The following is a 57,671-nucleotide window of genomic DNA, read 5'->3' on the forward strand; positions in this document are numbered from 1 at the left end:
AAGTATATAATGGCTGGAGGAAATGAAAATGTAATTCTTTGTGAAAGAGGAATAAGAACATTTGAAACAGCGACAAGAAATACATTAGACCTAAGCGCAGTACCAGTTATAAAACAAAAATCACATCTGCCAATAATAATAGATCCATCTCATGCAACTGGTAAACGTGATTTAGTTGAGCCACTTGCAAAAGCTGCTATAGCAGTTGGTGCAGATGGACTTATGATAGAAGTACATAACAATCCAGCAAAAGCACTATGTGATGGAAAACAATCAATAAAACCAGATACATTTGATAAAATAATGAAGCAATTGCAAGTATACACTGAATTAGAAGGTGTAACAATATAGTATGAAAATCACAATTGTCGGTTTAGGAGTTATTGGTGGCTCCTTTGCCATGGCATTTAAAGAAGCTGGTTTTGACGATGTATATGCTATAGATTTAAATAAAGAATCGATAGAAAAAGCAAAAGATATGGGAATTATAAAAGATGGTTCAGATAATGCAAGAGAGTTTCTAAAAATATCTGACTTAGTGATTATATGCATTTATCCGAAAATAATAAAAAATTTTATCCTAGAGAATAAAAATAATTTTAAAGATGGCGCTATAGTTACAGATGTTGCAGGGATTAAAGGAACCTTAATTAAAGAATTAGATGATATTATACCAGATAATATAGATTTTATTTTTGGTCATCCTATGGCAGGGCGTGAAAATAAGGGAATTGACCATGCAAGCGCCCAATGTTATAAAGGTGCCAATTATCTATTAGTAGATACAGAGAGAAATGATGATGACAATGTCCTCTTTTTACAATCTATAATATATAAGCTTGGTTTTAAAAGAATTATAAGAATTAGCTCAGATTTTCACGACCAGATTATCGCATTTACTTCACATCTGCCGCATGTTATGGCAGTATCATTGATAAATAGTGATGTGGAAGCTAGAAATACAGAAATCTATATGGGAGGAAGCTATAGAGATGCGACAAGAGTTGCAGACATAAATGAAGATTTATGGACTGAGTTATTTTTAGGAAACAAAGAAAATTTACTAGAAGTAATTGATGACTTTATGGCAGAAATGTCCAGATTTAGAAATGATTTGGCAAAAGGCGACAAAATGGCGCTAAATAAACGATTAAAAAGAGCTACAAAAAGAAGAAGACGTTTAAATAAATAGAAAAAGCCCAGAGATATTTAAATTTATCCTGGGCTTTTTTAATTCTAAGGAAATTATATATTATCTGGTTTGTGGATAATGTATAATTTCCAACCTATTAACTAAAGCAACGGAATCTTTGATTCGTTGGCGCTATGAACGTAGTGAATTTTAACTAAAGCAACGGAATCTTTGATTCGTTGGCGCTATGAACGTAGTGAATTTTAACTAAAGCAACGGAATCTCCGATTCGTTGGCGTTATGAGTGAAGCGAATTTTTTGTTGATATTTTAGCTAATTTAAATATTATATTTACAGTAGTTTTTTTATTTATTATAATAAACTACAAGTGCATTTGGGATTATATATAAAAAATGTATAAAAGAGGTTTATAAAATATAAAATAAAAAGGAGGATTTTTAATGTATAAATTAGGGATGATATTAGTAGTAATAGGGTCAATTGGAATAGTGTCTGCATTAACACTAATTGTAGCTGATAAAAATAAACAATCAAAGCCAAAAAATATACAATTACAAAATTCAATAAATAAGCAGACAAATTCAGACTCTTATCAAGATAATAATATGGTAGAGAATTTATTAAATAGCAATCCAGAAACAGAAAACATAATTTATATTGATGATGAAGATGATTATATCGACAATATATGTCCAAACTGTAAGAAGACGTTAAATCCAGATGTTAAATTCTGTTCTAATTGTGGTCAAAAGTTAGTATAAATACGGGGAATAATAATTTTACTTAGATAATTAATAGAAATTATAATATATAAGCGACTTTTAGTCGCTTTTTTAATTCTAAGGAAATTAGACATTGTCTGGTTTATGGATAATGTATAATTTCCAGCCTATTAACTAAAGCAACGGAATCTTTGATTCGTTGGCGCCATGAAGGAAGTGAATTTTTTATATGAGAACAACTTTCTAGTAAAATATTGTAAATTATAGAAAATAATTGTAAAAATCGTTTTTTTGTTATAAAATGTAGGATATAAAATGGGTATATATTTTGGGAGGAATTATGAAAAATAAAGAAATAGCAAAGATTCTAACAATCGCGACAATTGTTGGGAATATAAATATGGCTTTTGCAGAAAATGTAGACAATATAAATGGGAATAATACTTTGACAACTACAATAAGCCAACAATCATCAACAGTAATAAAAACGGGGATAACAACTGCAAGTCTAAATGTAAGAAAAGGACCATCAACAAGTTATGGAGTAATAGGTCGATTATCAAAAGGTGCAAAGGTAGAAATAGTAGAAGTTAGCACTACAGGATGGTATAAGATCAAATTTAAAAACGAATACGGATATGTATCAAATAAATACGTTGAAGTTGATAAAAAAGATGAATCATCAGAACAAAAACCACCAACAGTAATAAAAACAGGAACAACAACAGCTGGACTAAATGTAAGAAAAGGGCCATCAACAAGTTATGGAGTAATAGGTGTGCTATCAAAAGATACAAAAGTAGAAATAGTAGAAGTTAGCATTACAGGATGGTATAAGATTAAATTTAAAAACGAATACGGATATGTATCAAATAAATACGTTGAAGTTGGTAAAAAAGATGAATCATCAGAACAAAAACCACCAACAGTAATAAAAACAGGAATAACAACAGCTGGACTAAATGTAAGAAAAGGGCCATCGACAAGTTATGGAGTAATAGGTGTGCTATCAAAGGATACAAAAGTAGAAATAGTAGAAGTTAGCACTACAGGATGGTATAAGATTAAATTTAAAAATGAATACGGATATGTATCGAATCAATATGTATCAGATAAAAATTCAGGAGAAGGAACAGTAGAGGGAGATAGAGTTTATCAAAATCCTAGCAACTACTTCCAAATACAAGAAAATATAAGCTTTAAAGGACAAGGAAATTATATATTAAAAACAGGTACTATGGGACTTAAAGTTAGAAAAGTTCAAGAAAAATTAGGTATGTCAAGAACAAATAAAGCAATAGTAGGACCTGCTACTACTGCTAAGATAAAAGAGTTCCAAAAATCAATGGGATTATCACAAACTGGACAAGTAGATTATACAACATGGAATGCATTAGGACTTTCTGATGATGATTGGCATAATCTTGGAAGTTATGTATCACCTATACAAATTACAAAGAATAGTACAAAAAATGATTGTATTGAAACTATGATAAGTAGAGCGTATGATTATTTAGGAACAGAGTATATAGTAGGTGCATCAGGGCAACCTGGACAAGGAGTAGATTGCTCTGGCTTAGTTATGCAAGCATTATATTCAGTAGGAATAAATCCATTACCAGTTAGTGTAATTAGACATTCTCAACCAGGATATGAATATGAATCTAGAAATCTATTTACATCAAGTAAATTCAAAACAGTTAGCTATGAAGACAGACAAAGAGGCGATTTAATATTCTATTCAGATCAAAATGGAACAATAATACATATTGCAATATATTTAGGAAATGATCAAGTTATAGAAGCATGGCCTGGTAAAGTAGTAGTATGGCCAATAAAAAATAGCCATAGAGATAGAATCGCAGGAGTTAGAAGAGTTTTTAATTAATATATAATTAATTTAATATAGAGTGAAAAAGACTATTTAATAATATCTATTAAATGGTCTTTTTTTAATTCCCAGGAAATGATAAATTATCTGGTTTGTGGATAATAAATATACAATTAAAAAAAGATAAAATACTACAGAAATATATAGAAAAAAGGAGAATAAAAAATAAAATTGAAATATAAATAAGTAGACTATATAAAAGTATAGAAGTTATATAACCTTTGTAAGATGAAGAAGATAAAAAATTTTATAATGATATTACAAAATATTTTACGTTTTGTAACATTATTATGACATTTAAACAGTACTATATAATTATAGTTGGAATTAAAAAAGGTGTAATAATAGTAAAAATTATTGTATAGGAGGGTTTAGATGGTAGAATCGGATTATGAATGTGATTATAAATTATATATTCAAAAGAAAAGATTACTAAAGGCATTGGCTTTTATTTTTATATATCAAATAATATTTTTGATTATAGTATTTCTCTCTTTAAATTGCCAAGTAATAAATATAGTCTACCTTATATATTTTTTAGATATAGATTTAATCGCTTCAATATTAACATATATATTGATTTGTAAAAATATATACAGAAGTAAGGATAAAGGTGTATTAATATTATCTAGTTTAAATATATATCCTAATGTACTATTTTTAATAGATAAAGATGAGTATATAATTGGAAAGAAAAATGAATTAGTTGACGGATGGATACCAAATCAAAGAATGGTAAGTCGAATACATGCAAAAATAGTTAGAGTGAACAATCGTTTTTTTATAATAGATGAAGAAAGCCTTAATGGAACGTATTTAAATGGAAAAAAACTAACTAAAAAATATATAAAACGCTTAAAAATAGGAGATAGAATTAGATTTGCAAACGTAGAATTTGAAGTAAAATAGGATTTGAAAATCATGACTATTCTGTAAAGGGGGAGTATTATGGAAGAAGTTATAACTGTTGTATTATACTTTCATAGATTAAAAAAGCAAGTTGATTTACAAGTACCAATAAATATATCTGCTACTGAATTTGTAATAGGGGTGAATGAAGCATACAATTTAGGTATAGATATAAATGATTTATCAAAATGTTATCTAAGAAGTGAAAATCCAATAGCCTTATTAAAGGGAGAGAGAACATTAAAAGATTTTAATTTAATAAACGGAAGTATTATAAATATTTTATAGAATATAGAAAGTGATATTGCCTTTATATTTTGTAACTAATATAATTTTCATGAATATGCTTGAAATAAATTTAAACATTTTAAAGTGTTTAGTAAGGAGTTATTTATAAGGAGTTCGATTAGTATGCATAATTTTAAACTTATAATATACGGAAGAAATATATATAGAGAAGAAGTATTAAATAATCAGTTTGAAGTTATAAAGCTTGGAACAACAGTAGATTGTGACATTAGATTTAATGAGAATATATTTTTAAAATCATTTAAAATAAAATTCTTGAGAAACAATGATTTATGGACAATAGTTTGTGATGAAAATACAGAAATTCATTCACATAAAAAAATCCTAAAATCAAAAGAATTATATAATGGAGATAGTATTTCAATTAAATACACTCAAACAGATATAAATATTTTTAATATAGACTATTTAGTAGATTTTGATGTTATTCAAAATTATGACAGAATTATAAATATAAGTAATTTATCACAAATAAAAATAGGTGGAACACTTAATTGTGATATTTATATTGAAGATAACATTGCTAAAAATGAATTTATCACTCTAAAAAAGAGTGAAAATAAATATATATTAATTGATAATCAAACTACATATGGAGTTTATTTAAATGGGAGAAAGATAAATTCAAAGTCATTTTTAAATGATTATGATTTTTTTATGGTTGTTGGATATAGTTTTTATTTAAAAGAAGGAAATTTATATACAACTTCAAATGATGCAATAAATCCTTTAACATTAGAGTCATTTTATATTCAAAACAGTAAAAATGTATTGAAGTATCCTAAATATAATATAACAACAAGAAAAAAATACACAATTCCAGAAGAAGAAATAGAAATCTTACCGCCAAAACAGAAACCTAGACAGCCTAGAAAAAATATATTTTTATTGTTATTTCCATCTATAGGAATGATTATATTAATTATACTATTAAGAGGATTTATATCAGGGGGAGGAACCTTTGTAATTTATGGGGTTTGCTCAATGATACTTACTTTGATAGTATCTATTTTTAGTTATTATTATAGTCAAAAAGATTATGAAAAAGAAGTTGAAGAAAGAGAAAATAGTTATTTAAGATATATTGAAGAAAAGAAAAAGGAAATTATAGAAATAAGAAAAAGAGAACAAATAGTAATGAGGAAAATGTATAGATCTATGGATGCTAATTTAAAATCAGTAGAAGATTTTGATAGTTTATTTGATAGAGATAAAAATGACGAAGATTTTTTATATGTTAGAGTAGGAACAGGGCAATTACCTGCGATTTGTAAAATTAATTATAAATATCCAGATTTTAAAGATTTACAAGACCCTTTATTAGATATACCAGAGAGTATTGAAAAAGGGTATAAAAATCTTATAAATATACCTATAGTTTCAAGATTTTCAGAAGATAATGCAGTAGGAATATTAGGTGAGGATGAACAATTATTTGATATTTTAATAAATATAACTATCGATTTAGCAACAAGACAGTATTATAAAGATGTTAAGTTTATATATATTTTTCATAAAAATGATAGAAAAAGAATGACATGGTTTAGATGGTTTAAACATGTTGAAAATGACGATTTAGGTATAAGAAATATGGTTTATGATGAGGAAAGTACTTCTATAATATTTGACTATATGTATTCAATATTATCAAAAAGGGAGCAACAAAAGGAAGGTAATTTGTTTTCTCCATATTTTGTAGTATTTGTATTTGATAATATGGAATTAAAAACTCATCCAGTATCAAAATATATACAAAATGCTAAAGATTATGGATTTATTTTTGTATTTTTTGAACATTATTATGAATTGCTGCCAAAAGGATGTGCAGAAATAGTCAAATTATCACCAAAGAAAAATGAGGGTTATATATTTAAAACTACAAGTAGTGAAAATAAGATACAGTTTGCTTATGAACCAATAAGCTCTATAAAGGCTTTTGAAATTGCTATAAAAATGGCTGCAATATCTGTAGAAGAAGTAAGTCTTGATAATGAACTTACAAAAAATATTACACTATATGAATTGTTAAATATAATGGATGCTAAGGATTTGGATTTAAAAGAGAGATGGCAAAGTTCTAGAATTGATGAAAGTATAGCTGTACCTTTAGGAATAAAAATGAAAAATAAAAAAATATATCTAGATTTGCATGAAAAATATGATGGACCACATGGATTAGTAGCTGGAACTACAGGTTCTGGTAAAAGTGAAGTATTGCAAAGTTATATTTTATCAGCGAGCACATTATATCATCCTTATGAGTTAGGATTTTTAATAATAGACTTTAAAGGTGGAGGAATGGTAAATCAATTAAAAAACTTACCTCATCTAATTGGATCAATTACTAATATAGAAGGAAGAGAAATACAAAGGTCATTAAAATCTATAAAAGCAGAGTTAAAAAAGAGACAGGAATTATTCGCACTTCAAAATGTAAACCACATCGATGAATATATAGAAATATACAGACAAAATAAAGACATAACTCCGCTACCACATTTAATTATCATAGTAGATGAATTTGCAGAATTAAAAATGGAATATCCAGAGTTTATGAAAGAATTAATATCAGCAGCCAGAATAGGTCGTAGTTTAGGGGTACACCTAATACTGGCTACACAAAAACCTTCAGGTGTAGTTGATGCACAAATATGGAGTAACTCTAAGTTTAAACTTTGTCTAAAAGTACAGACAAAAGAAGACAGCAATGAAGTATTAAAAACCCCTCTTGCAGCTGAGATAACTGAGCCGGGGAGAGCATATTTGCAAGTCGGAAATAACGAAAAGTTCGATTTATTTCAATCAGCATATAGTGGAGCGAAAACACCAAATGGAGATTTAAATGACAAAAATATATTTGAGCTTTATCAAATAAATTTATGGGGAAAAAAGAAATTAGTTTATACAAATAGACAAAAGGATGAAGAAAATAGAAAAACACAGCTAGAAGCTATAGTAGATAGAATAAAAGATTATTGTGATTTAAATAATATACCTAAATTACAAGGAATATGCCTACCGCCTCTTAATGACATAATTTATTTAAAAGACCTAAGAAATACATTTAGAGATATACAAAAGGGGATATCTGTTTTAATAGGAATATTTGATGATCCAGATAATCAAATACAAGAGGAACTGAGTATAAACTTATCTAATAATACATATATAATAGGTTCTTCGTTATCAGGAAAGACAATATTACTAGAAACTATATTATGTGACTTGATTAAAACATATACGCCAAAAGATGTAAATATATATATTATTGATTGTGGAAATATGGCTCTTAGAATATTTGAAGATTCAAAAATAATCGGTGGTGTAACTATTACTTCTGAGGAAGAGAGAATAAACAACTTACTTAGAATGTTAAAGATAGAAATTGAAAAGAGAAAACAAGTATTTTTAAAACATATGGTTGGAACTTATTTAAATTATATTGAGTCAGGATTTAGGGATATGCCACAAATCATTTTAATAATAGATAATATAACTGCATTTAGAGAATATTATCCAGGATATGATAATGAAATATTGATGTTATCAAGAGAGGGTCAGAGTGTAGGTATAAACCTTATAGTTACAGGAATGCAGACAAATTCATTAAATAGCAGAATGTTATCTAACTATCCAACAAAAATATCTCTTCATTGCAATGACAAATCAGAATATTCTAATTTACTTGGTAGAAGTCAAGTTTATTTAAAAGATACTCCAGGCAGAGGTCTTATAGTTTTAGATAAAAGAATATTGGAGTTTCAGACTGCACTTCCAGTAAGAGGAGATAAAGAATTAGACAGAAGTAAAAATATACAAGAATTAATAAAACACTCGAATTTAACTTATAAAAATATAAAAGCTAAAAAAATACCTCAAGTGCCACCAGTTATTTACTTTAATAAATTATTTGAAGAAGAAATGGATCTATTTAAACATAAATATAAAATTCCAATAGGCATAGATTACAACAGTATAGAATATGTGTACTTTGATTTATTAGAAAATAGCTTATTTGCAGTAGTTGGAAGGGACAAAAGTGGAAAAACAAATTTTATTATGAATATACTTTCAACAATAAATAAAACAATATTTTTAAACAAAACAAAAGCATACATAATAGATAGCTCTAAACGCCAGTTATCACAAACAAAACAATATGGATTTGTAGAAAAATATACATTAGATTTATCTGATATAGAAATAATTGTAGACGATATTTATGATGAATTTGAAGAAAGACAGGATTTTTATAAAGATAATATTGAAGATATGGATGAAAATGAAATATTAGAGAAATTACCACTGTATTTAATAGTAATAGACAACAATAAATTTATAAATGAAATAAGTAAAAATAAAGAACTTAATACTAAATTTATGAATATGATAAAGAGTTTTAAAAATTATAAAATGTCTATAATTTTTACAAACATAGAAAATAGCAATCTATCTTATAATGCTCCAGAAATATTAAAAAAAATAAAAGAAAACAAAAGGGCAATTATATTTGAAGATTTAACTAATTTAAAATTATTTGATGTTAGCATGAAACAATCTAGAGAATTTTCAAAACCAATATCATTAGGGGATGGATATTTGCTTGAAAATGGAGAATATACAAAAATAAAGACAATAAAATACGATTAGTAAATATATTTATTAGTTTGGGGGAGTTAGATGAAAGAGGTTAAGAAAATAGATACAAAGTATTTTTATAATACTATTTCAGATTTAAAAGAGAGCATAAAAACATATAGAATTGCAAGAGAAACAGTATTTAGAGCAACTGATGAATTAGAGAGTTCGTGGGAAGGAGAAGGCAAAAATGGCTTTCATGACGAGTTTGTTTTATTAAAAACTAAATTGAATGACCAAGAAGATAATTTAAGAGAAATGGCATTGATGCTAGAGAAAATTGCTTTAAGATATGAAGAATTTGATACAGATGTTTCAAGCCAAATTGAAAGTTCTACGAATTCAAAAAAATAGTGGATTTAATTATAACGTATAGACGGTTAAATATGATTTTATTTATTTTAGGGGGAGATTATGAGTAATTTAAAGCATAAATATAAAGAATTAAAAAGATTACAAAATAAGATTATGGAAAAAGATAATTTTGTCAATGATATAAATTATAAAATAGATGATTTGAAAGAGGATTGTATAGATTCGTTAAAATCTACAGTTAATATCTCAATTGAAGATATAGTATATGAATATTATGAAAAATATCCATATATAGATGATTTTTTGATAGAAGCAAATAACAGCATAGAAAATGAACTTAATAGACTTTATGAAAAAGTTCAACAAGAGGAAATTGAAAACAAAGAAAGGTTTAATAACTTATTTGGAGGGCTTATCTAATGGGAGAGATGATAATAAATTATTCAAAGCTAAATGGTTTATCTAATACAGCTAAAAAAGCAGCAGATAGATATAATAAAAGAATAAATCAATTAGAAGGATTTCGAAAAAAGTTAGATGAATTAGATACTCTCAATACTGGAAATTTGAATCAAGCTAATCTGCAGATAAAAAATAGAATTAATGAATGTATAAATAAAAAAGAAAAAATGACTATATTTAAACAAAAGATAGATGAACTAGAAAATGAAGTACTAAACACTGATAGAAAAGTAGCGAAAAGAATTAAACAAGATAGTAAATATTTTAAGGTTAAAAATAACATAAAAACAGGTATAGGAACACATATACTAGTATATTTAAATCAAAGTAAATATAACCCTATAAATAAATTGGAGTTTATAACTAAATTAATAACAGGATGCACTACAGAACAATTCAGAGAGGCGATAAATATTAATTTTAGAAACTTAAAATACAATATAAAAGATTTTTATTATGAAAAGGGCGGAAAGTACTGGATTAACATCTTAAAAGATGGAGTTACAACTGTAGCAGCAGCAACTCTATTAATAGCAGCTGCAGTTGGTTCTGGAGCATGGATAATAGCTGCACTAGGTGGAATCGCCGCTACTATATGGTTAGGATATAAAGGAATAACAAAATATATTTATGATGTAAAAGCATTAAAAGAATTTAATACTACTAAAAACAATGCTAAAGCCGATAAAATAGACGACAAAGATCATATAAATGCAAGTGAGTATATAGGTGGAAAAGTCACATCAGCAACAATCGGTAATAGAGAAATAGGTGAAAAAATAGGAAGAGGAACTACACAAGTTATAAGTTCATATTTTTTATTTAAAAATTTAAAAGACTTTACTAAAAATAAAATAAGTGAAATTAAGGCATATGACAAAAATATTTCATTTTATAAAAATCTAATCAGTACAAAACCATTTAATAAAGATGATTTAACAAAATTAGATAAATCCACTAATTTAATAAAAAGATTTAGTCAGGGAATAGGTATAGACGATATAAATACTTTAAATAAAATTTCAAATATGAGTAGAGATATAGGCACTATAACTATGAAAGTTAATCCAATAGGTGAAGTAATAAGCTCTATAAAGTCATATAAAGATGATTATTTTTCCGCTAAAAAATCAAAAAATCACATTATAAATAATTTAAATATCCCATTGCACAATATTCCAAACATTAGGTATATAAACTTAAATCCTCAAGCTAACACAAGTTTAAATAGATATAAGTTATATAATTTTGGAACATAGAAAAACTTAAAATATTCTAAGGGGGGAATATAGTGATAACACAAGAATATATAAATCAAGCTAAAGTACTTTATAGTGTAGGAAATTATAGAGAATCTATAAATAAGTATAAAGAGGCACAAAAACAAAATCCAATGGATATAGATATATATTTTGGGTTAAGTGAATCATATATAATGCTAGAAGACTTTATAAGTGCAGAGGAATGTTTAAATAATATATTATTGATAGATAAAGATAATGCAAAGGCATATTTCTATCTAGGTAATATTAAATTTTTACAAGATAATCAACAAGATGGCAAGGAAGCATACTTAAAAGCGATTAGTTTAGGATTTTCAGATATAGATATTTTTATAAATTATGCAATTATATGTGAAGAAAATGAAGATTACTATAAAGCATTAAAATACTATAATAAGGCTTTGTCAAAAGATAAATTTAGAGCTGATATTATGTTGAGAAAGATAGAAATATTAATAGGAATGGACAAAATTGAAGAGGCATTAGAAAACTTAGACTTATTTATACAAATAAATCCCGATTTATTTGAAGGATATCATTTAAAATTTTTAATATTAATAGAAAACAACAGACTCCAAGAAGCACAGCAAATTCTACAAAGTGCAATGGCAATGTTTCCTGAAGATGAAGGATTTTTATTCGATAAGGTGATTTTGTTTGAGGAACAACAAAAAATACAAGAAGCATTGGAGATTTTAGAAACTGTATTTAAAAATAATAACAGTAAAATTGTATTAAATGAAAAAGCTAAGATTTACTTATCACAAAATGAAGTACAAAAAGCTAAAAATACACTAAAACAAATAATTGACTTAAATAAAGATGAATTTAATGAAGATAGCTCATTTTATTTAATTATGATCTATATAAGTGAAAATGATTATTTAAATGCACAAAAATATATAGATGAAATAATTGAATATAAAAATGAAGGAATATATTATTATTCAGCTCTTTTCCTAAAAGGTCAAGTAATAAAAGCGCTTTATGGTCAAAACTCTTGTAAAGATTATTATGAAAATACAGTTGGTATTTTAAGACAAGGAAGTTTAGACTATCCAGATAACTTGGACTTAATTATCTATAGAGGAATTATATATAAAGAATTAGAGAATTATGAAAGAGCATTGGAAATGGCTAATTATATTCTGGCTATATCTGATAATATTGGAGAAGCTTATTTATTGAGAGCGCAGATATACGAAGCTATGGGAGATATTGAAAAATCACAAAGTGATAAAAAGTTAGCTGTGGATAAAAGTGAAATACTTAATAAATTTGGAATTTAGGGAGGGGGCATGATGTCTAAAATATTAAAAGTGAATTTTGATGCATTTGAATATACTATATCTAAATATCAAGAAAGTATAGATTTATTTGAAGAAACTTTAAATAAACTAAATAAAAGTATCGATATATTAAAAACATCTGGCTGGGATAGTGCTGCAAGTGAGGAATTTTTTAATACTTTCGATAATAAGTGGAAATATAATATGGAACTTCACATAAAAATATTAAATCATTTTAAAGAATGCATAAAGTCATCACAGGAAGACTATAAAAAACTAGATGAGTTAATTCAAACAACATTAAAATCATTACAACTGTAATATAGTAAAAGATTATTAGATATAAATCTAATAATTTAAAATAAATATTTTTAGGGGGTAGAAAGATGGCAGATAGAATATTGTATAGCATACCAGAGATGAAACAAGCAGGGGCTAATTTCCATGCTAAAGCAGAGGAAATAAACGATATTTTAAATTATTTGAATTCTGAAATAGAAAATTTAGAAAGTGTATTTGATGGTGCAGCACAAGATAGCTTATTTGCTAAATATCAAGAATTACAAGAAAGTTTAAAACAATTTCCAGAGGTAGTAGATAATCTAGGTTCATTAATAGAAAATATAGCCCAACAAGTAGAACAAAATGATCAAGATATGGCTAGCTCCATATCTTCTAACTAATATTTAAATAATAGGGTTGTTATTATTTTTTATAATAATGACTCTATTTTAAGGAATGATAGTATGAGAATGTTTAATATTTCGGCATCTGTAGGGTGCCATAAAGGAAATAAAAGAAAAAATAATGAAGATAACTTCTATTTAAATGGAGAATTTAAAGAAGACCCAAATGAAAAAAAGAATTTATTTTTCAATATAAATACTAATGATAAAATACAGGTTTATGCAGTATGCGACGGCATGGGTGGAGGAGACTTAGGAGAAATTGCATCTTATATTGCTGTTAAAATACTTTCAAAATATCAAAAAGAAGTATTCAATTATTCAGGAAGAATAACTATAGAGAAACATATAGATGAATATATAGAGGATGTTAATGAAAGAATTTGTGAAGTTACATCAAAATTAAACAAAGACTGCATAGGAACTACAATGGCATTAATAATTATATATGAAGATTATATGTATATATATAATTTAGGTGATAGTAGAATTTATTTTATTTCAAAATATGAAATTATACAACTATCTAAAGACCATACAAAAGCACAGATGCTTTATAAATCAGGAATTATAAGCAAAGATGAAATGAAAAGTAGTCCCTCAAAAAATATATTAACTCAATATTTAGGTATATCAACACAAAATGGAAATATATCACCATATAAGATACTGTTTAGAATAAATAAAGGAGATAGATTTTTAATTTGTAGTGATGGTGTATCAGATTTATTAAATGATAATGAAATTGAAAATATAATAAGAAATAGTAGTACTACAGATAATGCTGTTAGTTTTATTGTAGATAATTCACTATTAAAGGGTGGAATAGATAATATAACTGCACTTTTAATAGAAATAGAAGGCAGTAAAAATGAAAAAGCAAATAAAGTTATTAGATGTATATTGCTTTTAACTTTTTTAGTAATAACTATCATAGGCATAAATTTATTGTATTAAATTATAAAACTATAAAGGGGGAGAAGTATTGAAAACAAAATTATTAGTTTTATTCACTATTATAACGATAGTTGGTGTTGGTATGATAGTATTAAAAGACAACTTTGGGAAATATAACAAACAAGTAAATTACGGATATAAACTTTTAGAAACTGGTAAATATGAAGAAGCAGTACTGGCATTTAATAAGGCTATAACTATTGATAAGAAGAAAGACAGGGCCTATGTAGGTCTTATGGATACGTATAAAAAGCAAAATAAAGAAGATGCTGCACAAAACATATACAATGTTGCGAGTAATGCAATGCTTAATGTATCTGATATAGAGGCAATTAAACAAAGATATGAGGCAATACGAAATGAATATATAAAGGAAACTGGTAAAGATGTATTGCCACCAACACCAGAGCAAAACAATACAAACTTGGCTAATAATGATAATTCTGAAACAAATATAGATACATTACAAAACGGTACAGATTTATCTAAGGACTTATATAAATCATTGGAAGATGAATTAAAAGCAGAGTATGGTATGATTTCAAATACAAAGTTTAACTATTCTCTTACTGAAAGTTCAAATAATATAATTAGTTCAGGTGATGGCGGAATAATAAGAATAATATATGATGATTTAGATAACAATGGAACTGATGAAATGATAGTTTCTAGAGTTGAAAATCAAAATTTAGCTATAGAAGTTTACACAGTAAATGATAATGATGTAAATTATGTACCAATATACTGTTTTAATAATTCACAAGAACCAGGAGATTATGTGACATATGAAATGTTTTTAACTAATAAATATGAAGCTAACGCAAATTTATTTATAAAAAATTTAAATGGAGATAAATATTTATGTTTAGAATATGGAAGTGGATTAGGAGTAAATAATGGGGATGAAGATCAAGAATATAAAATTTTAGATATATATAAATTTGACGGAGAAAAATTATATATTATAAGTACCTATAGGGAGGAAATAGACTTTTTATGGGATGGTGAAGAAGAAATAGATAAATATATAGTATCTGGTGAAATGGAAAATATATATGAAGAATTTGATGATGAATCTGAGTTTATAGATTATCTAAAAAATATATTAAGTGAATATGATTTAAGTGGATTATGGTCAGATAGAGCCTATTTAACAAATTATACAGATGACAGAGAAAAACATTATACTAAAGCTTCAGATAGATGTTCAGATATTATTGACATAATTAATATAACATCATATAGTGAAGGTAATGATGATAATATAACTTTAGAAATAGATACATGCAATTAACTTTAAACAGAAGAGAGTTTTCATAAGGGGGATAAGCGATGAATATTCTTTTTAATAAATACAAAATAATTAAAAAGATAGGTCAAGGAGGTATGGGGAGTGTATATTTAGCTCAAAATATATCATTAGGAACATTATGGGCAATAAAAGTAATAAATAAAAAAAGAGGGCAAGGATATGATTTACTAGCAGAGCCAAACATTCTTAAAAAATTAAACCATCCTTCACTTCCTAGAATTATCGATATAGAACAAGACCAAAATTATTTATATATTATAGAAGATTATATAGATGGTATAGCTCTAGATAAAGAATTAAAACAAGTTGGCCAATTTGCAGAAGGATTAGTAGTAGAGTGGGCAAAACAATTATGTGAAGTGTTAATTTATTTACATTCTCAAAGGCCAAATCCAATAATTTATAGAGATATGAAACCAGAAAATATAATAATAGCCCCAGATAATACAGTAAAATTAATAGATTTTGGTATAGCTAGAGAATTTAAAACAGATAGTTTAAGTGATACTAGTTATATGGGGACAAGAGGATATGCAGCACCCGAACAATATGGAAAAAGTCAAACTGATGAAAGAACAGATATATATTCTTTAGGTGTTACTTTATACTACTTATTAACAGGTATGAATCCAAATGATTTACTATATGATTTTAGACCGATGAGAATTTATAATCCTCATTTATCTCAGGGAATTGAATATATAGTAAATAAATGTGTACAAAATAGACCTGATAAAAGATATCAAAATGTAAATGAACTTTTGTATGACTTAAAAAATATATATGTTTTTAACGAGTCATATAAAAAACAAAAAAGAGATAAATTTATTAAAAATGCCTCAAAGGTGTTATTAATTTGTATAGCTGTTGGAGCGATAATTTTTGGTACAAAAACATTTTTTAATCAAAAAATATCTAAATATGACAAGTTAATAAATGAGGGTACAGAATGTTTAAAAAGTGGAAACTTAGAAGAAGCACAAAGTAATTTCGAAAAAGCTGGGGAAATAAATTCAGATGACCCAGCATATGTAATAGGAAATGCAAATGTTTACTATAAACAAGGTAATTATGATTTCTGTTTAGAATATTTAATAGATTATTCTAACAAGAATAATAAAATAATAGATAATCCTGAATATAATTTTGTAATGGGAAATGCTTATTATAAGCAGGAAAACTGGACAGGAGCAATAGAATATTTTTCAAAAACAGTCGATTTAGCATCTCAAGACGAAAACTACAATGATAGAATTAATGAATTTAAGGCAGATTTAGCAAAAGCCTATGTCAAAGATAATCAGATAGAAAAAGCTCAAGAAATAATCAATAGTATACCTGATGGAAATGATGATTATATCAACTATATAAATTGTGAAATTGATGAAGCATCAAATAATATATCATCAGCAATAAGTGGATATAAAAACATAATAAATACAACTAAAAATGAAAATATAAAATCTGAGTGTTATATTTCAATTGCAAATATATATAAAAATCGAAATAACTTTAATGAAGAAATAAATATATTAATAGAAGCGACAAATAATTTGCAAGGTGGTTCAAATTTAGTTGTAAAGGAAATGTTAGGTGAAGCTTATTATAAAAATGGAGAGTATACATCATCTGCAAATATATTTAATGAACTTTTAGAAGTTGGTTATACTAGACCGTATATTTATTTAGATATAGCATATGCATATCAACAAAGTGGGGACTTAGTATCAGCAGAAAATGTATTAATACAGATGGAAGAAAAATATCCATCAGAATATAGGTGTTATGTGCAATTAGCATATGTATATATAGAATCTGAAGGAAATAAAAGTGAAGAAAGCAGAGATTATCAAAAAGTAATAGACAACTATAATTTAGCAGTTCAATATGCGCCAAATGGAGAAAATACAGCGGAAGTAGTACAGTTGAGAGGTAAGATTGATGAATTAGAATCAAATGGATGGATCTAAAAGGGGAGGAATAATATGTATACAATAGGGATAGTTTTAACAATTGTAGGGGTTGTTGGAATAATAGGAACCCTTATATGGATTTTTGTAGATAATCATAAGAAAAATAAACAAAGACAGAGTACAATTAATAGTATAAGAAATCAACAATATGAACCACATTTTCAAGATAGTAGAGTTAAAAATTACAGAGCACCAAATTCTAGACCATATGTCAGCCCAAATCAGGAATTTGATCTTACAGAAGGGCTAAGCAATAATTATCCAAATCAACATATAAATAAAACACAATATACTAACCAAAATTCAGAACAAGATTTTAATAGACAATTAAATCCCAATATATATCAAGATTTACAGACAGAAAATTTAATGACAGATAGCTTGTTTAATAGTGACGTAAATACAGAAAGCTTAGTATATACTGATGGAACTTCAGAGAGTTTAGTTGATGATGGCGAAAACTATACTGAAACTATACAAGATGATATAAAAGATTATGAAACTTCAGATGTGTGTCCTAATTGTAAAACACCGCTAAAGCAAGGTGCAAAATTCTGTAGTCATTGTGGAACAAGATTAGTATAAATTTGGGGGAAGTGAGAGTTAAATGATTTGTAAAAATTGTGGAACAAATAACAAAGAGGGTGTAACTTATTGTGCTTACTGTGGTAAAGCGCTTAATGATAATGACTATATATATAGTGAACAAACTCCACAACATAGTGGAGATTCTAAAAATCTAATGAAAATAATTGCTATCGTAGTGTCTATTTGTTTAGTACTTGGAGGAAGTTTTATTTTATTAAAAGAAAGTGTATTTAGTGAAGATGTTTCTATAGAAGATGTTGTTGTAGATGGAGAGTATGAGATGGAAGGCGACACATATGTATTTGGTGTAAATAAAACTGTAATTATAGAGCCTAAAATTAATTCATCAAGTGATAAATTAGACTTAAGCTATAAATTAGATGACAGCAGTATTGCAAATGTAGTTAAACTCAATAATAAATGTAGTATTGTAGGGCTTAAGGAACAGGGAACAAATTTAAATATCTATGACGGTGATAAGATTTTAAAAGTATTGAAGATATCATTTAAAGATGATTCTAAATCAAAAAGCGCTACTAATGGAAATAGCAGCTCTAGTACAGTAAAAAATAAGACTACTACTAGAAACAATAGCTCAACTAAGAATAATTCATCTAGTAAAAACAACGATACAACTCAAAGTTCATCATCAAGTATTCCATTAGACGATATTACTTACTTTATGTCAGGATATTTTAATGATTATGTAGATGCAATGAATTATGGGGATTTTAGCATAATAAGTGGAGAATTGACAACTGGTGGAAATGCATATAATCAATATAAAAAATCAATACCACATGCATATGAAAAGGGCATAACAATAAGTTTAAGAGGATTTGATAAAGTATCTGCAAAAAAAGTATCAAATGGAGTATATAGCATAACTTATACTGTCGATTGGGAAATATATAATCCAGAAGAAGAAACTTACAGATTACAAAGAGAATATGCTGATTATATTGTGAAACAATCAGGAAGTAGTTATAAATTAGATAGATTAGAAAATTGGGAAATACTAAGTAAGCAATATATATAAAATAATAAAGAGCAGTTAGAAAGGGGAGATATTATATGAGATTTTGTACAAAATGTGGAAAACAAAACGAAGATTATTGTAATTACTGTAGCAAAGATGGGGAAAACTTAAATAACTTACAAAGTAGATTAATGCTTACAGAAAATAAAAATTCTTTTTGTGATATATGTAATAATCCTATAAAAACATCACAGACTTATTGTCCTAAATGTGGTCATCTGTTGAGTGAAGTTAGGATGAGAACTAGATACAATACACAAAATCAAAATTTTAATACTTTAGGAAATCCTGATTATATAGATAATATTAAAAAAGTAGATTTTGGAGCAGAAGAATTAGCAGAAGATGCTAGAAAAATGTTTGTGAGTTTGCCAGAATTTTTTGAAGATATTAAGTTTGGACTAAAAAACTTTGATTATATTGGATTTTTTCAAAATAATATAAAGACAGCATTTTTAACAGGATTAGCATCTGTTATATTTGTTGCATTATTTCCATTACTCATTACTTTAATATTATCACTAGTAGGAGTAAATATAGGAGCAGTAATTGGAATATCTAGTTTAGCAGGATTATCTACACCAAAGTTATTTCTTATGACTTTGACTGCTATGTCAGTTCCAAAAATGGTATTTACATTTTCTGGGGTGACTGTAAAGCTAGCTCTTAGAACATTTTTAGCACCATTTATATCTGGATGCTTAATAGTATTAGCGACAAGAATAATGTTTAAAGAAAGAAGATATCAATCATTACCGATGGCTACATTAGGAGCTTTATCATATTCAGTAATTATGGTGGTTATATCATTATTTGCAAGATATCAAATAACACAAGGAGTTGTATATTATTCTATTTTAAGTGTATTTCTAAATTCATTTATTATTTCATTTATAGCAATGATGATGGCATTAGAAAAAGAAAATTCTAAAATAATAGGCACACTTTCTAATATATTTAGACATAATTTTAATACGGTTTTAAAAATGATATTAGGAATTACTATTGCACCAGTTGTAATTATATTTGTATATATGGTTGTAAATGGATTGGATAATACTCAATATTTTTCAATGTATGCTTCAGAATTTTGGAATTTAGTTCCTTATAATATTGGATTAGGACTATTTCTTGGGTTAATAATTGGTTTTTTATTGTTAAATCCATGGATATTATTATTTATACAATTTGTAAGTTTTCATGCAGTTATAACATCTACAAATATATTGTCACAAGGTGGAATAGCAGTACTGATAATAGTACCGATTATAGTTTTGGTTGTCATGGGCAGAAGTATCAAAACTAGATATGGTGAAGGAAGAAATAGTGTAGTCGCTATGTATAGCATTTGTTATACAAGTATAATGGTTTTATTATCATATTTCTCTAAAATAATTTTTAGTGGAGATTTGAGCAAATTAAGTAGCGGACTTTATTCATTATTTGATGAATATGCATCAGGAGGTGATTACTCTATAGGTACAACTATGAGTGGATATATAGGAACTAGTTGTATAATGACACTTATAGTCACACTTATATTGAGTTTTGTTTGTATGTATATCGGTTATAGAACAAAAAAGTTGATTAGATAGGGGGAAATAATTGTGGCTAATAGACAAGAAATTGTTAGAGAGATAGATAAATTAAATAAAAGTGTAGAAGATGCGAGTTTGAGAAAAGAAGAGGCACTTTTGGAATTAGGAATATTTATATATAAAAAAGTACGAGAAGGGTTACTTGATAATGAAGAAATAAATGAAAAATGTGAATCGATAATAGGATTTGATCATGTTATTTACGATTCTAAAGTTAAAATAGATAAATTTAATAAGCAATTACAAGGTATCAAGTGTAGTTGTGGAGCTATTTTAACTCCGGAAGATAGATTTTGTGGAAAATGTGGCCAAAAAGTTGAAATGCCTGTTGATAATACAGAATATATAGAATGTAAGAGATGCTTATCAAATATAGATAAAACTTCAACATATTGTCCATGTTGCGGTATAAAATTATAAATAAATTTTAACTAATAGAGGCCTTGTATAGTCAATTTAATAAGATTATATAAGGCTTTTTGATTATTTTTTAAGAGTTTTAAATATAGAGTCTATATTATTGGGGGGATAAATATGAAAAAAATTATCTGCATTATGTTTATTTCACTATGCTTTTTTGTATCGGGGTGTAATAGTACAGGAAATAATAATATTATAAATAATTTAAGCACTAAGGAATATGACGATTTCATAATAAATACACTTATACCTGAGTATGGAATAGCTGATTTAACACAAGTCAATTTAGTTAATTCAGGACAAGGTTCGTATGGAGAGGTGTTTTTACAAGATGGGATTTCAGATATAAGTTTCAGAGATTTAAATAAAGATTATGTAAATGAAATGATAGTTACAATAAAACAAACAGAATCATTTGGTGATAATTTTACAGATAAATACAAAATAGAAGTTTATACTATAGAGAATAATCAAGTAATAGAATTAGAAAGTGATATAGAAGACATGTCTGTTTTGACTTGGTTGGAATTCAATTATAATAATAATTTTAATGTATTTACAAAAAGCTATGATGAAGGAGAATATTTAGTTATTGAAAACTATGTAAATCAAACTGGTGATGGGGGAATGGGAGTTTATCTAAGAATGTATAAGATGGAAGGAAATGAATTAATACTTCAAAGGGATTGTAGCAATACAATATATTATGCAATGGGATATGAATACGACTATGATGGTATGACTTATACTTATAACCAAACAACACTTTACAGTGATATATCACAAGAGGAAGGTTATGATATTTATAACTTCCAAAAAGAAGAATGTAGACGCCAATTTGATAATGATGTATCTCAAAATATGTCAGAGTTTGATATGGGGCAAATATGGTCAGGATATATGGAAAATTATTATAATGCAATGTTATCAAATGATAATATATATATAAATGATTATATGAAAGAGGCATCACTAAGACAAAGTGGTATTACAGATTTATTTAGAATGGAATATATGCCAGATAGTACATGTGGAGGCAATATTACATTTTATAATTATAACGGTGACTATTTAAGTAAATTTAAATAAAAATTAAAAATACTCCATTTTAAGTGAAATTAAAATAGCTTAAGATGGAGTATTTTTTAGTGAGGGAAGGTTAAATTGTATTAACTTTTATGTGAAACAATTTTATAAGTTATGATTCCATATTTTATTAAACTAGCTGTATTCATATTTGTTTTTATGTATGGTTTCATACAACTTACTAGTTTTGGATATTTAAAGATAGGTATTGATTTAATATCTTCTGCCATATCTTTAGATACTTTTGTTTCGTTTAGATATTTTAATAGCTTTTCTTCAGTCATATCTATTCCCATTTCATTTAGCTTATCTGACATTTCAGAAAGAGACTCAGCATTGATTTCAATTACTTTAGTTATATGAGCATTGAATTTTGTTTCGATAGCATTTAGTAGCAAGTCTGTATTTTGGCCCCAAGAATATGTATCACCTAATTTTTTATATCCTACATTAGGTATATTTACATATGTATCAAGAGGAATAGGTATAAATGAAATTTTATTATTAGCACTATCTAATGATAAAACTGAAAACTTATCAGGTGGATTTTCAAAAGAATTATCACTAGGAACAGTGCAGATAACTAATATATTTGTCAATGTATCTGATTCCTTTGGTATTGTAATATTTGAGCTAGAATCTTTTTTACTGTTGTCTTTTGTTTTATTGTTTGTATCAGATTGATTTTTATTATGTAGTTTATTTTTATCTTCAAGGCTACTGTCGTTTTTAGTAGTTTTATTGATGGATGTTTCTTTTGTATCAGAAGAATCTCGTTTTGAGTAAGATTCTTGTTTAGTTTGTTGTTCTAAAAATGGATTATCAATTGATAAATTATTGCCTAATGCAACTACTAAAAGAACAACAGGAATTGTATATATAAGACTAAAAATAAATTTTTTCATATAGATTACCTCCTTATAATATTAATTTTTAACCATTTTATAAATTTTAATTCAGAAACTGTGTATATAAAATCTACAAAGATAAAATTAAACAAATAGAAGTAAATAAAAATTTTTTTCATTAGCTTGACAAAGTATATATGAAAGTATATATTGTATATATAGAGTATATACAATATATACATAAAGAGGTGATAATGTGGAGATCATAATAAGCAATAGCAGTGATAAACCTATATATGAGCAAATAACAACTCAGATAAAGAATATGATTATAAGTGGAAAATTAAAGCCTGGTGATTCGCTACCATCAATGCGATATTTAGCGAAAGAATTACATATAAGCGTAATAACTACAAAACGTGCATATGAAGAGTTAGAGCGAGGTGGATTTATATATTCCGTAGTTGGAAAGGGTAGTTTTGTAAAAAGTACGAATATGGAGCTACTAAAAGAAGAAAAATTAAGGCTTATAGAAGAATATTTATCAAAAGCAGTTGATGAAGCTAAAAAATGTTCAATAGATTATGAAGAGATAGAATCAATCTTAAAGCTTTTATACGAGGAAGAATAATAAGTATATTAAAAATATGGAGGAGATTAATATGAAATATGCAATTGAAGTGAAAAATCTTAATAAATCATATGACAACTTTAAATTAAAAGATATATCTTTTAAACTAGAGACAGGTACAATAATGGGTATTGTAGGAGAAAATGGTGCAGGAAAATCAACTATAATAAAAGCTATTTTAGGTTTAATAAATATAGATTCAGGTGATATAAAAATATTTGGAAAAGATTTTAAAGAAAACTCCGTAGAAATAAAAAATAATATATCTGTAGTATTTGATGAAAGTTATTTCCACGACAATTTAAAAATACGTGATATAGATAAAATAATGAAAAATATATACTCTAATTGGGACAAAAATAAATTTTTTAAATATGTAAATGAATTTAAACTACCTGATAATAAAAAGATAAAAGAATTTTCAAGAGGAATGAAAATGAAATTATCTATAGCAGTAGCATTAAGTCATAGTGCAAAAATTTTAATTCTAGATGAAGCGACTAGTGGTCTAGATCCAGTAGTTAGAGACGAAATTTTAGATATATTCTTAGATTATATACAAGATGAAGAGTGTAGCGTGCTTATAGCATCACATATAACAAGTGACTTAGAAAAAGTCGCAGATTATATAACATTTTTAGATAATGGAGAGATAGTATTTAGTAAAAATAAAGATGAGCTGATTTATGACTACGGTATAGTAAAGTGTAGTGAAAAAGATATAGATAAGATATCAAAAGAAGATATAGTGGGAATAAGAAAAAATACATTTGGATGTGAAGTTATGGTAAATAATAAAAATAAATATGAAAATAAAGAATTTATAGTAGATAAAACAAATCTAGAAGAAATTATTTTATTCACAGTTAGGGGGGATAAATAATGAAGGGATTATTAATTAAAGATATATTAAATATGAAAAATTATATGAAGCAATTAGTATTAGTACTTATATTTTTCATAGCATATGGTATTTTCTTGAAAAACGGAACCTTTGTTGGGACTATGATAACTTTGATGTTGAGTATGCAAGTTATAACTACAATGTCTTATGATGAATATGCAAAATGGGATAAATACGCTTTGACAATGAATATAAATAGAAAAGATATTATAATATCTAAGTATATATTTTTTACAATATCAATTATTATAGGTATAGTAGTTGGAATTACAACATCTATAGCTATAAATCAAATTGCAAAATTAGATACAGGTATGAATGAGATAATAGTAACTTCAATAGTAGTACCATGTGTATTCGCTATACTATTTTCTATAATAATTCCAGTTGTATTTAAAACTGGGGTTGAAAAAGGTAGAATAGTTATGATGCTGATATTATTTATACCGGCTATATTAGTAGGTGCTATTGTCAAAATATCAGAAAAAGCAAATATAACTATGCCAAGTCCATCTAATTTAGAAATTCTGATGAAGTTTGGAGTGCTAGGATTAGTGCTATTAACTATATTAGCAGTATTTATATCATATAAAGTTTCGCTATCAATTTATAACAAAAAAGAATTTTAAAAATTTGGAAGAAATTGTTGACAAATAGCATGGGAAAATGTTATTCTTAATTTAGAAAAACAGATAAATTTTAATATTTATGGATTGTGACTGGTAATGCAGGCAAGACCAACTACATAAGGGATATTACAGATATCCTATGTTTGTTGGTCTTTTTTAATATAATGTATGTTTTTCAGATAGGGGGTGAGGTTATTGTATAGAGTAAAAAAAGTAATTAATAATAACTTTATTAGTTCTATTGATCAGAGTGGAAATCAAGTAATAATAAGAGGACTGGGGATTGGTTTTCAAAAAAAGCCTGGGGAATGGATAAACTCTGACAAAGTTGAGGTAGTTTATAAAATAGATGATAAAGTTACTTCAAATAAGTTACAAGAGTTAATAAGTCAGGTGCCTAAAGAATATATAGATACATCTACGGAAATTATAGACAATATAAAATCGAAACTTGATAAAAAACTAAATGATAATATTTATATTACTTTAACTGATCACCTTAGTTTTGCAATAGAGAGAAAAAAGCTAAATCAAGAATACAGTAATGTTCTACTTTGGGATATAAAAAGATTTTATCAACAAGAATATGAGCTAGGAAAAGAGTCTTTATCAATAATCAAAAAAAATCATGGAATAGAACTTTCTGTTGATGAAGCAGGATTTATTGCTCTACATATTGTAAATGCTGAACTAGATACAAATATGACTAGTATGATAAAAATAACTACTTTTATGCAAGAAGTTATTGAAATAGTTAGAGATTATTATGAAGTGGAATTGGATGAAGATTCATTGGACTTTGGTAGGTTTATAACTCATTTAAAATATTTCTCACAGAGATTATTTAACAATAAGCCGACTAAAGATACAGACTTCCAATTACAAAGAATGATAAGAGATAATTACAGCAAAGACTATGGTTGTGCTGAAAAAATAAAAGAGTATATACAACAAAAATACAATTTAAATCTTACTGGGGAAGAGATGATGTTTTTAACTATCCACCTGAGGAGGATATCGACAAATAAATAACTTGGATTGTGACTGGTAATGCAGGCAAGACCTAATTTAAAGGGGTAAAATATTACACATATTTATATAGATATATTTTGTTTAATGCTATATTTAGATTTTTATATTATGTAAATATCTATAAAAATAAGTGTAATCTAAAAAGATTTACGTTTTTAATTAGGTCTTTTTATTTGCTCAAATTTACTAGTTAGAAATAAATTTATTGCGTAAATATACGCTATTATTATTAAAATATATACATAAAAAGGAGGAATTAGAAAATGAAAGACAAAATCTTTGGTGTCTTACAACGTGTCGGAAGATCATTTATGCTTCCAATCGCAATTTTACCAGTAGCTGGTCTTTTCCTAGGAATAGGGGGATCATTTACAAATGAAACAATGCTTAACACATATGGGTTAATGGGCATTATAGGACCTGGAACATTTATATACAACATATTAACTGTATTAAATGCAGCAGGGAATGTAGTATTTACAAACTTACCAATTATATTCGCAATGGGTGTAGCAATTGGTATGGCTAAACAAGAAAAAGAAGTTGCAGCATTATCAGGTGCATTAGCATTCTTCATTATGCATGCTGCAGTTAGTGCAATGATAGCTGTTCATGGTGGAGCAGACAGCATGTTAAATGGATCTACAACAGATGTATTAGGGATGACATCTCTTCAAATGGGTGTATTTGGGGGGATTATAGTAGGTCTTGGTGTTTCAGCACTTCACAATAGATTCTATAAAATAGAATTACCACAAGTATTATCATTCTTTGGTGGAACAAGATTTGTTCCAATCATAAGTGCATTAGTTTACTTAGTAGTAGGTATAGCAATGTTCTACTTATGGCCACCAATACAAAATGTAATTTATTCTGTTGGTGATTTAGTTAGAGGTTCTGGATATGCAGGAACTTGGTTATATGGAGTAATGGAAAGAGCATTAATACCATTTGGTCTTCACCATGTATTCTACTTACCATTCTGGCAAACAGGTGTTGGTGGAAGTATGGAAGTTGCAGGTAAAGTGATAGAAGGTGCACAAAATATATTCTTCGCACAATTATCAGACCCAAGTGTAACACACTTTAGTGTAGAAGCTACTAGATTCATGTCTGGTAAATTCCCACTAATGATATTTGGTTTACCAGGTGCTGCACTAGCAATGTATAAATGCGCAAAACCAGAAAAAAGAAAAGCTGTTGGAGGTTTATTATTATCAGCAGCATTAACTTCAATGTTAACAGGTATAACTGAACCACTTGAATTCACATTCTTATTCGTTGCACCAATATTATATGTAATCCACTGTGTATTTGCAGGTGCTGCATATATGTTAATGCATATGTTAAATGTTGGTGTTGGTATGACATTCTCTGGAGGTCTTATAGATTTATTCTTATTCGGTATACTTCAAGGGAATGCTAAAACAAGCTGGATAAACATAGTATTTGTAGGTATAGCTTACTTTGCAGTTTACTACTTCTTATTCAGTTTCTTAATCAAAAAATTCGATTTCAAAACTCCAGGTCGTGAAGATAATGACGATGCTGAAGTTAAATTATATACAAGAGCAGATGTTAATGCTAAGAAAGATGGACAAAATGCATCTCAAGGAGATGCAGATGATCAGTTAAGTGCTTTAATACTTCAAGGTTTAGGTGGAAGTGAAAACTTAACAGACTTAGACTGCTGTATAACAAGACTTCGTTTAACAGTTAAAGATCCTTCAAAAGTAAATGAAGGTATGTTAAAAGCAAGTGGAGCAGCAGGTGTAATCAAAAAAGGTAATGGTGTACAAGTTGTATACGGACCAAAAGTTACAGTTATAAAATCAAACTTAGAAAACTTTATAGCTAGTGGAAAAGCTGCTACTGTAAAAGTATCAGAAAATGTAGAACAACCAAAACAAGAAGCTAAATCAGATGTAAAAGTAGAAAGCGGAGTATTATATGCTCCTATAAAAGGTAAAGCAATAGATTTAAGTGAAGTAAAAGACGGAGTATTCTCTGAAGGTATGTTAGGTAAAGGTATAGGTATAGAACCTGAAGAAGGTAGAGCAGTATCTCCAGTAAACGGTACTGTTTCAGTAGTATTCGATACTAAACATGCTATAGGAATAACTTCAGACGAAGGTGTAGAAGTACTTATCCACGTAGGATTAGATACAGTTCAATTAAACGGTAAATACTATGATACTCATGTAAAAGTTGGGGATAAAGTAAAAGTTGGTGACTTATTAGTTGAATTTGATAAAGATAAAATCCAAAAAGCTGGATATAGAACAGTAACTCCAATAATAATAAGTAATACTGACTCTTTCAAAGATGTAAAAGTTTTAGCTAAAGGTGAAGTAGAAGAAAAAGCTGAAATGTTAAGAGTAGAAAAATAAAATTGCCATATAATTCTTTTAATTTAAACTTTATAACAATATAACTAATAAGAGCATTATTCAATTATGAGTAGTGCTCTTATTTTGTTTACTGGATAGATAAAAATTATTGTAATAAATAACTATGGAAGAAATTTATATATTGAGGTTATAATATTACATTATAAGTATTTGACTAAATACTATTTATGAAGTAAGGAGATAGATAAAATGAGTGCAACTGAGATATATAATATGAAAGTGAATATGGGACTTCTAGATTTACAAAAATATAACAGTTTAGTTAAAGAGATAGAAAATATTCCACAAAGATATATAGACGGGCTTGAATTAGAAAAGATAGCTTTTAATATAAAAGAAGAATTAAAATTAAATAACGATGAAAATTTAGATGAATTAGTTGAGTTATATTCAGCTGTAGTATTTAACCTTCATTCAAATTTAGGAAATACTTTAAGCGAATTAGAATTTAAGTTTAATCAAGTGAAGATACAGGCGAGATTAAAAGCTATACAAAATCCAAGTGAAGGTAAGTTTAACTTAAATGGAAAGCTTGATTTTAAAGATTTAAATCAAGATATAATAGCTCTATTAGATAGAGCTTATAATCTTGTAAAAGCTATGGAAGAAGCTATAGGCATAAATATATTATCAGCTTCTGATAAAGACTCAATAGACAAAATTAAAGAAAGTATAAATTCGCTACATTCTAAAAATACTACATTATAAATAATATAATGAATAAAATAATAAAAAGCAGTTAATTACTATTGATTAACTGCTTTTTATTATTTTATTTAATTGCATGTTTTTATGCAGTTTTCGCTTTCTATTATTTCTAATAACTGTTTTGGAGAATCGATTAAAAAGTCAGCTCCACTTTCTAGAAGTGATTTAGCATCTCTAAATCCCCAAGTAACGCCAATACTTTTTATATGAGCATTTTGTGCAGTTAACATATCTGAGCCAGAATCACCGACATATATTGAATTATTTTCTTCAGAGTTTAGTTCTTTCATAGCTTCTAATACTGTGTCAGGAGCTGGTTTTTTTCTGATACCTTCGCGTTCTCCAATTGCAACAGGTATTAAGTCTTTAAAATAGTATTTATTTAAATTTTTAACACCAAAATCGTATTTATTTGATACTATTGCCAATTTAACACCTTTAGAATTTAATTCTTCTAATAAGTCTATAATACCATCATAAGGAGCTGTTTTGTTTTGCATATTAGTTTTATAATGATCTTTAAATGTTTGAAGACATTTTAATGTTGTTTCTTCATCAGTCCCATCAGGAACAGCTTTTGTAACTAAATCTTTTACGCCATTTCCTACAAAAATTCTGATTTCCTCATAAGTTCTAGTTGGATATCCAAACGATTTAAGAGCAAAATTAACACTATCTCCTAAATCTTCTAAAGTGTTTAATAATGTTCCATCTAAGTCAAAAATTACAGTATTATATTTCATATTTATTCCCCTCTTTTAAACTTAAAATTTATACTACAACTTCTAAATATAGCACAGTTAATACTAACAATCAAACAATAGGGAATTAAAAATATAAAATTTATAAGGAAAAATACAAGATTTATATGAAAAGTTAAAAATGACATAAAAAAAGAGCATAAAAATATGCAACTTGACAATTTTATATATTGAGATTAATATATAAATGTATGAAAATATAATATATCAATTATACTATAACATAAAACAAAAGAAAAGTCAATACATTTAATAAAAAAAGGAGTGAAAAATTTATGGAAAATAAGATACTGAGATTTACGATGAGAGATCTTACAGAAAAATCTAGTAAAAAACTAATAAAATTAAATGATGAATCTATAAATTATGGTCTTGTTTTAAGTGAAAATGATGTAAATAATATTATGAAACACACAAATGAAACCCTAACTAAAATAGGACGTATTGAAACGAGTACATCTTCACTAGAAAAAATTATAGAAATAGTATATTCATCTCCTTATACAGATAAAGAAAATTATGTTGAAAATATAAACGATATGCAAGAGATTTTTTATTATTTTAAAAGCGAAGTATTAGACTTAATATCTGATGATGAAGTTATAGAAATACTAGAGAAGACTTATGAAGATAAAAAGGGCGAAATGTTTCAGATACAGGGAGCTATAGACGATTTTGCAAAAGAATTTAAGCTTACAGGGGGTCTTTAGAATATGAAATTATTAGGGATAATAACAAAGGATTATACAATAAATATACTGAAGTGGGGTTATTTAAATAAAAAATTTAGCGAAAACTTTATATTGAGTATTCAACAAGATATAGGAAGTTTATTAAATAAAACTATACAGAAATATTGTAGAAATTCCAGCACATCAGTAACTGTAGAAGTCGGCGAACAATTATTAGAATCAATTTATTATACAATGGATGCAAATTTCAGAGATGATTTTAATATGGATAAATATATAGAGCTATTTAAACAAAATTCTATAGAAGTTATTTTTAAAATGGGAGAGCAAAAGTTAAAAGATCTATTTGAAGAGACAAAACAAATTTACAATAGAGTATGTCAAAATAAATATAATACAGAAGTAATCGCATACAATAATACTTTGCTCAAAGAGTTTGGAAATTTTTTCGATATATATGATATGAAGTTTAATGCTCAGGATATAAAAATAAGTGTAGATTATCCATTAATATTTGGAGATAATGATTTAAATGGATTATATTATATTAAAAATTATTTAGAAATTATAGAACTAGAAAATAAATTCTGTAATCATTTTAAATCAAAAGAAGTAGAGATGTTGCTTGATATAAATGCAAGAAGATATAAATTAGACTATAGAGATTTACTTACAAATATATTTGAAATTGTAATAAATAATACAATATTATCAACAATAATAGATGGCGAATTTAAAGATTTTTATATATTTGAAAAAGAAATGGACTATTTAAAAAGCAACTTAAATTTAGACAATATAGAACAAGAAGTAGAAAATTCAATTAATAAAATAATAGAAAACTTTAATATAGATGATGAAAAAGAAATCCAATATATAAGTTTATATAAAAATAAATTTATACAAGAATTAAAATCGTGTATTATGCAAGATAGTATAGAAAATATTGTTGTAATATGTGATATAGATAAAGAAGAAAAATCTAAAATTATTTTAACAGAAGATAAATTAAGTGATGATGGATTTAGAGATGTACTAGATAAAATAGAAAATGAAAATAATATAAATAAGAAGGTCGATATTATAAAAAGTAATATAAATTCTTTTGATGATTTTTGTGACATATTAAAGTCAGATTGTTTTTATAATGAAGAATATAAAATACTATTTGATAGTTTAGAATATATTGAGCTTGCTTTATTAGGGAAATTTATCTTCTTTGAAGAAATTGAAATGAGCAGATTTAATTTTTTAAATGAGATATTTAAAGAAAGACAATACGATTATATATGGCAAGAAAGCTATATTGAATATATGAAAAATCAAGTTATAAATAAAATAAACAATATCCAAAATTATATCATGTCATTATAAGTTGCACTTACCTAGATATAGGTTTAAAATTTAAATAATATTTACTAAAATTTCGACGAATATAATATTTATTTTACAAAAATCTCACAGAAAAAAATATTTTTTTTGTATAAATAGGATATATATTTTATAATAGTAGAAGTAATAATATGTGCAGAGAAATAATTAAAACCATATCGGAGGTACTTTAATGGATAATAGTAAAAAAGCTATAGGAGTTTTTGATTCAGGTTTAGGTGGAATAAGTGTTCTTAGAGATTTAAAAGAGCTTATGCCAAATGAAGATTTTATCTATTTTGGAGATTCGGCATATGCTCCTTATGGCGTTAAAACAAAAGAGCAAATTACCGAAAGATGTGTTGAAATAATAGATTTTTTTATATCAAAGGGAGTAAAAGCAGTAGTTATAGCATGTAATACAGCTACAAGTGCTTCTGCAAACTATCTTAGAAAAAAATATAAAAATCTTCCTATAATAGGAATGGAACCAGCTTTAAAAGTTGCAACACAAGGAGTTAAAAATAATAATATAGTAGTTATGGCTACTCCTTTAACTTTAAAAGAAAAGAAATTTGAAACATTAATGCACAAGTTTAGAGGAAACAATAAAGTGGTTAAAATGCCTTGCCCAAAACTTGTTGAAATAGTTGAAAATGATTTACTAGATGATAAAAACATAGTTATAGACCAATTAAAAGACTACTATAAAGACGTAAATATGGATAACCTTGATAGTGTCGTTTTAGGATGTACACACTTTATATTCTATAGAGATTATTTAAATCAATTTTTACCTGAAAATACTAACTTAGTAGATGGAAATATTGGAACTTGTAGACATCTAAAAGAAGTATTAGAAGACAAGAACGAATTAAATACAAGAGATAATATTGGAAAGATAGAAATTTACAACTCAAGTAAAGATCAAAAATATATGAGACTTTCTAATAAGTTATTAGCTAGATAGATTTGAATTTATTTTCAAATCTATTTTTTTCTAAAAAATGTTAAAAATCATGGTATTATAAAATTATCTAAAAAAAGTAAATTTAAACTATTGAGGTGAAAGTTTTTCGAAAAAGTGTAGATAATACAAATATTAAACTAAAAGATATAGAAGTAAATTACAATAATAGGAGGAATTATAATGCAAGATTTAATAAATAGATTTATAAAATATGCAAAAGTACATACAACAAGTAGCGAGTATTCAGAAAGTGTCCCAACTACAGAAATTCAAAAGGATTTAGGAAAGATATTAGTAGAGGATTTAAAGGAAATAGGACTAGAAGATGCTCATATGGATGAAAAAGGATATGTTTATGCAACCTTAAAATCCAATACAGATAAAAATCTTAATAAAATAGGATTTATAGCTCATATGGATACATCACCAGCAGCTAGTGGCGAAAATGTAAATCCACAAATACATAAAAATTATGATGGAAATGATATAGTAATAAATAGCGAAAAAAATATAATACTATCACCAAAAGAGTTTAATATCTTAAAAGACAAAGTCGGAAAAACTATAATAACTTCTGATGGAACGACATTACTTGGTGCTGACGACAAGGCTGGAATAGCTGAAATAATGGAGTCATTAAAATACATAGCTAAACACCAAGAAATAGAGCATAGTGATATATATGTATGCTTTACACCAGATGAAGAAGTAGGAAAAGGTGCAGATTTCTTTGATGTTGATAAATTTAAAGCTGATTTTGCATATACAGTAGATGGTGGAGAAATTGGAGAATTAGAATATGAAAACTTCAACGCTGCTAGTGCAAATATAAAAATAATAGGAAAGAGCGTACACCCAGGTTATGCATATAACGTTATGATAAATGCTGCTAGTGTAGCATCAGAATTTAACTCTATGGTTCCAAACGAAGTGCCTGAAAATACACAAGGATACGAAGGGTTCTACATGCTTAATTCAATTAGTGGAGAAGTAGATAAGGCTGAAATATCTTATATACTTAGAGATTTTGATTTAAATGGATTAGAAAAAAGAAAATCTAAAATAAGAGAAATAGCGAAAACTTTACAGCAAAAATATGGTGAAGATAGAATAATTGTCGATATAAAAGATAGCTACTACAATATGAAAGAAAAGATAGAACCTGTAATGTATATAATTGATCTAGCAAAAAAAGCAATGGATGATGCTGATGTAGAAGCGAGAATAGTTCCTATTAGAGGTGGGACTGATGGTGCGAGAATTTCATATATGGGAATACCAACTCCAAACTTATTTACAGGAGGGTATAATTTCCACGGATATTATGAGTATGCAGTAGTTGAAGAAATGGAAAAAGCTAAATCAGTAATAATCAATATAGTTAAAAATAATAAAAATTATTAAATAATAATATAAAAATAAACTCCTTTTCACAAGGCATAAAAGCTTAGTTAAAGGGAGTTTATTTTTTTTAGAAAATTAAAAAAATAAAAAGTTACAAAAAAGTTACAGAAAATACTTGAAAAATAGTTACAAAAATGTAACAATATAACTATAAAATAAAAAAAAGTAAAAACGTGTCTAATTATCGGGAGGAATAGATATTATGAGTATAAATAAATCTTATGTATTAGCGGGAGCAGCGATTGCAGCGACCTCAATTGTGTCAATGACAAATATATCGACAGTAGAGGCTGCAAGTCAAATAGCAACAGTAACAGAAAATGTAAACTTTAGAACAGGACCATCGACAAGTTATTCTTCAATAACTGTAATCTCAAAGGGAAGTTCTATTGAAGTTTTAAGTACAAGTGGGAACTGGGTAAATGCAAAATATAACGGAAAAACAGGATATATATATAAAGATTATGTATCAAATTCAACTTCAACTTCGGAAACTACTCAAACTACAAAATATGTAAATACAACAGCAGGACTAAATGTAAGAACAGGACCATCGACAAGTTATGCGAAGATAGTAACATTGTCATATGGACAAAGTGTAAACGTGCTATCTACATCAAATGGATGGTCAAAAATAAACTACAACGGAAGTACAGGATATGTAAGCAGTCAGTATTTACAATCTACAAAACCATCTTCAAGTTCAAGTTCGGAAACTAGCCAAACAGTAAAATATGTAAATACAACATCTGGATTAAATATGAGAACAGGGCCAGCTACAAGCTATGCAAAAATAACGACAATAGCATATGGGCAAAGCGTAAATGTGCTATCTACATCAAATGGATGGTCAAAAATAAACTACAGCGGAAGTACAGGATATGTAAGTAGTCAATATTTACAATCTAAAAAACCGTCTTCAAGCTCATCATCAAATAGTGGAAGTACTTCAGTATCGTCAAGTGCAAGCTCAGTAATAGCATATGCAAAGACATTATTAGGAAAACCATATGTGTGGGGAGCTCAAGGGCCAAACAGTTTTGACTGTTCAGGTTTTACATATTATGTATTTAAAAATAAAGCGGGAATAGTTTTACCTAGAACTTCAAGTGCTCAAAGTAAATATGGAACATCTGTAAGTTGGAGCAACTTAAAAGCTGGGGATTTAATGTTTTTCGATACTAATGGTGCTAATAATGGACAAGTATCTCATGTTGGACTTTATATAGGTAATGGACAGATGATACATGCATCTTCTAGTCAACGTAAAATAGTAATAACAAGTGTAAATACAAGTTATTATAAAAATGCATTTGTAAATGCAAGAAGAGTTTTATAAATAATAAAATAAAAGCCAGAAGATAAGTTAGAACTTGTTTTCTGGCTTTTGAATAAATTCACTATTCTAAGCATAAAAATATAATAAGTGCTATTTATGTTTAGATCATTTCTAATATCAATTTATACGTATGAAAATATTAATAAACTTATCAAACTAAATCTTAATAAATTTTATTTCATATTAAAAAACAAGCTAATTTATAATTTTGAATCAATAATAGTCGAAAATGTTAAAATTTTGCAAAAAAAACTAAATATAAGAAGGGTTTTTAAGAAAATAAATGGAATTATAAATTAAGTAGACAAAATATAGTGTATTTAAAAATACAAAATAAATTTAAGCAAAATCAACTAAAACAACTTATTATTTTATTAAATAAGAAAAGGGGGATAATAATGACAAGTAGCAGTAAAAATAAAACGTTATTAAATAATTTCCTTTCTTTCTTACTTATCACAGTTGGAGCTACACTTGCTGCAATAGCTCTAGAAATATTTTTGGTACCAAACAATATAATTGATGGTGGAATAATAGGTATATCCATTATGGTCAGTTATATAACTAAAATTAAATTAAGTGTTCTTACCTTTGTCTTAAATATACCGTTTTTAATTTTAGGATATAAACAATTAGGAAAGAGTTTTTTGATAAAAGCAGCTTATGCAATGATTGTATTATCTCTTTTATTAGAAGAACTTAAACCTGTACCTGAGCTAACGAATGATGTTCTTTTGGCAACAGTATTCGGTGGATTACTTCTAGGAATAGGTGTTGGATTTGTTATAAAATTTGGCGCGTGCTTAGATGGAACAGAAGTAGTTGCCATATTAATAAATAAAAAGACATCATTTTCTGTGGGGCAAGTAGTAATGTTTTTAAATTTCTTCATATATTCAACTGCAGGATTTTTATTTGGATGGGATAGAGCTCTTTACTCAATATTGACATATTTTATTACTTTTAAGATTATCGATATGGTATCTGAGGGATTTGAACAAGCAAAGGCGGCTATGATTATAACTAATCATGGAGAAGAAATAGCAAATAGTATATATAAACATTTGGGAAGAACAGTTACAATGCTAGAAGGCGAAGGATTGATAAGTGGGAAAAAGGTTGTATTATATGCAGTAGTAACAAGAATAGAAATACCTGAGCTTAAAAGAATAGTAGCAGCTGATGATTATTCTGCTTTTGTTACAATAACTGATGTAAATGAGATTGTTGGAAAACATATTAAAAAGAAAAAAGAAGAAACACAAACAAGTTAAATATATAAGGCTGTTGAATTAAAATAAATCGACAGCCTTTTTATGTTTATTCATTATATACAAAACTTATGATAAAATAGTAATTACATTTTTAGTAATTAGGAGGTAGTAATACATGGATGCAAATAATTTATTAATGACCGGATTTGTACTTACTGTAGGTGCAATGGCAATTTTAATAAGCATAATAAGTTTTGGATTTATGATAATGTATCAAGTTAGAAATAAAGTTAAAGTTAACAATTATGTAAAAATGATAATTTTAATAGCTTTTATAATAGGAGTTGTATTAGTTCTTGTATCAGCTAGTAAATTAGACTTAAAATCTTTGGGATTTTAAGTAAATACAGAATATATTATATTTATACATATAAATAAGATATTTAAAGTAAAATATTAAAATTTGGAGGAGAAATGGATAAAAAAATTGATTTGACAGAAGGTGGGATAGTCGAAAAACTAGTGAAAATAGCTATCCCTATAATGGCTACATCATTTATTCAAATTGCATACAATTTAATCGATATGATGTGGGTTGGAAAAAATGGTAGTAACTCGGTAGCAGCAGTTGGAACAGCAGGGTTTTATCCTTGGCTTGCAATGGCATTTGTTATGTTTTCAAAAATTGGTGGAGAAGTAAAAGTAGCTCAAAGTATGGGAGAGAAAAATACAAAGGAAGTTAAATCTTACATAAAATCATCTATAGAGTTAAATGTATTTTTATCAATAACTTATACTTTAGTATTAATTCTATTTAATAAGCAATTAATAGATATATTTAATTTAGGCGATTTAGAAGTAATCACAATGTCTAGACAGTATTTAGTTATACTTGCTATAGGAATGATTTTTTATTTTATAAATCCTGTATTCACATCGATCTTTATAGGTCTTGGAAATAGTTCTATACCATTTAGGATTAATACAATAGGACTTATAGCTAATATTATTTTAGACCCACTGCTAATTTTCGGATTTGGACCTATTGATGCTTTAGGAACAAATGGAGCAGGTATTGCTACAATAACAGCACAAATAATCGTTACTTGTGTATTTGTAGGGTATATAATAAAAAATAAAATAGAGTATTTTAAAGTTAAATACTTTAGAAATATAGAGTTAGAATACTTTAAAACTTTATATAAGCTAGGTTTGCCAGTAGCTATTCAAAATGCATTATTCACTCTTATATCTATGGCTATGGGAGTAATTGTTGCATCTTTTGGACCAGTAGCAGTAGCTGTTCAAAAGGTAGGTTCACAAATAGAATCTATATCTTGGATGAGTGCTGATGGATTTGCCTCAGCATTGTCTACTTTTACAGGACAAAATTATGGAGCATATAAATTTGACAGAATAAATAAAGGAAGTAAAATCGGATTAATAGGCGCTTTAATATGGGGAAGTATAACTACATTAGTTTTAGTATTTTTAGGCGATATAATATTTAGAGCATTTATAAATGAGCCAGATGCAATAATAAAAGGTGTAGATTATTTAAAAATCCTTGGATATTCTCAACTATTAATGTGTATAGAAATAACTATTACAGGAATACTTAAGGGGTTAGGAAGGACATATATACCTTCAGTAACAAGTATAGTATTAAATTTAGCTAGGATACCTATGGCAATTGTACTTAGTAAACCAGATATACTTGGAATAAACGGTATATGGTGGAGTATAAGCATAAGTAGTATTTTTAAAGGTATAATACTGCTTTCAATTTTTGTTATTTTAAATAAAAGTAAAAAACTTTATAAATCAAATAATAAAAATAATTTAGGTGTAAAAGACGAGTTATATTCTTAATATAAATATTAAAAAAAGTAAGGATGATCATAAAATTGTGATTATCCTTACTTTTTTTGTTTATATATAGATAATATGGAAATTACGGCTTAGGTAAATGATGGAATTAGTTATTTCCTATTGAATTAGTAGGAAATTTTGATATAATCTAACCATAGGGATTGAGAATTATTATCAATCTCCATTCATCACTAATTTAATCATCATGGAGGGAAAAATGAGAAAACTTAAATCATTAGTGTTAATGTTAGTAGCAATACTATCATTATCAGTATTAACAGGTTGTTCAAGTAACAACGAATCAGCAGACAAAGCTGAAACAAGAGTTGTAAAAACTGAAAAAGGAGATGTAGAAATACCTGCAAATCCAAAACGTATAGTTGATATTTCAGGAAGTAGTGAAGAATTAGCTATATTAGGATACGTTCCAGTGGCAACTGCTAACGTAGATTCTTACGATACAGAAAATGTACCATCATACATGAAAGAAACTTTCAAAGATACAAAAGTAGTTGGACATTCAATGATGGATACTATGGATATAGAAGCTATAATAGAAGCTAATCCAGACTTAATAATAATGGCGCCAAGACAAGAAAAAATGTACGATGAATTAAAAGAAATAGCGCCAGTTGTAATGCTTAAAGATTGTTCAAATGATTGGGAAGCAAACTTAAAACAAGTAGCTGCATTATTTGATAAAGAAGATGAAGCACAAACTTGGTTAGATAACTATTATGCAGAAGCTAAAAAAATAGGAGATGAAATAAAGAAAGCAAAAGGTGACGAATCTTATGTAGTAGCTTTAGCATCTTCTGGACAATTTATGATATTCTCTGAAGGTGGAATGGGAACTATCTTAAAAGACGATATGGGTCTTAAACAACCAGCAAATATGCCAGAACAAGATAGTATAACACTTCCAACTGTAAGTATAGAAGGACTTTCAGAAATAGATGCAGATAACATAATAGTGATAGGTATGGCATCTGACAAACAAGATTTAGCTAAAAACAGCGTATTTAATGAAATAAGAGCTGTAAAAGATGGAAACTATGTATTCTTAGATGCAAGTCCATTCTTCTCACAAGCTTATAATCCAATGGGAAGAAAATTATTATTAGACGAAGTAAAAAATGCTTTAATGTAGCATAAAATAAAGATTATTTTTAGATTAGGTGGATAAATTATATTTATTCACCTAATTTGATTTTAAGATATAAATTAGAAAATTCAAAAAAAGGAGGGTTGAATTTGGCTAATTCAAATAGAAGAAATTCATATATTTTAATTATTTGTGGATTATTGTTATTGTCTCTAGGAATATTTTTATCAGTATCAATAGGGGCAAAAGATATAGATTTTTCAACTATGATAAATAGTTTATTTGAACAAGGAAACGATATAAATTCAAAAATTATACGAGATGTAAGAATACCAAGAGCACTTGCTGGTGTATTAGTTGGAGGATTTTTAGCAGTATCAGGTGCGATTATGCAGGGGATTACTCGAAATCCTATAGCTGAACCATCAGTTATAGGTATAACTCAAGGGGCTACATTTATGGTAGCAATAGCTCTAGTATTACAACAAGTAAATTCAAATATAGTTATAGGTGGATTTTCACTTATGATATTTGCATTTTTAGGAGCTAGTATAAGTGGGTTATTTGTTTATTTTGTAAGTTCGAGATCTATGGGGAAAACTGACCCAGTAAAACTTACATTAGCAGGGACAGCACTTGGAACATTATTAATATCACTAGCTACAGGTGCAGCGATGTACTTTAACTTATCTCAACAATTAAGTTTCTGGATAAATGGTGGATTTATCGGTGTTAATTGGGAAGGTGTTAAATTATTATTTATCGTCGGCATAATCGGTATGGTATGTGCGATGGTTATGGCAAAGAGAATAACAATCCTTAGCTTAGGAGAGGATGTTGCCATTGGTCTTGGAGAAAATACAAATCGCACAAGATTTATATCACTTGTAATAGTAATATTACTTACAGGAGCGTCAGTTTCTGTAGCTGGAAATATAATATTTGTAGGTCTTATAATACCTCAAATAGCTAAAAAATTAGTAGGTGTTGATTTTAAATATATAATACCATGTTCATTTGTACTTGGTTCTGTATTAATAGTCTACAGTGACGTAATATCAAGACTTATAAATCCACCTTATGAAACACCAATAGGATCACTAACTGCGCTATTAGGTGTACCGGTATTTATATATCTTATTAGAAAGGAAGTGAAATAATATGAAAAAAAATAAAAGATTTATGATTATATCACTAGTTCTAATAGGGCTTATATTTGCAACATTTGTAATAAGTTTAAATATGGGTTCTTCAACATTAACACCGACAGATGTTATTAAAACTCTTGTTGGTCTTGGTACAAAAAATCAAGAAATAGTAATATTTAGACTGAGATTACCTAGAATACTTATGGCGATTTTAATAGGGATTGCTTTAGCAATTGCAGGGACTATCCTACAAGGTGTCACTAAAAATGATTTAGCTGATGCAGGTATATTAGGGATAAATTCAGGTGCTGCATTATTTGTAGTTATGTATATATATTTCTTAAACGGAAATGTATATGACGGAATAAGCAATTTTACGATATATACAATGCCATTTGTTGCACTTTGTGGTGCATTATTTGGCGCATTTTTAATATATGCATTGGCGTGGAATAAAGGTATAAATTCATCTCGTTTATTATTAATCGGGATTGGAATAAATACTGCATTTCTAGCATTACTTACAGTTTTCCAATTAAAATTTACTACACAAGAATTTAATAGAGTTGTAGCGTGGACAAACGGTAGTATATGGGGAGCAACATGGAAATACGTTTATATAATTGCTCCATTTGTAATTTTATTTGGTTCTTTTGCATTTTATAAGTCAAGAGATTTAGATGTATTAAATCTAGGAGATGAAATGTCGACAGGTCTTGGACTTGAAGTTGAAAAAGAAAGAAGAATAATGATAGTAGTTGCAGTTGTTTTAGCAGGTGTTGCTACATCAGTTGCAGGAAGTATAGCATTTTTAGGGCTAGTATCTCCACATATTGCACGTAAATTAGTTGGACCAGCTCATAAAAAGTTAATACCTGTTGCATCATTAGTAGGTGCGTTTATTTTATTAGCATCAGATACAATTGCTAGAAATATATTTGCCCCACTTGAAATACCAGTTGGACTAGTTGTTTCAGTAATTGGTGTACCTTATTTCATCTACTTAATGTTAAAAGCTGATTAAGTAAATGAATATTTAGAAGGAGGAATATAACTATGAATTCAATAGAAACTAAAAATGTAAATATAGCTTATGGCAATGTAAATATAGTTGAAGATTTAAATTTAGAAATACCAAAAGGAAAGATTACTACAATCATTGGAGCAAATGGATGTGGTAAATCTACAATTCTTAAAACAATAGCTAGAATTTTAAAAGCAAAGAGCGGAGACATATATATAAATTCTAAAAATATAAATGAACAAAGTTCAAAAGAAATAGCAAAAAATATGGCTGTTTTACCTCAAAGCCCACAAGCACCAGGAGGACTTACTGTTGAGGAGTTAATAGCTTACGGAAGATTTCCACATCAAAGTGGATTTAAAAACAACAAACAAGAAGATAAAGAGATAGTAGACTGGGCTTTAAAAGCGACAGGAATATCAGAATTTAGAGATAGAAAAATAGAAGATTTATCTGGTGGCCAAAGACAAAGAGCGTGGATTGCTATGGCTTTAGCACAACAAACAGATATACTTCTTTTAGATGAGCCTACAACTTACTTAGACTTAGCTCATCAATTAGAAGTATTAGAAGTGTTAGATGAATTAAACAAAAAATACAACACGACAATAGTTATGGTTATACATGAGCTTAATAATGCTGCTAGATTTGCAGACCATATGATAGGTGTTAAAAAAGGTAAAATATGCTGTAAGGGTACGGCTGAAGAAGTTATGACAAAAGAAAATCTTAGAGAATTATTCAATATAGATAGTGAGATTGTTACAGATCCTAGAACTAAAAAACCAGTTTGTATAACTTATGATATGGTTAGATAGGAGATAAGATGGAAAATTTAGCAAAAGACAATATAAGTAAATTATTAGTTAAATACTCAATTCCTGCTATCCTGGCTATGCTTGTAACTTGTTTATACAATACAGTCGATAGAGCATTTATAGGCTCTATGGATGGAGTTGGAGCATATGCAATATCAGGTTTAGGGGTGACTATGCCGCTATTTACATTAATCGGTGCATTTGGTGTGGCTGTATCTGTCGGAGGAAGCACTAATATATCGATAAAATTGGGAGCAAAGGACAAAGAAGAAGCTGAAAGACTTCTTGGAAATACATTTGCGCTAGAGCTTTTAGGTGGATTTGTAATTATGGTCTTAGGTTTAGTCTTTATAGACCAAATTTTATATGCATTTGGCGCTAGTGCAAAAACTCTACCATATGCAAAAGACTACATGGGCGTAATTTTATTAGGTGCTGTAGTAAATTTATCTGGATTTAGTTTAAATGGAGCGATAAGAGCAGATGGCAGACCAAAACTAGCTGCTACAATTATGATAGTCTGTTCTTTATTAAATTTAGTATTTGATCCATTATTTATATTCTATTTTGGATTTGGAATAAAAGGAGCGGCAATTGGAACAGTTATATGCCAGCTTATAAACTTTATATGGACAACTTATTACTTTACAAAAGGTAATTCAAATCTAAAACTTAGACTTAAAAATATAAGATTAAAAAAAGAAGCGGTAATTGCAATATTAACTATATCAATAACTCCATTTTGTATGGAAGTTGTAACAGGTTCTATACACCTTGTTACAAATAAATTCTTACAAAGTTATGGTGGAGATTTGGCAATAGGAGCAATGACTACAATAACTTCTATAAACTTAATGTTTTTAATGCCTATATACGGACTTAGTCAAGGTATGCAAACTTTAATCGCGTATAATTTTGGAGCAAAAGAATACGAAAGGACGAAGAAAATACTACTTCAAGGAATGTTTGCAGCATTTGTATTTTTATTTGGAGGATTTTTACTTACTAGATTTTTCCCAAATATGTTTGTAAATATATTTACTAAAGATGCAGTATTAGAAAAAATATGTTTAGATGGAATGAAAATATATCTTATGACATTACCACTTCTAGGAGTATGTGTGCTAGGACCAATATATTTCCAATCTATCGGAAAAATAAAACAATCAATATTCCTTACATTACTTAGACAAGTTATACTGTTTATACCTATAATAAGCGTAGTTCCTAGATTTATGGAGATGAAAGGTGTATGGATGAGTCAACCTATAGCTGATATTTTGGCGGCTATAATTATAACTGTATTTTTAGTTAGAGAGATAAAGTCTAGTACTAAAAATAATGAAATTCAAAAAGAAATAGCGTAAAAGTAAAAAAATACGAATAAAAATTTTATTACAATATAAAAATAAAATATAATAAAAATAAGAAATTATCCTAATAAGTAGTAATAATACATATTAGGATAATTTTTTTAGGGATTATAAATTATAAAGTTTGTAGGAGGGTATATGAAATTAAGAATTATTGACAAAGAATTTGCAATATGCAAGGTAAAAGATTTTTCACAAATTAACTTAGAAGATGAATTTTTATTTATAGGAAAAACGGATGACGAACATTCAATAGTTTGTGAAATGCAATCTATACCAAATAATTGTACCGATATTGATGAGGGGTGGATTGCATTTAAAATAGAGGGACAAATTGATTTTTCACTTATAGGGATAATATCTAAATTATCTACAATACTTGCAGAAACTAAAGTCGGCATTTGTGCATTGTCTACATACGATACTGATTATATACTAGTAAAAAAAGAAAATTTAGAAGATGCAAAAAATGCATTAAGAGAACATGAGTATATTGTAGAGTAAAATATTAGAAATTAAGGTTAATTTAAGTTTTTTATTATACTATTATCTCATAGTAAATAATAAGAGCTAGTTAATTTCTAAAAAGTTATTTGAATTTAAATAACTAATACTTAAAATAATTTTTTTGATGATTTTTTTAGTAATAACTCCCCGAAAAAAGGATGTGGCGGCGCATCCTTTTTTCATGTTTAAATTTACTTTTAAGAAAATTTTAATGAATATATATATACAATAGTTTATAATTAAGAAGAAGTTAGACAATGGAGGAAGAGTTATGAGACTTTTACAAGTAATTAACTTAGCTAGAGATTATTTGGGGTTAGGCGTAATAGGCTTAATTTTTATAGGGATAATATATATTTTATTTTTTAGAAAATTTTTAAAAAATCATGTTAAAGCTAACATAAAAAAAGTAATAGTATTTTGCATTTTATTTTGCTACATAGTAATCGTAATCGGTGCAACTATTTTTATAAGAGCAGGAGTATATGAACATGCAAATTTACATTTATTTAGCTCATATATAGAAGCGTGGAACAATTATTCAAAATCATATTGGAGAAATATAATTTTAAATATTTTAATGTTTGTTCCATTTGGGTTTTTGCTCCCACTTTTTAGTGAAAAATTTAAAAAATGCTACATAACTCTTAGTTTAGGGTTTTTGTTTACTTTAGGAATAGAGACAACTCAATATATAACAAAAAGAGGAATTTTTGAAGTTGATGATATAATGAATAATTTTATAGGAGCACTTATTGGATATAGTTTAGTAATGTTTATTTTATTAATTATATCTAAAGAAAAGACAAAACTTAAATCATTAAAATTAATCATATGTATCTTACCAACACTGATAGCTATATTTGCTGGATATAAAATAAATAATGCTTATAACATGCAGGAGTTTGGAAATTTAAGTAGCAATTATAATTATAAATATGATATGTCAAAGGTTTCACTAAAAAGTAATGTAAAAATATATGACAATGAAGATAAACAGAAGATGGTTTATAAATTAAAGAGGTTGAGTGCAGATGAAGCTTTAGAATTTGCAGAAAACTTTTTTGAAAAATTAGAAGCAGAAGTAGATAAATCTAATATAGTTATTCATAATAATGAAATAATGTATAGCTCAATTGATGATAGATACAAGATGACTGTATATTTAAATGGTGGAGTATATAATTTTACTGATTATAAATGTAATGATAAATTGATAAACCAAGATATGGATGAAGAAAGTGTTAAAAAAGTATTAAATGATTATAATGTAGGGCAATATAATCATTCTCAATTTGAGCAAGAAATAGAAGATAGAGAGAAATTGTCATCTTATAATTTTAGAGTTGATTTAGACGAAAAAGATAATAAATTAATTGATGGATATTTAAATATAAATCAATTTAATAAAATACTGAGTATATACAATTATATATATACTTATAATCCATATGGCAAGTATAAAATCATAAGCGAGAAAGAGGCTTATAACAAGTTAAAAGAAGGAAAATTTAATTCTTATGAACTTTACAATATAAAATCAATATTGATTAGAAGTATTAAGTTGTGTTATCAGCTAGACAGCAAAGGATATTATCAACCAGTATATAGGTTTGAATGTACGATAGATGGAGATGGAAGGTCTATATTTATACCTGCTTTAGAAGATATAAAATAATATTTAATATTGTAGATAAAAGAGTGTATTTTAAATTATAAAATTTTTAAATACACTCTTTTTAATTTTAATCTATAATAGCGACTGCTCTAACTGACGCTCCATCGGAATTTAAAAATTTGAGTGGAAGGGCACAAAATGTAAATAATTGACTATCGATTTGATCTAAATTACAGAGATTTTCGATTATAACTAAATTGTTTTTTAATATTTTATGGTGTATAGGCAAATCTTCGCTATCAATAGATTCTATAGAAATTACATCTAGACCAATTCCTTTTTTATTAGTTTTTATTAGATAATCGGCAACTTCTTCACTTATAACTGGAAATTTATCGAAATATTTTGGAGTATCCCAGTATTTGTCCCAATTAGTTTTAAACAATACAAAGTCAGCATATTCTATCATCACTTTATATTTATCTATATAAGATATATCGATAATGTCTCCTTCTGATAAATCGCTACAATCAATAACTATAGCCTTTCCGACGAATTTATCTGCAGGAAATTTATCTAAAGTAATGCCGTCTTCTCTTACATGAGCAGGAGCATCCATATGTGTTCCAGTATGAGAAAACATTGTAAGTAGAGTTTCTCTAAACCCATCTGTTTCAAATGTACTAGCTGGGGCTAATTTTGGTGGCTCTGTCCCATGAAAGACGGGCATATTTTCTTTTATAGTATGAGTTAGATCTATAACTTTCATAATGACCTCCTTATAATAATAGAATTTAATAAAATTATACTAAATTTTATTATAATCTATATAATGATTTATATAAATTTATTTGAAAAGGGGAGAAGCTTAATTGTTAAAACAAAGTGTTATAAAAAGGGGAAAAGAAATATCTGATTATTTGATAGATATTAGAAGAGATTTGCACAAAACACCAGAGTTGGCTATGGAGGAATTTGTAACAAGAGATAAGATAAAAAAATATTTAAATGAAATAGGAATTGATTATATTGAGTTTAAACATCATAGAGGGATAATGGCGTATATATACAAAGAAAATGCAAAGACGACTATTGGTATAAGAGGAGATATAGACGCACTTCCTATACAAGAAGTAAAAGAAAGTGAGTATAAATCCCAAAATGATGGTGTTATGCATGCTTGTGGACATGATGCACATACTACTATGTTAATTGGAGCTTGTAGATTACTATATGAAATAAGAGATAAATTAAATGTAAATATAAAATTTTTCTTTGAACCAGCAGAAGAAAAAGATGGAGGGGCTAAGTTCTTTGTAGAAGATGGGCTTATGGAAAATCCAAAAGTTGAGTATATGTTTGGGGCACATGTCCAAGGTTATTTGGATACTAAAGTTATAGAATCAAAATATGGGACATTAAACGCAAGTACTAATTCCATTTCAATCGAGGTAAAAGGAAAGAAAGGTCATGGAGCATATCCGCAAAATGGAGTAGATGCATTAGTTGCAGCAGCGCAGATAATAACATCACTACAAAGCATAATTAGCAGAAATTTAGCTCCACAAGATATGGCAGTTTTAACCCTTGGAAAAATCCAAGGTGGAGATGCTGGTAATGTTATTTGTGATGAAGTCAAAATAAGCGGAACACTCAGAACTTTAGACAGCTCACAGAGGGAGTTTATTATAAAGAGAGCAACAGAAATAGTAGAAAATACTGCTGCTGCATATAGATGTCGTGCTAAATTCAATATAAATGAAAATGGATATGATGCGCTTATAAATGATAAAGATTTAGTAGATGTAGTCAAAAAAAATGCAGAAGAATTTTTAGGGGAAGGAAGCTTTATATTTAAAGATTATCCATCTATGGGAGGAGAAGACTTTTCTTTTTTTACAGAAAATTGTAAAGGGGCATTTTTCCATGTTGGATGCGCAAATAAAGAAAAAGGAATAACATCTCTTATACATACTGCTGATTTTGATATAGATGAGAGATGTTTAAGTATAGGAGCGATTATGCACACATTAAATGTGCTGTATTTTAATTAATTAAAATTATAATAAACAGAAATTTTTAGGTCGAAGTTATATATTTGACCTATTTTTATATACAAAACCATATAAACTATATGTATTTTTGATAAGCATAATTTAAGTAAATATAAATTAAATTCAAATTACATGATTATATGATATATAAAATTATAATTTATACAAATGTGCAAATAATATAAAAGAAAACTGCTATTTAAAATAACAAATATTGAGTTTGATAATATATACATTTATAAATTTATCAAGGAGAGTAAAATGAAAAAGAATACATTGAGAGTAATCCCTTTAGGCGGATTAGGTGAAATCGGAAAAAATATAACTGCAATAGAATATGAAGATGAAATAATAGTGATAGATTGTGGAGTTTCGTTCCCAGATGACGATATGTTGGGGATTGACTTAGTTATACCGGATATAACTTATTTATTAGACAACAAAGAAAAAGTAAAAGGGCTATTTATAACTCATGGACATGAGGATCATATAGGCTCAATTCCGTACATTTTAAAACAACTAAATATGGATATATATGCGACAAGATTGACAATAGGACTTATCGAAAGTAAATTAGAAGAACACAAAATAGATAAAAGAAATTTAATTCCTGTAAAAGCAGGAGATGTTATAAGATTTAATAAACTAAGTGTAGAATTTATTAGAGCAACTCACAGTATAGCAGATGCTTGCTCTTTAGCTATTTTTACACCACTTGGCACAATTGTTCATACTGGTGACTTCAAGATAGATTATACTCCTATTGATGGAAGAGTTATGGACTTAAATAGATTTTCGGCATTGGGAGAAGAGGGTATATTATTATTAATGGCAGATAGTACAAATGTCGAAAGAAGCGGCCATTCACTTTCTGAAAAGACAATAGGTGAAACTCTAAATAGAATTATAAGAGGGGCTACAGGTAGGGTTATAGTAGCTACATTTGCATCTAATATACATAGGATGCAACAAGTAGTAGATGCATCACTAACACAAAATAGAAAGATTTGCTTTAGTGGAAGGAGTATGGAAAATGTAAGTAAGGTGGCTATGGAGCTTGGCTATTTACATATACCAGATGACGCAGTAATAAACGTAGATGAACTAAATAATTATGATGACAATATAACTATAATTACAACAGGAAGTCAAGGAGAACCAATGGCTGGGCTTTCGAGAATTGCATATGGAAATCATAGAAAAATAAAGTTACAAGAAAATGATTTATTTATAATTTCTGCCTCACCAATACCGGGAAATGATAAAATGATATCAAAGGTAATAAATCAACTTTATAAAAAAGGTGCAGAAGTTATATATGAAGATTTAGAAGATGTTCATGTTTCTGGACATGCATATCAAGAAGAATTAAAACTTATTCACTCTATAACTAAACCTAAATATTTCTTGCCAGTTCATGGTGAATATCGTCACTTAAAACACCATGCCGACTTAGCTAAAAAAATGGGTATGTCGGGAAATAATATATTCACAATGGAAACAGGAGATGTACTTGAGATAACAGAAGATGGTGCAAGAGTAGCTACTAAGGTGCGCACAGGTGTACTTTATGTAGATGGGATAGGAGTAGGTGATGTAGGAAATATAGTTTTAAGAGACAGAAGAAATTTAGCTCGTGATGGTATGGTGATAATAGTTTTTGCAATAGACAGCGAAAATTTATATCTAGCATCAGGACCAGATGTAATAACAAGGGGATTTATATATGCACGAGAAAGTGAAGAGATTATAAACGAAATAAAAGAAGTCTCTAGACAAAAAATAGAAGAGTGCTTAGAAGATGAAACAATAGGATGGCAAGTTTTAAAAGGAAGTGTAAGAAAAGCTGTAGAAACATTATTATTTGAAAAAACAAAGAGAAGACCGAGCGTATTTCCTATTATAATGGAAATATAAGAAGAAATTTTAGGGGGAATTAAATTGAGTGAATATATTGAATTTAAAAATGTGAAAAAGGTCTATAAAATGGGGGAGGTAAATATAGAAGCATTAAGTGGAGTGAATTTTTCTGTAGATAAAGGTGAATTTGTGGTTGTGGCAGGTGCAAGTGGAGCTGGAAAAAGTACAATACTAAATATATTAGGTGGAATGGATAGTCCAACTAGCGGAGAAATCATAGTCGATGGAAAGTATATAAATGATTATTCTAATAAAGAGCTAATAACATATAGAAGATATGATATCGGATTTGTATTTCAATTTTACAATTTAGTGCAAAATTTAACTGCAAAAGAAAATGTAGAGTTGGCAACTCAAATCTGCAAAGATCCACTAAATATAGATGAGATTATGGAAGCTGTTGGACTACAAGACAGAAAAAACAACTTCCCAGCACAATTATCTGGAGGTGAGCAACAAAGGGTTGCAATAGCAAGAGCGCTTGCCAAAAACCCAAAGATACTTTTATGTGATGAACCTACAGGTGCATTAGATTATAATACAGGAAAATCGATTTTAAAATTATTACAAGATATGTGTAGAACTATGGAGATGACAGTAATAATAATCACACATAATTTGGCTTTAACACCTATGGGAGATAAAGTAATCAGAGTTAAAAATGGTAAAATAGAAAGTGTAGTAATAAATGAAAATCCAACTCCTGTGGAAAGGATTGAGTGGTAATATGAAAAGTGCACTTAATAAAGATTTTATCAGAGATATAAAAAATTCAAAGGGAAGATTTATTTCTATTTTACTAATAGTTGCATTGGGGGTAGCTTTCTTTTCTGGGATTAAGGATGCACCTCTAGTTATGAAAAAAACATCAGATTCATATTATGATGATTATAATTTAATGGATATAAGGATAACATCTACTTTAGGGCTTACTGATAACGATGTAGATGAAATTAAAAAGATAGAAAAAGTAGATGGCATAAAAGGAACATACGCTATAGAAGCAATATCAACTTATAAAGATAAAGACAGTGTAGTTCAAATACAAAGTATAAATTTAGATGATTACAAACAAAACAATAAAAATTATATAAATAGACTCAAAGTAGTCAAAGGTAGATTGCCACGAAATAGTGGCGAATGTGTAATTGAAAAATCTAAATATCAATTTTTAGGATATCCTATAGGAAGTAAGATAAAAATAGAATCTGGAGTAGATGACGATATTGGAAATAGCCTCAAAAAGAAAGAATATACAGTCGTGGGATATGTAAATACTCCATATTATTTGTCTCATGAAAAAGGAAATGCCTCTATAGGTGGAGGTAGAATACAAGGGGCAATGATGATTTTAGATAGTGATTTTAACTTGGATGTATACACAGATATTTACTTAACTGTAAAGGGAGCTAAAAACTTAGATACTTATTCAGAAAAGTATCAAAACTTAATAGATTCAGTTACAGAAGATATTGATAAAATAAAAGAAAATCAAATAGAAACTAGATATAATCAAGTAATATCAGAAGCCAAAAAAGAGTTAGATAAGGGAGAAAAAGAATATAACGAAAATAAAGAAAAAGCTGAAAATGAAATTAAAGATGCACAAACTAAAATAGATAATTCAAAATTAAAATTACAAAATAGTAAATTACAACTCGACTCACAAAAATCAAAGACTCAAAGTGAAATAATAAACAGCAAGAAGCAAATACAAAGTGCAAAATCACAGCTTGAATATGGAAAACAACAGTATCAAAATTCACTTAAAGAATTTCAAACTCAAAAGAAAAACGCAGAAGCTGGATTTATACAAGCAGAATCAAAGATAAAACAACTACAATCGCAACAATATAAACTACAACAACAATCAAGTGAGTTAAATTTACTACTTAATAATCAAAATCTAACTCAAGAACAAAAATATTACTACCAAAATCAATTAGAATCTATAAATCAAAATTTATCACAATTAACATCAAGTATATCATATGCTAAAAATGAATTAGAAAATCAAAAGCAAGCTCTTAAACAAGCTGAAAATAAATTAAATCAGACAAAGCAAACTCTAGACACAAACGAAGCTAAGATAAAGCAATCAGAAATTACATTACAAAACTCAGAAAAAAGTGCACATATCCAAATTTCACAAGCAGAACAAGAAATAAAAAATGGACAAGCTGAAATAGAGCAAGCGCAAAAAACTTTAGACGAAAAGAAAAAAGATACAGAAAGCCAGCTATCAGAGGCTAAAAAGAAATTGGAAGATTCTAAAGCACAGATAAAAAATATTGAACGTCCAACATGGTACGTTTTAGATAGAGATAGCCATAGATCTTTCGTCGAATATGAAGGATGCGCCAACAGTATAGATGCACTTGCAAAAATATTCCCTGTATTTTTCTTTGCAGTGGCGGCTCTTGTATGTTTGACAACTATGACGAGAATGGTAGATGAACAGAGAATAAATATAGGTACTTTAAAAGCGTTAGGATATACTGTATTTGATATAGCTAAAAAATACATATTATATGCATTTACAGCTAGTATAGCTGGTAGTGTGCTTGGTTTATTGATAGGATTTTCTGTATTTCCAATAGTAATTTTTTATTCGTATGGAATGATGTATACTCTTCCAAATATGCAAGTAGCTATCGATATAGTACTAGCTATAGGAATTACGATAGTTGCAGTACTAATAACAACATTATCAGCTTATATAGCTTGTAAAAAGGAATTGATGGAAGAACCATCAGCACTTATGAGACCGAAAGCGCCAAAAAACGGAAAGAGAATATTATTAGAAAGAGTAGATTTCATATGGAAGAGACTTAGTTTTATAAGTAAGGTAACTCTCAGAAATATATTTAGATACAAAAAGAGATTTTTTATGACAGTATTAGGAATAGCTGGATGTACGGCACTTTTAGTTACTGGATTCGGTATAAAAGACTCTATCCAAATGATAGTAAGCGGACAATATGGCGAAATATTAAAATACGATATGCAAGTATCACTTACAAATAAATTAACAGATAAAGAAATAGAAAATATAGATAAAGAACTAGGTAAAACTCAAAATATTAAATCATATGAGTTTTTTGTATATGAAAATGGAGAAGTCAGAACTAAAAAAGGCAATGAAGAAGTAAATATAGTTATTCCAGATAATCTAGATAAATTAAATAAATTTATTCATCTTAGAGAGAGAGTTAGCCATAAGAAGATAAACTTAGATAATGACGGTTTAGTACTTAGTGAAAAAGCAGCTAGAGTTATAGGCGCATCAGTAGGAGATACAATAAAATTAAAAAATAGTGATGATATAACTGTAGAGGCAAGAGTAAGCGCCATAACAGAAAACTATATATCTCACTATGCATATATGACTAAAGATTATTACAACAAACTATTTAATAATATACCTCAAAATAATAAAGTTTTAGGTATTTTAAATAGTACATCGTCAAAACAAGAAGATAAATTATCTGAAGAGATAATAAATGTAGATGGAATATCAGGCGTCACATTTAATACAATATCAAAGCAGACATTTAGCAATACGATTAAAAATTTAAACTATGTAGTTTTAGTTATGATAGTTTCTGCCGGTTCTTTAGCATTTGTAGTTTTATACAACTTGACGAATGTAAATATCTCAGAGAGAATTAGAGAAATTGCAACGATAAAGGTTTTAGGTTTTTATGATGGAGAGACAGCAGCTTATATTTATAGAGAAAACATCATACTTACAATAGTGGGAATGATAGTAGGGCTCGTATTAGGTAAGTTTTTACACCAATATATTATGATCACTGTAGAAATAAAATCTATGATGTTTGGAAGAATAATAAGTTTGAAAAGTTATATTATAGCAGCTATTTTGACAATATTACTTTCACTTATAGTAAACATAGTAATGTATTATAAGTTGAAAAATGTAAAAATGGTAGAGTCGTTGAAATCAATCGATTAAAAATTTATGAAAAAGTTTTGGAAATTTAATGTCAAAAATATTGTATTCAACATAGTATAATTTAGAAATAAAAATTATCAGCAAGGGGGAACAATATAATGTTAGAAAGATTTTTCGGCGGTTGCGACGGTGGATTCTTTGGTATGGGATGGTGGATAATAATATTATTCTTCTTATTCCTAGCATTTGGAGAAACTTGGGTTGATATAGATATTTGTGCATGGATACCATTCTTAATATTATTATTAATAGTTTGTGCAAGTACTGGCATAGATGGTCTTGATGACGGCTGTGGATGTGGCTGCTAATATTAAAAAAAACAAATTATAATTAATTAATAGGGCATATAAAATAGTTTTATAAATTATTTTATATGCCTTTTTAATATTTAAGGAGATTATATCTAATAGCAAAGACTGATACAATACTTACGCAGGGATTTAATTATGTTATGACTGTTTTTGAAAGTAAAGATATACCGCTTGAAGTAGCTTTATCAAATAAGAATAATATAACTATTTATGTAAATGGAAGTATACTCAAAAATCAAAATGTAAATATCAAATCAGCAAGAGGATTAAATAAAAACTACAAAACAGATTCTAATGGAATGATTTCTAACTTAAAAATAAGAGATTTAAGACAGGGAATAACAGTCACTTATAATGCAGGAAATAATCAAACCTATGTATGCTCTTATATAGTTAAGTCTAATAAATTATTTACACCACTTTACTTTGAAGCACAAAAACCAATGTTATATTGTTGTTTATTATCAGCAGTACTTATGAAAGATGTATATGTTGCCAAATATCCTCAATTTAATGGCTCAATTGGTGCGGCAATAATGGCAAAAGAAAGAGGAGAAGTTATATGATAGGGACAACGCTGATATCTTGCATAACGGGAGGATTTTCAATTGGACTTGGATGTGGTACTTGTTGTAGTCCAGCTATAGGTGTATTTTTATCGACTTATATAGTTTCACATTCACAAAATATGAAAAAGGCGTTTATTACATTTTTTAGTTTTTTCTTTGGAAAAATTCTCTCTGTAATAAGCCTTTGTATGATTAGCTCATATCTAGGAAATAAATTTTTATTTAAAGATGGACATATTGGCTCAATCGACTTGAGTAAAGTAATGAGTATAACATTTATAGTTTTAGGTTCATTTTTAATAGTGAAGTATTTCTATAATAGACAAAAAAGCGACAGGTCATGTAAGTCTTGTAGTGGAAGTTGTGGGTCTAATTTAAAAAATAAAGATTGGTCACCTTTAATAATAGTAATAGCTTACGGTCTTACACCATGTGCACCTCTTCTTTTAATAATTGGGTATGCAAGTACAATATCTATTACAAATGCGATATTACTTGGGCTTTGTTTTAGTATGGCAAGTATAATTTCACCTATGATAGTAGTTGTATTGCTTGCAGGCATAATTTCAAATAATTTATATGAAGAATTGCCAAAATACATAGATTTATTTAAATTGATGTGTTATGGAGTATTGATATTTATAGGAATAAAAACTTTATAATTAAAAAAATAAAAGTCAGCTTATAACTTTCTGTACTTTTTTTAATAATATTATTAGATATTATAAGGAAAAATACAGTATATAGGCTGGCTTTTTTGAATTTAAATTTTATTAAAATAAAATCTTGAAATAATTTTAACTGGATTGTATAATATAACCTTAGTGATAAATAAGTATTTGTGTAATTAGTATTTTTTTAGTATTTGTCCATAGGGCGAATATAATTTTTTTATGTGTAGGAAATTTATTTTAAAGACGGAAAATTAGAGAGGTGTTAAAGTATGAAACAAGGTTTTGATGCAAAAAAATATTTAGAACAACAATCTAAATATATATTAGAAAGAGTTAATAATTTCGACAAACTTTACATAGAGTTTGGTGGAAAACTTATCGGAGATTTACATGCAAAGAGGGTTTTACCTGGATTTGATGAAAATGCTAAGATAAAAGTATTACAACATATCAAAGATCAATTAGAGGTTGTAATCTGTGTTTATGCTGGAGATATCGAAAGAAACAAAAAAAGAGGCGATTTCGGTATAACTTACGATATGGAAGTTCTAAGATTAATAGATGATTTAAGAACTTATGAATTAGATGTAAACAGTGTAGTTATAACAAGATATGAAGGACAACCTGCAACTACAGTATTTATAAATAAATTAGAGCGTCGTGGTATAAAAGTTTACAAACATGCTCCAACTAAAGGGTATCCATCTGATGTAGATACAATAGTTAGTGATGAAGGATATGGTGCAAACCCATATATAGAAACTACTAAACCAATAGTTGTTGTTACAGCTCCAGGACCAAACAGTGGTAAATTAGGAACTTGTTTAAGCCAATTATATCATGAACATAAAAGAGGAAATTCTGTAGGATATTCAAAATTCGAAACATTCCCAGTTTGGAATCTTCATTTAAATCATCCAGTAAACGTAGCATATGAAGCTGCAACTGTAGATTTAAAAGACGTAAATATGATAGATTCATTCCATTTAGATAGATATGGAGTAAAAGCTACAAACTACAACAGAGATTTAGAGTTATTCCCTGTTCTTAAAAAGATAATAGAAAAAATAACAGGAGAAGAGTCAATATTCCAATCACCAACAGATATGGGTGTTAATAGAGTAGGATTCGGAATATATGATGATGAAGCAGTAAGCG

General features: G+C 27.6%; 53 protein-coding genes (1 of these 53 only partly in view). 50 read left to right on the forward strand and 3 right to left on the reverse strand.

From position 1 onward, the window contains the following. From ABCM86_RS05045 to ABCM86_RS05145, 21 genes are all read left to right on the forward strand, one after another. A partial coding sequence (locus ABCM86_RS05045) for a phospho-2-dehydro-3-deoxyheptonate aldolase (protein ID WP_343003632.1) occupies window positions 1-351 on the forward strand: 351 nt, incomplete at its 5' end. Between the two features lies 1 nt (window position 352). Continuing rightward, the gene (locus tag ABCM86_RS05050) at window positions 353-1,192 is read left to right on the forward strand and encodes a prephenate dehydrogenase (RefSeq protein ID WP_343003633.1); all 840 of its coding nucleotides are present in this window, start codon (window positions 353-355) and stop codon (window positions 1,190-1,192) included. Between the two features lie 401 nt (window positions 1,193-1,593). Beyond that, the gene (locus tag ABCM86_RS05055; protein WP_195929464.1) at window positions 1,594-1,914 is read left to right on the forward strand and encodes a zinc-ribbon domain-containing protein; all 321 of its coding nucleotides are present in this window, start codon (window positions 1,594-1,596) and stop codon (window positions 1,912-1,914) included. Between the two features lie 301 nt (window positions 1,915-2,215). After that, window positions 2,216-3,763 (forward strand): SH3 domain-containing protein, encoded by a 1,548-nt coding sequence (locus ABCM86_RS05060; RefSeq protein WP_343003634.1) that lies wholly within the window; start codon window positions 2,216-2,218, stop codon window positions 3,761-3,763. A gap of 378 nt (window positions 3,764-4,141) precedes the next feature. Continuing rightward, on the forward strand, window positions 4,142-4,675 hold the full coding sequence (locus tag ABCM86_RS05065) for an FHA domain-containing protein (RefSeq protein ID WP_295677840.1): 534 nt from the start codon (window positions 4,142-4,144) through the stop codon (window positions 4,673-4,675). A gap of 39 nt (window positions 4,676-4,714) precedes the next feature. Continuing rightward, window positions 4,715-4,963, forward strand: a complete 249-nt coding sequence (locus ABCM86_RS05070) for an EsaB/YukD family protein (RefSeq protein WP_295575030.1) — start codon at window positions 4,715-4,717, stop codon at window positions 4,961-4,963. Between the two features lie 123 nt (window positions 4,964-5,086). Further along, window positions 5,087-9,634, forward strand: a complete 4,548-nt coding sequence (gene essC / locus ABCM86_RS05075) for a type VII secretion protein EssC (RefSeq protein ID WP_343003636.1) — start codon at window positions 5,087-5,089, stop codon at window positions 9,632-9,634. Window positions 9,635-9,664: 30 nt separating this feature from the next. Beyond that, on the forward strand, window positions 9,665-9,976 hold the full coding sequence (locus tag ABCM86_RS05080) for a WXG100 family type VII secretion target (RefSeq protein WP_295575023.1): 312 nt from the start codon (window positions 9,665-9,667) through the stop codon (window positions 9,974-9,976). Between the two features lie 60 nt (window positions 9,977-10,036). Further along, window positions 10,037-10,357 (forward strand): hypothetical protein, encoded by a 321-nt coding sequence (locus tag ABCM86_RS05085; RefSeq protein WP_195929458.1) that lies wholly within the window; start codon window positions 10,037-10,039, stop codon window positions 10,355-10,357. Continuing rightward, the gene (locus ABCM86_RS05090) at window positions 10,357-11,658 is read left to right on the forward strand and encodes a hypothetical protein (protein WP_295575018.1); all 1,302 of its coding nucleotides are present in this window, start codon (window positions 10,357-10,359) and stop codon (window positions 11,656-11,658) included. Before ABCM86_RS05085 ends, ABCM86_RS05090 begins: the two co-directional genes overlap by 1 nt. A gap of 32 nt (window positions 11,659-11,690) precedes the next feature. After that, the gene (locus tag ABCM86_RS05095; RefSeq protein ID WP_343003637.1) at window positions 11,691-12,971 is read left to right on the forward strand and encodes a tetratricopeptide repeat protein; all 1,281 of its coding nucleotides are present in this window, start codon (window positions 11,691-11,693) and stop codon (window positions 12,969-12,971) included. 12 nt (window positions 12,972-12,983) lie between these two features. Beyond that, on the forward strand, window positions 12,984-13,292 hold the full coding sequence (locus ABCM86_RS05100; RefSeq protein ID WP_195929455.1) for a WXG100 family type VII secretion target: 309 nt from the start codon (window positions 12,984-12,986) through the stop codon (window positions 13,290-13,292). A gap of 65 nt (window positions 13,293-13,357) precedes the next feature. Beyond that, complete coding sequence (locus ABCM86_RS05105; RefSeq protein WP_195929454.1) at window positions 13,358-13,654, forward strand: WXG100 family type VII secretion target; 297 nt, start codon at window positions 13,358-13,360, stop codon at window positions 13,652-13,654. Window positions 13,655-13,717: 63 nt separating this feature from the next. Beyond that, window positions 13,718-14,614 carry a protein phosphatase 2C domain-containing protein gene (locus ABCM86_RS05110; protein WP_195929453.1) on the forward strand — a complete coding sequence of 299 codons (897 nt, stop codon included), beginning with the start codon at window positions 13,718-13,720 and terminating at the stop codon, window positions 14,612-14,614. Window positions 14,615-14,642: 28 nt separating this feature from the next. After that, window positions 14,643-15,908, forward strand: a complete 1,266-nt coding sequence (locus tag ABCM86_RS05115; RefSeq protein WP_343003638.1) for a tetratricopeptide repeat protein — start codon at window positions 14,643-14,645, stop codon at window positions 15,906-15,908. A 38-nt stretch (window positions 15,909-15,946) separates the two neighbouring features. Then, entirely contained in the window at window positions 15,947-17,896 is a 1,950-nt protein-coding gene (locus ABCM86_RS05120; RefSeq protein WP_343003639.1) for a protein kinase, read from the forward strand. A gap of 15 nt (window positions 17,897-17,911) precedes the next feature. Beyond that, complete coding sequence (locus ABCM86_RS05125; RefSeq protein ID WP_295675705.1) at window positions 17,912-18,484, forward strand: zinc ribbon domain-containing protein; 573 nt, start codon at window positions 17,912-17,914, stop codon at window positions 18,482-18,484. Between the two features lie 22 nt (window positions 18,485-18,506). Beyond that, window positions 18,507-19,526 carry a zinc ribbon domain-containing protein gene (locus tag ABCM86_RS05130; protein ID WP_295675707.1) on the forward strand — a complete coding sequence of 340 codons (1,020 nt, stop codon included), beginning with the start codon at window positions 18,507-18,509 and terminating at the stop codon, window positions 19,524-19,526. A gap of 35 nt (window positions 19,527-19,561) precedes the next feature. Beyond that, on the forward strand, window positions 19,562-21,121 hold the full coding sequence (locus ABCM86_RS05135; protein WP_343003640.1) for a zinc ribbon domain-containing protein: 1,560 nt from the start codon (window positions 19,562-19,564) through the stop codon (window positions 21,119-21,121). A gap of 12 nt (window positions 21,122-21,133) precedes the next feature. Beyond that, entirely contained in the window at window positions 21,134-21,544 is a 411-nt protein-coding gene (locus tag ABCM86_RS05140) for a zinc ribbon domain-containing protein (protein WP_343003641.1), read from the forward strand. Between the two features lie 114 nt (window positions 21,545-21,658). Further along, entirely contained in the window at window positions 21,659-22,633 is a 975-nt protein-coding gene (locus ABCM86_RS05145; RefSeq protein WP_343003642.1) for a hypothetical protein, read from the forward strand. 80 nt (window positions 22,634-22,713) lie between these two features. On the opposite strand, the gene ABCM86_RS05150 is transcribed toward ABCM86_RS05145, so the two are convergent. Continuing rightward, on the reverse strand, window positions 22,714-23,535 hold the full coding sequence (locus ABCM86_RS05150) for an LCP family protein (protein WP_195929443.1): 822 nt from the start codon (window positions 23,533-23,535) through the stop codon (window positions 22,714-22,716). 199 nt (window positions 23,536-23,734) lie between these two features. On the opposite strand from ABCM86_RS05150, the gene ABCM86_RS05155 reads away from it, so the two are divergent. The 6 genes from ABCM86_RS05155 to ABCM86_RS05180 all read left to right on the forward strand — a co-directional run bounded on the left by ABCM86_RS05155 (window position 23,735) and on the right by ABCM86_RS05180 (window position 29,793). Next, window positions 23,735-24,109 carry a GntR family transcriptional regulator gene (locus ABCM86_RS05155; protein WP_295574981.1) on the forward strand — a complete coding sequence of 125 codons (375 nt, stop codon included), beginning with the start codon at window positions 23,735-23,737 and terminating at the stop codon, window positions 24,107-24,109. Window positions 24,110-24,140: 31 nt separating this feature from the next. Next, on the forward strand, window positions 24,141-24,992 hold the full coding sequence (locus ABCM86_RS05160) for an ABC transporter ATP-binding protein (protein ID WP_195929441.1): 852 nt from the start codon (window positions 24,141-24,143) through the stop codon (window positions 24,990-24,992). After that, on the forward strand, window positions 24,992-25,642 hold the full coding sequence (locus ABCM86_RS05165; protein ID WP_195929440.1) for an ABC-2 transporter permease: 651 nt from the start codon (window positions 24,992-24,994) through the stop codon (window positions 25,640-25,642). Before ABCM86_RS05160 ends, ABCM86_RS05165 begins: the two co-directional genes overlap by 1 nt. 195 nt (window positions 25,643-25,837) lie before the next feature. Next, window positions 25,838-26,674: a PRD domain-containing protein gene (locus ABCM86_RS05170; RefSeq protein WP_195929439.1), complete on the forward strand. Its 837-nt coding sequence runs from the start codon at window positions 25,838-25,840 to the stop codon at window positions 26,672-26,674. A gap of 263 nt (window positions 26,675-26,937) precedes the next feature. Continuing rightward, on the forward strand, window positions 26,938-29,064 hold the full coding sequence (locus ABCM86_RS05175) for a glucose PTS transporter subunit IIA (RefSeq protein ID WP_343003643.1): 2,127 nt from the start codon (window positions 26,938-26,940) through the stop codon (window positions 29,062-29,064). A gap of 210 nt (window positions 29,065-29,274) precedes the next feature. Further along, window positions 29,275-29,793, forward strand: a complete 519-nt coding sequence (locus ABCM86_RS05180; RefSeq protein WP_295574972.1) for a hypothetical protein — start codon at window positions 29,275-29,277, stop codon at window positions 29,791-29,793. Window positions 29,794-29,861: 68 nt separating this feature from the next. Here ABCM86_RS05180 and ABCM86_RS05185 read toward each other — a convergent pair whose 3' ends face one another. Beyond that, on the reverse strand, window positions 29,862-30,536 hold the full coding sequence (locus tag ABCM86_RS05185; protein ID WP_307993581.1) for an HAD family hydrolase: 675 nt from the start codon (window positions 30,534-30,536) through the stop codon (window positions 29,862-29,864). A 293-nt stretch (window positions 30,537-30,829) separates the two neighbouring features. On the opposite strand from ABCM86_RS05185, the gene ABCM86_RS05190 reads away from it, so the two are divergent. From ABCM86_RS05190 to ABCM86_RS05260, 15 genes are all read left to right on the forward strand, one after another. Further along, window positions 30,830-31,264: a DUF6323 family protein gene (locus ABCM86_RS05190; protein WP_295574966.1), complete on the forward strand. Its 435-nt coding sequence runs from the start codon at window positions 30,830-30,832 to the stop codon at window positions 31,262-31,264. Between the two features lie 3 nt (window positions 31,265-31,267). Continuing rightward, a complete protein-coding gene (locus ABCM86_RS05195) occupies window positions 31,268-32,620 on the forward strand; it encodes a DUF6179 domain-containing protein (RefSeq protein WP_343003644.1) in 1,353 nt (450 codons plus the stop codon). Between the two features lie 190 nt (window positions 32,621-32,810). Next, window positions 32,811-33,587 carry a glutamate racemase gene (gene murI / locus ABCM86_RS05200; RefSeq protein WP_195931775.1) on the forward strand — a complete coding sequence of 259 codons (777 nt, stop codon included), beginning with the start codon at window positions 32,811-32,813 and terminating at the stop codon, window positions 33,585-33,587. A gap of 180 nt (window positions 33,588-33,767) precedes the next feature. Next, window positions 33,768-34,991, forward strand: coding sequence for a peptidase T (gene pepT, locus ABCM86_RS05205; protein ID WP_343003645.1), 1,224 nt, complete (start codon window positions 33,768-33,770; stop codon window positions 34,989-34,991). A gap of 202 nt (window positions 34,992-35,193) precedes the next feature. Continuing rightward, window positions 35,194-36,330, forward strand: coding sequence for an SH3 domain-containing protein (locus tag ABCM86_RS05210; protein ID WP_343003646.1), 1,137 nt, complete (start codon window positions 35,194-35,196; stop codon window positions 36,328-36,330). 398 nt (window positions 36,331-36,728) lie between these two features. Next, window positions 36,729-37,604, forward strand: coding sequence for a YitT family protein (locus ABCM86_RS05215; RefSeq protein ID WP_195929597.1), 876 nt, complete (start codon window positions 36,729-36,731; stop codon window positions 37,602-37,604). A 115-nt stretch (window positions 37,605-37,719) separates the two neighbouring features. Beyond that, window positions 37,720-37,944 (forward strand): hypothetical protein, encoded by a 225-nt coding sequence (locus ABCM86_RS05220; RefSeq protein ID WP_195929596.1) that lies wholly within the window; start codon window positions 37,720-37,722, stop codon window positions 37,942-37,944. A 74-nt stretch (window positions 37,945-38,018) separates the two neighbouring features. Continuing rightward, window positions 38,019-39,416: an MATE family efflux transporter gene (locus tag ABCM86_RS05225; RefSeq protein WP_195929595.1), complete on the forward strand. Its 1,398-nt coding sequence runs from the start codon at window positions 38,019-38,021 to the stop codon at window positions 39,414-39,416. 217 nt (window positions 39,417-39,633) lie between these two features. Then, window positions 39,634-40,566: an iron-hydroxamate ABC transporter substrate-binding protein gene (locus ABCM86_RS05230; RefSeq protein WP_195929594.1), complete on the forward strand. Its 933-nt coding sequence runs from the start codon at window positions 39,634-39,636 to the stop codon at window positions 40,564-40,566. Window positions 40,567-40,670: 104 nt separating this feature from the next. Continuing rightward, complete coding sequence (locus tag ABCM86_RS05235) at window positions 40,671-41,681, forward strand: iron ABC transporter permease (RefSeq protein ID WP_343003647.1); 1,011 nt, start codon at window positions 40,671-40,673, stop codon at window positions 41,679-41,681. Between the two features lies 1 nt (window position 41,682). Further along, window positions 41,683-42,693, forward strand: coding sequence for an iron ABC transporter permease (locus tag ABCM86_RS05240; RefSeq protein ID WP_195929592.1), 1,011 nt, complete (start codon window positions 41,683-41,685; stop codon window positions 42,691-42,693). 32 nt (window positions 42,694-42,725) lie between these two features. Then, window positions 42,726-43,511 carry an ABC transporter ATP-binding protein gene (locus ABCM86_RS05245; RefSeq protein ID WP_195929591.1) on the forward strand — a complete coding sequence of 262 codons (786 nt, stop codon included), beginning with the start codon at window positions 42,726-42,728 and terminating at the stop codon, window positions 43,509-43,511. An 8-nt stretch (window positions 43,512-43,519) separates the two neighbouring features. Next, complete coding sequence (locus tag ABCM86_RS05250) at window positions 43,520-44,878, forward strand: MATE family efflux transporter (protein WP_295574941.1); 1,359 nt, start codon at window positions 43,520-43,522, stop codon at window positions 44,876-44,878. Between the two features lie 144 nt (window positions 44,879-45,022). Continuing rightward, window positions 45,023-45,388, forward strand: a complete 366-nt coding sequence (locus ABCM86_RS05255) for an ACT domain-containing protein (RefSeq protein ID WP_195929589.1) — start codon at window positions 45,023-45,025, stop codon at window positions 45,386-45,388. A gap of 274 nt (window positions 45,389-45,662) precedes the next feature. Then, entirely contained in the window at window positions 45,663-47,069 is a 1,407-nt protein-coding gene (locus tag ABCM86_RS05260) for a VanZ family protein (RefSeq protein ID WP_295732898.1), read from the forward strand. Window positions 47,070-47,136: 67 nt separating this feature from the next. Here the strand turns inward: ABCM86_RS05260 and ABCM86_RS05265 are convergent, their stop codons facing one another. After that, entirely contained in the window at window positions 47,137-47,778 is a 642-nt protein-coding gene (locus ABCM86_RS05265) for a cyclase family protein (protein WP_343003648.1), read from the reverse strand. Window positions 47,779-47,881: 103 nt separating this feature from the next. On the opposite strand from ABCM86_RS05265, the gene ABCM86_RS05270 reads away from it, so the two are divergent. The 8 genes from ABCM86_RS05270 to ABCM86_RS05305 form a co-directional block, all read left to right on the forward strand. Then, entirely contained in the window at window positions 47,882-49,063 is a 1,182-nt protein-coding gene (locus ABCM86_RS05270) for a M20 family metallopeptidase (RefSeq protein WP_295675729.1), read from the forward strand. A gap of 261 nt (window positions 49,064-49,324) precedes the next feature. Next, a complete protein-coding gene (locus ABCM86_RS05275; protein WP_295777414.1) occupies window positions 49,325-50,980 on the forward strand; it encodes a ribonuclease J in 1,656 nt (551 codons plus the stop codon). A gap of 24 nt (window positions 50,981-51,004) precedes the next feature. Beyond that, complete coding sequence (locus tag ABCM86_RS05280; protein ID WP_343003649.1) at window positions 51,005-51,709, forward strand: ABC transporter ATP-binding protein; 705 nt, start codon at window positions 51,005-51,007, stop codon at window positions 51,707-51,709. 1 nt (window position 51,710) lies between these two features. Beyond that, the gene (locus ABCM86_RS05285; RefSeq protein WP_343003650.1) at window positions 51,711-54,959 is read left to right on the forward strand and encodes an FtsX-like permease family protein; all 3,249 of its coding nucleotides are present in this window, start codon (window positions 51,711-51,713) and stop codon (window positions 54,957-54,959) included. A gap of 98 nt (window positions 54,960-55,057) precedes the next feature. After that, window positions 55,058-55,267, forward strand: coding sequence for a hypothetical protein (locus ABCM86_RS05290; protein WP_343003651.1), 210 nt, complete (start codon window positions 55,058-55,060; stop codon window positions 55,265-55,267). A gap of 143 nt (window positions 55,268-55,410) precedes the next feature. After that, window positions 55,411-55,836 (forward strand): hypothetical protein, encoded by a 426-nt coding sequence (locus tag ABCM86_RS05295; protein ID WP_343003652.1) that lies wholly within the window; start codon window positions 55,411-55,413, stop codon window positions 55,834-55,836. Beyond that, window positions 55,833-56,501, forward strand: a complete 669-nt coding sequence (locus ABCM86_RS05300; protein WP_343003653.1) for a hypothetical protein — start codon at window positions 55,833-55,835, stop codon at window positions 56,499-56,501. Before ABCM86_RS05295 ends, ABCM86_RS05300 begins: the two co-directional genes overlap by 4 nt. A 281-nt stretch (window positions 56,502-56,782) precedes the next feature. Further along, window positions 56,783-57,671, forward strand: the 5' portion of a protein-coding gene (locus ABCM86_RS05305) for a DUF1846 domain-containing protein (protein WP_195929581.1). The gene runs 617 nt beyond the window's last position; the window shows 889 of its 1,506 coding nt (coding positions 1-889); it begins with the start codon at window positions 56,783-56,785; its stop codon lies beyond the right edge, outside the window.

This window comes from Clostridium sp. 2218st1_F5_2218SCRN_220325 (genome assembly GCF_039062665.1).
Classification (GTDB): Bacteria; Bacillota; Clostridia; order Peptostreptococcales; family Peptostreptococcaceae; genus Intestinibacter.

What these genes read in the sequence shown, in the direction of transcription:
- ABCM86_RS05050 (WP_343003633.1), top strand. Translation starts at nt 353, where the DNA reads ATGAAAATCACAATTGTCGGTTTAGGAGTTATTGGTGGCTCCTTTGCC.
- ABCM86_RS05055 (WP_195929464.1), top strand. Translation starts at nt 1,594, where the DNA reads ATGTATAAATTAGGGATGATATTAGTAGTAATAGGGTCAATTGGAATA.
- ABCM86_RS05060 (WP_343003634.1), top strand. Translation starts at nt 2,216, where the DNA reads ATGAAAAATAAAGAAATAGCAAAGATTCTAACAATCGCGACAATTGTT.
- ABCM86_RS05065 (WP_295677840.1), top strand. Translation starts at nt 4,142, where the DNA reads ATGGTAGAATCGGATTATGAATGTGATTATAAATTATATATTCAAAAG.
- ABCM86_RS05070 (WP_295575030.1), top strand. Translation starts at nt 4,715, where the DNA reads ATGGAAGAAGTTATAACTGTTGTATTATACTTTCATAGATTAAAAAAG.
- essC (WP_343003636.1), top strand. Translation starts at nt 5,087, where the DNA reads ATGCATAATTTTAAACTTATAATATACGGAAGAAATATATATAGAGAA.
- ABCM86_RS05080 (WP_295575023.1), top strand. Translation starts at nt 9,665, where the DNA reads ATGAAAGAGGTTAAGAAAATAGATACAAAGTATTTTTATAATACTATT.
- ABCM86_RS05085 (WP_195929458.1), top strand. Translation starts at nt 10,037, where the DNA reads ATGAGTAATTTAAAGCATAAATATAAAGAATTAAAAAGATTACAAAAT.
- ABCM86_RS05090 (WP_295575018.1), top strand. Translation starts at nt 10,357, where the DNA reads ATGGGAGAGATGATAATAAATTATTCAAAGCTAAATGGTTTATCTAAT.
- ABCM86_RS05100 (WP_195929455.1), top strand. Translation starts at nt 12,984, where the DNA reads ATGTCTAAAATATTAAAAGTGAATTTTGATGCATTTGAATATACTATA.
- ABCM86_RS05105 (WP_195929454.1), top strand. Translation starts at nt 13,358, where the DNA reads ATGGCAGATAGAATATTGTATAGCATACCAGAGATGAAACAAGCAGGG.
- ABCM86_RS05110 (WP_195929453.1), top strand. Translation starts at nt 13,718, where the DNA reads ATGAGAATGTTTAATATTTCGGCATCTGTAGGGTGCCATAAAGGAAAT.
- ABCM86_RS05120 (WP_343003639.1), top strand. Translation starts at nt 15,947, where the DNA reads ATGAATATTCTTTTTAATAAATACAAAATAATTAAAAAGATAGGTCAA.
- ABCM86_RS05125 (WP_295675705.1), top strand. Translation starts at nt 17,912, where the DNA reads ATGTATACAATAGGGATAGTTTTAACAATTGTAGGGGTTGTTGGAATA.
- ABCM86_RS05130 (WP_295675707.1), top strand. Translation starts at nt 18,507, where the DNA reads ATGATTTGTAAAAATTGTGGAACAAATAACAAAGAGGGTGTAACTTAT.
- ABCM86_RS05135 (WP_343003640.1), top strand. Translation starts at nt 19,562, where the DNA reads ATGAGATTTTGTACAAAATGTGGAAAACAAAACGAAGATTATTGTAAT.
- ABCM86_RS05145 (WP_343003642.1), top strand. Translation starts at nt 21,659, where the DNA reads ATGAAAAAAATTATCTGCATTATGTTTATTTCACTATGCTTTTTTGTA.
- ABCM86_RS05150 (WP_195929443.1), bottom strand. Translation starts at nt 23,535, where the DNA reads ATGAAAAAATTTATTTTTAGTCTTATATATACAATTCCTGTTGTTCTT.
- ABCM86_RS05160 (WP_195929441.1), top strand. Translation starts at nt 24,141, where the DNA reads ATGAAATATGCAATTGAAGTGAAAAATCTTAATAAATCATATGACAAC.
- ABCM86_RS05165 (WP_195929440.1), top strand. Translation starts at nt 24,992, where the DNA reads ATGAAGGGATTATTAATTAAAGATATATTAAATATGAAAAATTATATG.
- ABCM86_RS05175 (WP_343003643.1), top strand. Translation starts at nt 26,938, where the DNA reads ATGAAAGACAAAATCTTTGGTGTCTTACAACGTGTCGGAAGATCATTT.
- ABCM86_RS05180 (WP_295574972.1), top strand. Translation starts at nt 29,275, where the DNA reads ATGAGTGCAACTGAGATATATAATATGAAAGTGAATATGGGACTTCTA.
- ABCM86_RS05185 (WP_307993581.1), bottom strand. Translation starts at nt 30,536, where the DNA reads ATGAAATATAATACTGTAATTTTTGACTTAGATGGAACATTATTAAAC.
- ABCM86_RS05190 (WP_295574966.1), top strand. Translation starts at nt 30,830, where the DNA reads ATGGAAAATAAGATACTGAGATTTACGATGAGAGATCTTACAGAAAAA.
- ABCM86_RS05195 (WP_343003644.1), top strand. Translation starts at nt 31,268, where the DNA reads ATGAAATTATTAGGGATAATAACAAAGGATTATACAATAAATATACTG.
- murI (WP_195931775.1), top strand. Translation starts at nt 32,811, where the DNA reads ATGGATAATAGTAAAAAAGCTATAGGAGTTTTTGATTCAGGTTTAGGT.
- pepT (WP_343003645.1), top strand. Translation starts at nt 33,768, where the DNA reads ATGCAAGATTTAATAAATAGATTTATAAAATATGCAAAAGTACATACA.
- ABCM86_RS05210 (WP_343003646.1), top strand. Translation starts at nt 35,194, where the DNA reads ATGAGTATAAATAAATCTTATGTATTAGCGGGAGCAGCGATTGCAGCG.
- ABCM86_RS05215 (WP_195929597.1), top strand. Translation starts at nt 36,729, where the DNA reads ATGACAAGTAGCAGTAAAAATAAAACGTTATTAAATAATTTCCTTTCT.
- ABCM86_RS05220 (WP_195929596.1), top strand. Translation starts at nt 37,720, where the DNA reads ATGGATGCAAATAATTTATTAATGACCGGATTTGTACTTACTGTAGGT.
- ABCM86_RS05225 (WP_195929595.1), top strand. Translation starts at nt 38,019, where the DNA reads ATGGATAAAAAAATTGATTTGACAGAAGGTGGGATAGTCGAAAAACTA.
- ABCM86_RS05230 (WP_195929594.1), top strand. Translation starts at nt 39,634, where the DNA reads ATGAGAAAACTTAAATCATTAGTGTTAATGTTAGTAGCAATACTATCA.
- ABCM86_RS05240 (WP_195929592.1), top strand. Translation starts at nt 41,683, where the DNA reads ATGAAAAAAAATAAAAGATTTATGATTATATCACTAGTTCTAATAGGG.
- ABCM86_RS05245 (WP_195929591.1), top strand. Translation starts at nt 42,726, where the DNA reads ATGAATTCAATAGAAACTAAAAATGTAAATATAGCTTATGGCAATGTA.
- ABCM86_RS05250 (WP_295574941.1), top strand. Translation starts at nt 43,520, where the DNA reads ATGGAAAATTTAGCAAAAGACAATATAAGTAAATTATTAGTTAAATAC.
- ABCM86_RS05255 (WP_195929589.1), top strand. Translation starts at nt 45,023, where the DNA reads ATGAAATTAAGAATTATTGACAAAGAATTTGCAATATGCAAGGTAAAA.
- ABCM86_RS05260 (WP_295732898.1), top strand. Translation starts at nt 45,663, where the DNA reads ATGAGACTTTTACAAGTAATTAACTTAGCTAGAGATTATTTGGGGTTA.
- ABCM86_RS05265 (WP_343003648.1), bottom strand. Translation starts at nt 47,778, where the DNA reads ATGAAAGTTATAGATCTAACTCATACTATAAAAGAAAATATGCCCGTC.
- ABCM86_RS05275 (WP_295777414.1), top strand. Translation starts at nt 49,325, where the DNA reads ATGAAAAAGAATACATTGAGAGTAATCCCTTTAGGCGGATTAGGTGAA.
- ABCM86_RS05285 (WP_343003650.1), top strand. Translation starts at nt 51,711, where the DNA reads ATGAAAAGTGCACTTAATAAAGATTTTATCAGAGATATAAAAAATTCA.
- ABCM86_RS05290 (WP_343003651.1), top strand. Translation starts at nt 55,058, where the DNA reads ATGTTAGAAAGATTTTTCGGCGGTTGCGACGGTGGATTCTTTGGTATG.
- ABCM86_RS05295 (WP_343003652.1), top strand. Translation starts at nt 55,411, where the DNA reads ATGACTGTTTTTGAAAGTAAAGATATACCGCTTGAAGTAGCTTTATCA.
- ABCM86_RS05300 (WP_343003653.1), top strand. Translation starts at nt 55,833, where the DNA reads ATGATAGGGACAACGCTGATATCTTGCATAACGGGAGGATTTTCAATT.